This window comes from Frondihabitans cladoniiphilus (assembly GCF_039544345.1).
In the GTDB taxonomy this organism is placed as follows: Bacteria; Actinomycetota; Actinomycetes; order Actinomycetales; family Microbacteriaceae; genus Frondihabitans; species Frondihabitans cladoniiphilus.
Window position 1 is genome coordinate 109,839 of the sequence record NZ_BAABLM010000005.1, and the last position, 57,671, is coordinate 167,509.

Sequence of the window (57,671 nt, forward strand, 5' to 3'; positions counted from 1 at the left end):
GACCTCCCATTTGCCGACGACGGCGAGGAACGCGTCGAGCTTCTCCGGCCGGACCACGGCCATCATGCGCTCCTGGCTCTCGCTCATCAGGATCTCTTCGGCCGTGAGCGTGGGATCGCGCAGCAGCACCTTCTCGAGCTCGATGAACATGCCGCCGTCGCCGTTTGAAGCGAGCTCGCTGGTCGCGCAGCTGATGCCGGCGGCCCCGAGGTCTTGGATGCCCTCGACGAGCTCGTCGCGGAACAATTCGAGGCAGCACTCGATGAGCACCTTCTCGGCGAACGGGTCGCCCACCTGCACGGACGGGCGCTTGGTGGGGCCACCGGCCGAGAAGGTGTCGGAAGCGAGGATGCTCGCCCCGCCGATCCCGTCGCCGCCCGTTCGCGCCCCGAACAGCACGACCTTGTTGCCCGCGCCCTTGGCGTTGGCGAGGTGCAGGTCTTCGTGGCGGAGGACGCCGACGCTCGTGACGTTGACGAGCGGGTTGCCCTGGTAGACCTTGTCGAACACGGTCTCGCCGCCGATGTTGGGCAGGCCCAGGCAGTTGGCGTAGAAGCTGATGCCCGCCACGACGCCGTCGACCACGCGACGGGTGTCGGGGGCGTCGATGTCGCCGAACCGCAACTGGTCCATCACGGCGACAGGGCGGGCGCCCATGGAGATGATGTCGCGGACGATGCCGCCGACGCCGGTCGCGGCGCCCTGGAACGGCTCGATGTAGCTGGGGTGGTTGTGGCTCTCGCCCTTGAACGTGACGGCCCAGCCGCCCCCGACGTCGACGACGCCGGCGTTCTCGCCCATGCCGACCATGAGGTTCTTCTTCATGGCCGGGGAGACCTTCTCGCCGAACTGGCGGAGGTAGATCTTGCTGGACTTGTAGGAGCAGTGCTCGCTCCACATCACGGAGTACATGGCGAGCTCACCGCTGGTGGGGCGGCGGCCCAGGATCTCGCGGATCTTGAGGTACTCGTCCTCCTTCAGGCCGAGCGCCGCGAACGGCTGCTCGCGATCGGGCGTCGCCGCCGCGTTGGCGACGGTGTCGGGCACAGCGGTGCCGGGAGCCTGGGTGAGTTCGGTGCTCATTTGATCAGGGCCTTTTCGATGACAGAGGTGAAGAAGGTGAGGCCGTCGGTGCCCGACGACATGGCCAGAGCCGTGTCGGGGCCGAAGCCGGCTTCGGTCGCGTGCTCGGGGTGCGGCATCAGGCCCACGACGTTGCCCTCCTTGTTGGAGACGCCGGCGATGTCGTCCATCGAGCCGTTGGGGTTGACGCCGATGTAGCGGAAGGCGACCTGGCCCTCGCCTTCGAGGCGCTTGATCGTCTCGTCGTCGGCGACGAAGCGGCCGTCCGCGTTCTTCAGGGGGATGGTGATCTCCTGCCCCTCGACGAATCCGGTCGTCCACGCCGTGTCGGCGTTCTCGACACGGAGGCGCTGGTCGCGGCGGATGAACTGCTGGTGTGCGTTGCGGGTGTGGGCGCCGGGAATCAGGCGAGCCTCGGCCAGCATCTGGAAACCATTGCAGATGCCGAGCACGGGCATGCCACGGCCGGCGGCGTCGACGACCTCGGACATGATCGGCGACAGGCTGGCGATGGCGCCCGCGCGCAGGTAGTCGCCGTAGCTGAAGCCGCCGGGCAGGATGATCGCCTCGACGCCGTCGAGGTCGTGGGAGCCGTGCCACAGGGCGACGGGTTCGCCGCCGGCCAGGCGGACGGCACGCTGGGCGTCGCGGTCGTCGAGCGACCCCGGGAAGGTGACGACCCCGATGCGCATCAGAGGGAGACCGCGGCGGAGCCGGCCAGGGCGGGGTCTTCGAGAACGTAGAGCGAGACGACGTCTTCGATCACCGAGTTGGAGAAGATATCCTCGGCGAACTGCTTGACCTCGGCGAGGACGGCCTCGGTGGCCTCGTCGACGGTGAGTTCGAAGCGCTTGCCGATGCGCACCTCGCTGTAGGTGCCGACCTGCGGGGCGGTGCTGCCGAGGCGGGCGAGGGCGAAGGTGACGGCCTTGCCCTGCGGGTCGAGCAACTCGGCTTTGGGCATGACTTCGACGACGATTGTGGGCACGAGTGTCTCCTGCGGGAAAGGCGAGGCGGGGAAGGGACGCGACGAGTCTATCGGCTGGGCACGTGCATCCCACGGTCTCGGCCTGGCTGTGGACAACGGCCCGAGAAGTGCGAGGCCTGTGGAGAATCCGTTTCTTGCGGCCCATGCAAAGACTCCTCCCAGCGGTCTCTTGCAATCGGACGCGAGAGTAGGTCGAGTCGAACCGGAAGGGCCTTGTGATCGGGCCCGGTTCTCAGAGCACGTTTCGGCCGGCTGCGCGATATCTGATCCATCGTGCGGCATGAAGAGGCCCGGCCGTTTCCCCCGACGACCGGGCCTCTCCTCCGTCCGGAGGCCGGTCGTGCCCGCGCCGGTCGTGCGCGCGCCGATCGTGCGGCGGTCGATCAGTCGCGGACGCCGCGAAGGTGCTCTTGAGTGAGTCGTTCCATCTCTTCGTCGCTGAGCTCGTCCATGGCCTTGGCCTCGGAGCGGTCGGTGCGGGTCCAGCGCACGAACAGGAAGATCAGGATGGGGATGTCGGCCACCTCGGTGATGAACCAGAGGAGGTCGCCGGCGAGCTGCTGGTCGCGCAGCTGGCTCGGGAACCAGCCGGGAGCGAGCGTGGCCACCACGTGCCCCTGGTCCATGATGTGGTTGTTCAATCGCAGCACGATCGGCGGAACGGCGTCGATGACGAGCTCCGCGAACGCCAGCATGAACTCGACGGTGATGAAGAAGCTCGTGTGGTGGAGCGACTTGTCGAACACCGGCAGGATCATGAGCAGGCCGATGAGGGGCACGAACAGCGTGATGATCGCCTCGGCGGCGGGGTTCACCCGGAGTGTGAACGCGATCGGGGTCAGGAAGACGGAGAACGCGACCAGCGCGAAGATCGGCGAGAAGATCGCACTGCCGATGACCTTCATGAAGCGCGAGCCGAGGAAGCCCTCGAGAACGGCCAGAGGCGCGGCAGCGAGGGATGCCCGGGCGAGCTGCACAGGGCGACCGAGCGCCATCAACGCCGGCACCACGAACAGCATGAGCGCGATCCGGGTCGTGAAGGCGAAGCGGAGGTCGTGGCTGTACGTGCCGAGGAAGCCGAACGAGATCACGGCGTAGGAGCCGAGGCCGAGGACCACGAACGCCAGGGTGGGCAGCAGCGGCCAGGTGCCGCCCGCGCGGTGGAGCCGCACGACGCCGACGAAGTAGAGGACGAGTGCGACGACGATCGCACCGGCGGCGACGGGATCGAAGCTGACGGTGAGCAGGAGTGCGGAGACGGGGGGCGTGGCGATGTCCTCTCGGGAGGCCTTCGACAATTATGCGCGCGGGATCCGGCCTTTCGAGACCGAGGCTCCGAGCATCCTTCGCTTGTTTTGAATTATTCACAACAACTGGTTGACTGGGGGGATGCAGCAGATCGACGCGATGGAGAGCATCCGGGCGGCGGGCCTCCGGGTCACCGCTCAGCGTCTCGCTGCCCTCGACGCATTGCGAGCCGGATCGCACGCCACCGCCGAGCAGGTGTTCACACGGGTGTCGTCGTCGCTGCCGGGCACGTCGCTCCAGGCCGTCTACGTGGTGCTGGCGGCGCTGACCGGCGCCGGCATCCTCCGCCGGATCGAGCCGGCCGGTTCGCCCGCCCGCTACGAGCTCCGCATCGGCGACAACCATCACCACGTGGTCTGCACCCTCTGCGGAGACATCGCCGACGTCGACTGCGTCGTGGGCGAGGCTCCATGTCTCAGCCCGTCCGATGCCGCGGGCTACCGCGTGCAGACCGCCGAGGTCACGTTCTGGGGGCTCTGCCCCGACTGCCTGAAGGCGGAGTTCGAGGGCGGAGACCGTTCAGACGGCCTCGAGGACGCCCGCGGCTCCCGTGCGGCAGGCGGCTTCGACGGCGCAGGCGCCGGCCACGTGCATCCCACCGACCATCCCGTCCATTCCTGATCAGCTAGGAGAAACAGTGTCCGACGAGAAGAACATCCACACGACCACCCAGGCAGGTGCCCCCGTCCACAGCGACGAGCACTCGCAGAGCGTCGGCGCCGACGGGCCCCTCGCCCTGCACGACGTCTACCTCGTCGAGAAGCTGGCGCAGTTCAACCGCGAGAAGGTGCCCGAGCGCATCGTGCACGCGAAGGGCGGCGGCGCCTTCGGCACGTTCACCACGACGGCGGACGTGTCGCAGTACACGCGAGCTGCGCTCTTCCAGCCCGGCGTCGAGACCGAGGTCCTGGCCCGCTTCTCCACCGTCGCCGGCGAGCAGGGCAGCCCCGACACCTGGCGCGACCCCCGCGGCTTCGCGCTGAAGTTCTACACGTCCGAGGGCAACTACGACCTCGTGGGCAACAACACTCCCGTCTTCTTCATCCGCGACGGCATCAAGTTCCCCGACTTCATCCACTCGCAGAAGCGTCTGCCGGGCTCGCACCTGCGCGACCACGACATGCAGTGGGACTTCTGGACCCTGTCGCCCGAGACCGCTCACCAGGTCACCTGGTTGATGGGCGACCGAGGCCTGCCCGCCTCCTGGCGCATGATGGACGGCTTCGGGTCGCACACCTACCAGTGGATCAACGCCAGCGGCGAGAAGTTCTGGGTCAAGTACCACTTCAAGACCGAGCAGGGCAACGAGATCCTGACGCAGGCCGACGCCGACCGCATCGCCGGCGAGGACGCCGACTTCCACATCCGCGACCTCGACGAGGCGATCACGCGAGGCGACTTCCCGAAGTGGAAGCTCAGCGTGCAGATCATGCCCTACGCCGACGCCGCCACGTACCGCTTCAACCCGTTCGACCTCACCAAGGTCTGGCCGCACAGCGACTACCCGCTGCACGAGGTCGGCACGCTCGAGCTGAACCGCAACCCCGAGAACTACTTCGCGCAGATCGAGCAGGCGACCTTCGCTCCGTCGAACTTCGTGCCCGGCATCGCCGCCAGCCCCGACAAGATGCTGCTCGCCCGCATCTTCAGCTATGCCGACGCTCACCGCTACCGCGTGGGGACGAACCACGCGCAGCTGCCGGTCAACCTGCCCAAGACGGCGGTGAACGACTACTCGAAGGACGGCGCGGCGCGCTACCAGTTCAGCGAGGCGACCGTTCCCGTCTACGCGCCCAACTCCGTGGGTGGCCCGGCGGCCGACCCGCAGAAGGCGGGCGACGACTCGGGTTGGGAGAGCGACGGCGTCCTGGTCCGCAGTGCCGCCACGCTCCACGCCGAAGACGACGACTTCGGCCAGGCCGGCGCGCTCTACCGCGACGTGCTCGACGAAGACGCCAAGACCCGCCTCGTCGGCAACATCGTCGGTCACGTCTCCAAGGTGACGCGCCCCGACCTGCTGCTGCGCGTGCTCGACTACTGGACCAACGTCGACCCCGAGCTCGGTGCACGGGTCACGGCCGGCGTCAACCCGTCGGCGCCGGGCTCGAACGAAGACCCCGCTTCGGTCGGAATCCTGCAGTAGTTCGGCTCGGAGGGTCGCGCTGCGGCTCCGATGTGAACGGCCCCCGCCATCAGGCTCTTCTGGTGGCGGGGGCCGTTTCGTGTGTGCGGGATATGTGAGTGTGCCGGCGTGCGCGGTGCGTGGGGCGCGCGGGGCGCGCGGGGTGCGTGGGGCGCGCGGGGTGCGTGGGGCGCGCGGGTCGGCCACGCGGGTGGTGGCCGGGCGAGCCGCACCCTCGTTTCCGCGGGGGCACCCTGGTCGACGGGGGTGCGGTGCGGTCCGCGGGGTGCGAGCCCGCGGGGGAGGGGTGCGGGTGCCCAGGAGATTCAAGCGGAGGCGCGCGGCGGGGGTGCGGGTGCCCGCTAGGGCGGTGCGGGGGCGCGCGGCTGCGCGAGAAGGCCGTGCGGCTAGACCATCTGCCCGTTCCAGCGGATGTCGCCGGCGGGCCAGTCAGCGGGGGATGCACGGACCGGCTTGATCAGCCAGCCCTCGTCCTGCGACACGAGCACCCCGGCACCGTCCGCTGACAGCGCGCTGAAGTGCCCGGTCACGCCCTCGAGCGGAAGCCAGCCGTGCTTCCGATAGAACTGCTGCACCCCCTCGCCGGTCTCGAGCAGGCCGAAGCCGACACCGAGGTCGTCGAGGGTCGAGTCGACGGCGGCCAGGAGGGCGGTGCCGAGGCCGGAGCCTTGCCGAGCAGGGGCGACGGCGACCATGCCGACCGCGGCGATGGGGAGGTCGGTCTCGCCGACGGTGACGTGCATCCTGCGGATTCCGGCGTGCGCCAGCACGAGACCATCGGCGTCGCGAGCGAGGACTCGGCGCTCGGGCTGCATGCCGGCCCAGCTCCGGCCGCCCTGGTACCAGTGCGAGTAGTCGTCGAAAGCACGGGCCAGCGTCGCGGCGATCGCCTCGTGATCGTCGAGGGTGAGATCGCCTTCGGCGACGCTGTGGAACTCGGGAACGCTCATGCGTCGACCGTAGCGTGCGCAAATGGCGAGTGATCCGCCGGCCCGGCCCCGTCGCTTCGGGCTTCGGCGCGGGCGCGGGGGCGGAATGCTCGCCATTTGCGACAGGGAAGGGTGAGGCAGGGGATGCGCCGCGGGTGAGCGGAGCGGGGCGGAGCAGAGCAGAGCGGGGCGGAGCGCAGCGCAGCGCAGCGGCTACGCGCGCGCGGTGACCTGGATGCGGTTCGACCAGGGGTCGTCGAAACCGAGGGTGCGGCCGTCGTCGGCGGTGCCCACGCCGAAGTGGACGAGTCGCTCGTTCAGGGCACCCAGATCGTCCGCGGTGGGAACCTCGATGCGGACGAGGCCCAGCCCGAGGGCCGGCTGCCGGCGTCCGGCGCCAGCGGACTGCCAGGTGTTCATGGCCATGTGGTGGTGGTACCCGCCCGCGCTGACGAACAGGGCCTGCGGCCCGAACTCGCTCGTCGTCTCGAAGCCGAGCCGATTGACGTAGAACTCGCGGGCGCTGGGCACGTCGCCCACGGAGAGGTGGACGTGGCCGACTCGCGCGGCGCGGTTGTCGGCGTCGGCGAGCCCGGCGTCGGTGGCGTTCTCCTGGAGGAAGCGGTTCGGATCGAGGGCGAGCGTCGCCATCTCCACCATGCCGTGCTTCCAGCTCCACTCGGTGCGGTCGCGGTCCCAGTAGAGCTCGACTCCGTTGCCCTCCGGGTCGGTGAAGTAGAAGGCCTTCGAGACGAGGTGGTCGGCACTGCCGGTGAACGACGTCGGGTAGCGGGAGGCGACCGAGTAGAGTGCCGTGGCGAGATCCTCTTCGGTGTCGAAGAGGATCGCCGTGTGGAAGAGACCGGCTTCGCGAGGCCCGGCGTGCTTCAGCTCGGGAGCGTGCTCGAGGATGACGACCGGGGTCGTGCCGCGACCGAGGATGCTGCGACTCGCGCGTCCGAGGGCGGCTCCCTCCTGTGCGAGGAGAGTGAGGCGGACGGCGTCGCGATAGTAGGCCGTCATGCCGTCGAGATCGGCGACGCGGAGCGTGACGGCTCCCATGCCGGTGTCGGCGGCGAGCAGATCGTTCGTCATGGTTCCTCCGTGGTCGTGAGCTCACCAGTGTATCGGTGACGTGTCATCGAACTGAACCCGTGCATCCCGCGCTCTATTCCGCCTTCGGGCGATGCGCCTGAGGGAATCGGGCTCAGGCCAGGGTGTTCTCGAGGCAGACGAACTCGGGATGCCCGGCGTAGGGGCCGAAATTGGGGATGCGGGTGAATCCCTCGCGCTCGTAGAACCGGACGGCATCGACCTGCGTCGCCCCGGTCTCGAGGACGAGCCGGTTCCAGCCGCGGGTGCGCGCCTCGTCTTCGAGACGGCGGAGGATCGCGACGGCGACGCCGGTGCCGCGGTTGCGGGCCCGGACGAACATGCGGCGGAGTTCGGCGTCGGCCAGGGGCGGAGTGCCGTCGAGGCCGGGCGGGAAGGGGCGGAGGGCACCACAGCCGACGGGCTTGCCGTCGACGAGAGCGAGCAGGAACACGGCGATGTCGTCGGCGGAGGGCTTCGGTCCGGGGTCGAAGCCGACGGTTGCATGGCGGATCGCGATCTCGGCCTGCTGCTCGGCTCGGAGGCCGGCCCCGGCCGGGTCGTTCCAGGGGCGCTCGACGATGCTGATGTCAGGCATGCGAACAGTCTGCCTCGATGGGGCGGGACGCGTAGCCCCAATACGGGTGCGGGGATGCGTGTTCTGGAGTCGAGGCGTGGGGCGGGGGATGCGGGACGGCGGGGGATGCGGGGCGGCGGGGCGAGCGAGGCAGCAGCGCCGGATCGCAGGCCTACGCCAGGGTGCGCCCGAAGCAGAGGCTGGTTGCGTGCCCGCGGTAGTGCCCGAAGTTCTCGATGCGCTCGTAGCCCTCGCGCTCGTAGAAGCGGATCGCATCGGGCTGGGCCGTGCCCGTCTCGAGCACGAGTCGCATCCAGCCTCGACTCCGGGCCTCGTCTTCGAGCGCCCGGATCACGGCCGTGGCCGCGCCGCTGCCGCGCTTCGGGGAGCGCACGAACATGCGCTTGATCTCGGCGTCACCGGCCTCCGCCGCCTCGCCGTCGAGCTTTCGCAGCGCGCCGCACGCGATCGCCTTGCCGTCGATCGAGGCGACGAGGAAGACGGCGATGTCGTCGGCCGTCGGCTTCACGCCCGGCTCGGGATCGTCGACGCCGTAGCGGATGGCGAGCTCGGCACGCTGTTCGCAGCGGAGCTGGGCGCCTGTCGGGTCGCCCCAGGGGAGGCGGTCGATCTGGATCGAATGCGGTTCCGTCGGCGTCTTCACGTCGGCCACCGGAGGAGCGGAGTTCGTCACCGGGACATTCTGCATCGTCTTCCCCGCGATCGGTAATCGGCGCGACGCGTCTCAGTCGGTCAGGCGCTCGATGAGTTCGCGGTACCGTCCGGCCGTCCGCTCGACGACGTCGGCCGGCAGCTCGGGCGGGGTGCCCGTCTTGTCCCAGTGCGCCGACAGCCAGTCGCGCACGATCTGCTTGTCGAAGGACTCGGTCCGGTTGCCTCCGTCGGCGGTGGCGTAGACGGTGGCGTCCCAATACCGGCTCGAGTCGCTGGTGAGGACCTCGTCGGCCAGAGTGATCTCGCCCGTCGTCCGGTCGGCACCGAACTCGAACTTCGTGTCGGCGAGGATGAGACCGTGCTCCTCGGCGATCGCGGCGGCTCGAGCGTAGACGTCGAGGGAGAGATCGCGAAGGCGGGATGCGACGTCCTCGCCGACCAGTTCGACCGTGCGCTCGTAGCTGATGTTCTCGTCGTGGTCGCCCAGCTCGGCCTTGAACGCCGGCGTGTAGATGGGCTCGGGCAGACGGTCGCCGGAGGTCAGGCCGGCCGGGAGCGGCACGTCGCAGACGGTGCCGGAGGCCTGGTACTCGACCCAGCCGCTGCCGACCAGGTAACCCCGCACGACGCATTCGATCGGGAACATGTCGAGCGGCTTCACGAGCATCGCGCGGTCGCGGACGGAGGCGGGCACGGTGATGCCGTCCCCCGGTTCGAGCAGGTGGTTGGCGAAGTCGTCGAGCTGGTCGAACCACCAGAGGCTGAGCTGGGTCAGGAGAGCCCCCTTCGCGGGGATGCCCGGCTCGAGCACGAAGTCGAAGGCGCTCACCCGGTCGGACGCGACCACCAGCACCGCCGTGGCGTCGGCCAGACCGGTCTGCCCCTCGGGTACGTACAGGTCGCGGACCTTGCCGGAGTAGACGTGGGTCCAGCCGGGGAGGGCGGCGGCGTCGCTGCCGGGCAGCCCCGCGGCGGCCGCCCCGGTGGATCCGGTCGATCGGGCCGCCCCAGTGGATCCGGCCGCCCCGGTGGGCTCCGCCGACTCGCTCATCGAGCGACCCGCTCGGCGATGTCGTGGCGGTACTGCCCACCGTCGAGCTGGATCCGCGACAGCGCCTCGTAGGCCCGCGCACGCGCCTCGGAGAAGGAGGCGCCGGTGCCGACGACCGAGAGCACGCGCCCGCCGGTGGCCACGAGGCCGTGCTCCCCGCGAGCGGTGGCGGCATGCGCGATCGACACCCCGGGCACCTCGGCGGCCTCGGCGAGACCGGTCAGGGCACGACCGGTGTGCGGGGCCTCGGGATACCCCTCGCTGGCGAGGACGACCGTGACGGCCACCTCGTCGGAGAAGACCGGCGCCGGATGCGTCGAGAGGGAGCCGTTCGCCGCGGCGAGCAGAAGCCCGCTGAGCGGAGTGACGAGGCGCGGCAGGACGACCTGGGTCTCGGGATCGCCGAAGCGGGCGTTGAACTCGATGACGCGGACGCCCTGCTCGGTGAGGATCAGGCCCGCGTAGAGCAGGCCGATGAACGGCGTGCTCTCCTTGGCCAGCTGGCGCACGGTCGGGAGGGCGATGGTCTCGATGACCTCTTCGACGAAGTCCGACTCGCTGCCGAACCGCTCCGCCAGCCACGGGAGGGGCGAGTACGCGCCCATGCCGCCGGTGTTCGGGCCGCCGTCGCCGTCGAGGAGACGCTTGAAGTCTTGTGCGGGGGAGAGGGGGACGACGGTGTGGCCGTCGGAGACGAGGAAGAGGGAGACCTCGGGGCCCTCCAGGAACTCCTCCACCAGCACCGAGCCGTGCTGCAGCCAGTACGTGGCGTGCTCGAGCGCGGCCGCACGGTCGTCGGTGACGAGGACGCCCTTGCCGGCTGCGAGTCCGTCGGCCTTCACCACGTAGGGCGCGCCGAATTCGTCCATCGCGTGGATGGCCTCTTCGAGCACGCCGGCGCGGATGGCGCGGCCGGTGGGGACGCGAGCCTCGTCCATGATCCGCTTGGCGAAGGTCTTGCTGCCCTCGAGCGCCGCGGCCTTCTTGCCCGGACCGAAGACGGGGATGCTGTGGCTGCGGAGGATGTCGGCGACACCCGCGACCAGCGGGGCCTCCGGCCCGACGATGACGAGCTCGATGTCGTTCTCGAGCGCGTACTCGGTCACCACCTTGCCGTTCGTGGCGTCGAGCCCCACGACCTCGACGTCGGCGGCCAGACCGGCGTTGCCCGGGGCGGCGATGATGTGGTGGCCGGCCTGCTCGCGCAGGAGGGCCGTCACGATGGCGTGCTCGCGAGCACCGGAACCGAGAACGAGAATTCGCACGAGGGGAATCCTAGCGATGAGTACCGTGGGGGCATGGCCAAGGTGAGGATCGAGACGTCCGCGGGGATCGCAGCTGTCCGGTCGGTGCTGGAGAGCGGGGCGGATGCGGCTCGCACCGAGAAGGCCACTGCGGTGCGGTACCTGCTGCAGCTGCTCGGAGACCGCGAGCCCGGCGCCACCGTGGAGGTGCGCATCCCACCTTTCGGGGCCGTCCAGTTCATGGAGGGGCTCAGCCACACCCGGGGCACCCCGCCCAACGTCGTCGAGACCGACGCCTTGACCTTCGTCGACCTGGCGGAGGGGCGGCTCTCGTGGGGGGACGCCCGCGAGCGCGCCCTCGTCTCGGCGTCGGGCAGCCGGGCGGACCTCACGGCGTACCTGCCCATCGCGTGGCGGGGGTGAGCCGTCGACCCTGGCAGAATGGACCGGTGAGCACGGCACCCGAAGGACCCCAGCAGCCCGAGCAGCGGCCGGACCCCTCCGTCGAACCCGCCGCCCACCTGCCGTACGAGGCTCCCGCGGCATCGCAGCGCCACGTACCGGACATCGATCCGGCCGACGCTCCGCCCGCCGAGCCCGTCGTCACCGCCTCGCGCAACCAGGTCCAGGTGCGCCGCGCCCCCAAGTACTCGGTCTTCATCTTCGGCGGCATCATCGTCGGAATCATCGCCACGTTCGTGGCGCTGCAGCTCGAGCCGGGCGACTCGGGCGAGAGCTTCCTCCAGGCGTTCGGCTACTTCGTCCTGTACGGCATCACCTTCGGTGCGCTCCTCGGGGCGATCGTGGCTGTCATCCTCGACGCGGTCGCGAGCCGGCGCGCTCGCAGCATCGACTCCGAGCGCACGACCGTCGAGGTGCCCGGCGAGCCCGACGACGGCGTGGTCGAGGGCGAGCTCGAGGAGTAGCCGCCTTCGGCGAGTTCGGGGGGCGAGAGCTCGCGGGACGCGCTACCGCTGCACCGATTACCGCTGCACTCGCTACGACTGCACTCGCTACCGCTGCACCCGCAACCGCGTCAGCAGCTCCGGCCCGTCGCGGTCGAGCCTCCGGCCGCCGAGGCGGATCCCCGTCGCGAGCAGCACCGCACCGAGCCCCAGCCCGACCACCAGCGTGATCCAGCCGAGCAGAGAGCTGCCGGTGGCTCCGCTCGCGATGGCCAGCAGCAGTTCGGGCAGGGCCAGCACCACGAGGATCCCCCAGGTCGCGAAGGTCGTGAGCGCCGTCGTGAAACCGGCGCCGGTCTTGGCCGCGAACGGGCTGTCGCCGGGCGAGGGGACCGGCAGCACGATGCGCGACGAGGAGACGCTCGAGAGCCCGAGGCCGGAGAGGAGGATTCCGAGCGAGAGCCCGAGCAGTACGGGCAGGCTCGACCACGATCCGCTGACGGCCACCGACCCGATCGTGATGCCGACGACGATCGGGACCGCGAACGACGACACCGCGGCGACCCGCCCCGCTCGGTCGGCCAAGCCGGTGACGCGCGCCGAGAGGTGAGCGGCGAACGCCGTCGAGTCGTAGGAGAGGTCGGTGAAGATCGACAGCGAGACGAGCACCGCGACGATGGGCCCGGAGGCGGAGACGAGCCCGTCGAGGTGGGTGGTGCGCGAGTTGACGTAGAGCAGGATCGGGAAGATCGGGATCAGGATCAGCTGCCGGCTGTAGCGCGGGTCGCGCGCCCAGTAGGTGAGGCAGCGCGCTGCTACCGCCCCGGCCGGAGTGGCCGGGAACCGCGCGAACAGGCCGATGGCCCCCCGCGCGACCGTCTTCGTCACCGGCTGCGTCGTCGTGACGAGAGCCGTTCCGAGGCTCCGCCTCCAGACGAGCACGACGACGGCCAGCGTGGCGAGGGCGATGCCGGCTTTGGCGAGAGCGAGCGCGGGATGCCCGGACTGCACGGTCGCGGGCACGGACCAGCTCGCTCCCAGCGGGCTCCACCCCAGTGCGTCCGCCAGCACCGGCAGGGTGGCCGCGGCGTTCGCGAGCCCACGGCTGAACGCCGTGATGAGCGGACCGAGCAGCAGGAGCGGAACGAGCAGGATGATGCCCGAGATCTCGCGGTAGCGGCGGTGCTTGCTGAGGCCCGTGTTCAGCGACTCGATCATGCGGGAGCCGGAGACGCAGGTCAGGGCGGCGACGACTGCCATCACCACGGCGGACCCGGCGACGAGCGGGTGCTGCCACCAGGACGCGGCCGTGAAGATCCCGGCGAGCAGGGTGACGGCCCCGGGGATGCCGAGCAGTCCGCAGATCATCAGGGCCACGACGAGGCGGGTCGGCGGGATCGGGAAGATCTTGAGCTTGGCGACGCTCAGGGTCTGGTCGATGCCCGAGGTCAGCAACGGCACGATGATCCAGCCGAGGATCGTGGCCGAGCCGGCCAGCACGACGATGGTGTGCGTGAGCCGCGCCGGGGCGAAGCTCAGGGCGAGGAGCCCCACGAACACCAGGAGCAGGATGCCGAGCCCGTAGACGGCGCCGACGATCACGGCCACCAACTGCCAGGGGCTCCGGGTGACCGTGTTGCGGAGAACGAGGAGGCGCAGCGTCAGGAGGTGCGCAACCACGCAGGCCCTCTCGAGTGGTGGCGGCCGCCGACGAGTTCGACGAACCGGTCTTCGAGAGGGGAGCCCGAGCGCACCTCGTCGACCGTGCCGGCGGCGAGCACGCGGCCGCCGGCAATGATGGCGACGCGCTCGCACATGCGCTGGACAAGGTCCATCGCGTGGCTGGACACGATCACGGTGCCGCCCGACTCGACGTAGCCGTGCAGGATGTCGCGGATGTTCGCGGCCGAGACGGGGTCGACGGACTCGAAGGGCTCGTCGAGCACCAGGAGGCGCGGCGCGTGGATCAGGGCCGTGGCCAAGGCGATCTTCTTGGTCATGCCGGCGGAGTAGTCGACGACCAGCTTGCCGCCCGCATCGGTCATGTCGAGCAGCTCGAGGAGGTCGCGGGTGCGGCCGGCGACCGTCGCGCGATCCATGCCGTTGAGCAGGCCGTGGTAGGTGACGAGCTGCTCACCGCTGAGTCGGTCGAAGAGGGCGATTCCGTCGCTGAGGACGCCGACGAGGCGCTTGGCCTCCGTCGGGTCGGCCCAGACGTCGGTTCCGAGGATGCTCAGGCTGCCGGCGTCGGGACGGAGCAGCCCGGTCGCCATCGACAGCGTGGTCGTCTTGCCGGCGCCGTTCGGGCCGACGAGTCCGTAGAACGACCCGGCCGGCACGTCGAGGTCGATTCCGGCGACGGCGACCTTGTCGCCGAACCGCTTCCAGAGCCCGCGGATGCGCAGAGCCGGAGTGCTGTCGGCCTGCGCCCGCAGCTCACGGCCCGACGGCCTCGACGGCTCGACCAGGCGCTGGGCCGGGTCGGGAATCACGTCGTCGAACATGCCGCTCAGCCTATGCAAGCGGTCGGGGTGGCGCACCCGCCCGTCCGGGTGACGCGGGTCGTGCATCCCCCGCTCTCACCGGCGGAACGCCGTCGCAGGATCGAGACGGGCCGCGATGAGAGCGGGATACGCGGCGGAGAGCACGCCGGTTGCACAGCCGGCGACGATACCGCCGACGAGGACGCCTGGATCGAGCACGGGGGTCCAGGCCTGGACGGCGCAGACCGCCAACACCCCGCAGAGCCCGAGCGTGCTTCCCGCCAGGCCGCCCGCAGCGCCGATCATCAGACCCTCGCAGGTGAACAGGCGCCAGATCGACAGGCGACTCGCGCCGATTGCCCGCCGGAGAGCGACTTCGCGGGCACGAGCCTGGACGGAGAGGTACATGGCGGTGGCGGCGCTGAGGGTCGCGAGGGCGAGGAGGATCCAGGAGCTGATGCCGATGAGGGTACCGAGGTCGCTCACCACGCCGGTGTGAAGGGAGCGCAGGTCGGCGACGGTCTCGACCTTCACCGATTCGGGCTGGTCGATCGAGACGGCGAGGGGGATGGCCGCGGCCAAGGGTGCAGGGAAGCCGGGCTCGGTTCGGACGACGAGCTGGGGGTCGTCGATGGTCAGGCTGCTGGCGACCGTGGGCGACAGGATGACCGACCGATCGAGAAGGGGATCCCGTCCGGTGTCGTCGAGGATTCCCACCACGTCGACGCGTTCGCCCCCGATCCAGACGGCTGCCCCGGTCCTCGCCGCTGCGATGCCGAGCTCGTGGGCTGCCGATCGGCCCAGCACGGCGACCCGACCACCCCAGGTGTTGTCGAGGAGACCGACCCCATGGCTCGGTCTGACCGTGGCCCCCTGCACCCGGAGGTACTCCGCATCGGCGACTCGGACGGGACCCGCGAATATCTGTTGGGCGGGCACCGTCGTCGGATCGAGGAGCGTGAGAGGCGCGTTGCTGCTCGGGACCGCGGCGACGAAGCCGACTTCCCTCACTCCATCCAGGTGCTCGATCGACGCGATCGGGCTCGTCGAGTCGGCTCGGTCGTAGAACCCGGTACGGATAGCCGCTGCTTGATCGCCGGCACGCACCACGACCTCGTCGAGGCCGGCTCGGGTCAGGCGTTCGGAGACCTGGACTGCCGCGCTCTGGCTGACGCCGAGGGAGCAGACCAGCCCGCCGGCACCGAGCAGGAACGCCGTGAGAAGGAGGACGGTGCGGCCGGGGCGACCGCTGTGGCTCGAGATCGCGTCGAGGGCTTCGTCGGTGAGTCGGCGGCGAAGACCCGGGAGGAGGCGAGGCCACCCGTGCAGCCGCGAATTCGAGGAGTCGGTGGTCTTCTCGGGAGCGTCGTGCTCGGCAGAGCCGGGTGCCCGGACGCCGTCGTCGAGGACCCCGTTGATCAGCCGGACCACGCGAGTGGCCGCCGCCGCCACCGTCTCGTCGTGGGTGATGACGAGCACGGTTGTGCCGGCACGGTTCACGGCCAGGAGATGGTCGATGATGCGGGCCGTGTTCTCGGTGTCGAGCGCGCCGGTCGGCTCGTCGGCGAGGAGGAGCGACGGATCGGTGGCCATGGCGCGCGCGATGGCCACGCGCTGCCGCTCGCCGCCCGAGAGGTTCTGCGCCTTCTCGTCCGCTCGTCCGGTCATTCCGAGGTCGGCGAGAGCCGCCCCGACGCGCGTGCGCCGCTCGGGTCGCGGGATGCCCTGGATCTTGAGTCCGAGCGATACGTTGACCGCGGCCGAGTCGTCGAGGAGGACGTGGGAGTCCTGGAAGACGAATCCGACCTTCTCGGATCGCAAGGCGTTGCGTTCGCGCTCCGACAGGTCGCTCACGTCGACGCCGGCGAACCGATGGAGCCCGGCGGTGGGTGAGTCCAGGAGGCCGAGGATGTTGAGCAGAGTGGACTTGCCCGAACCGGAGGGGCCGACGATCGCCACCAGCTCGCCGGGCATCACGGTGAGGTTGACGGAGGCGAGGGCGGTGGTGGCCGTCGGACCCGATCCGTAGACGCGCCCGAGGTCGCGAATTTCGAGCAGAGGATGCCCGGCGCCGGGTGGTCGAGGCGACGGTTCGTCGATCACGGGTTCACCACGAGTCGCGTCCCCACCGGCAGGTCGGGGTTCGCCTCGATCGCTGCCCACCCGTTCTTCTGCACGGTGACGTCGACAGCCACTTTTCGCGTCGAGGGGATGGGGCCCGGCGAGCCGGACTTCGCCGGATCGGCCGTGCCCATCACGATCACGAAGCTGCCGTCGGCACCTTGGTGGAGGGCGACGGCGGGAACCGCCGGCACGGGTGCGGGGATATCGAGGGGCACCAGCTGGATCGTCGCCCCGTCGAGCGGCCGCCCGGCGGGGACGGAGACGGTGATCGGGTACCCGGAGGCCTCGGTCTCCGGGTCGGTGGTGAACGCCCCGACGGTCAGCACCTCTGCCGGCTGGGGCGATGCGCCGTCGATGGCGACCCCGACTGGGGTGCCCGCCCCGAGCGCGGATTTCTGCACCGTCGTGATGGTCGCCGTGAAGACCGCCGGGGAGATCTGGAGGCGGAGGAGCGACTGCTCGGCACTGAGGGCCGTTCCGACAGGGGCGACGGTCAAGGCGGACGGATCGGAGGTGGGGATGCTCGCGAATTCACGCAGGGCGACTCCTTGGACTCCCGGGGCGATGAACGGGAGCCTGTAGCCGGCGCCCTCGAAAAGGCGCCGCAGGGCATCCAGCGTGCGGGGGTCCAGGGTTCCCGAGGGTCGCACCCTGGAGTAGCCGAGGTCGACGAGGGCCCTCTGCAGCGCGGAGACGTCCTTGCCCTGCGAACCGGGCAGGAGGTCGCGATAGAGCGGCACGCCTGCGGGCAGAGCAAAGACGGGTCGGCCCGAGACTTCGCCGAGCAGACGCCCCGACCGGATGGTGTCGCCCGGAGCGACGGCGGTGGCGGTGACGACGACACGTTCGGGCGGGGCTGAGCTTCCGGCCCCGCCGCCGCCGCCGCCGCCGGCGTCGCCTGCGCCCGAGCCCGGGTCGCCTGCCGGGGAGCCGCTGAGGGCGCCCGGTGTCGAGGAGCCCGCCTGCACGGAGGCTTCGGTGACGACGACGTCGAACGTCGCGCCCGCGGTGAGACGTGCGGGGATCGCGAAGCCATCGCTCACGACGCGTTCCTCGACCTCGGCGATCACGGGAATCACGGATTCGGCGGCCTCGAGCGCCGCGTCGGTGGGCGCCTTCACGAACAGACCGGCTGTGAAGGCACCCGAGAGGACGACCGCCATGACGGCGACGAAGGCGACCACCCGGCGGGGATTCCGGATGCGTGGAAGGGAGGCGTCAGCGGCCGGCAATGACGGCGTCCAGGTGTTTCTCGACGGCTTTCCGCTTCTTCACGAATGCCTGGACCGCAGTGGCCTGCTGGTCGAGGTAGGCGGCTTCGTACTTGGCCTGAAGGTCGTAGAGCGTCTGGACCGCGCCGGTGTCGACGGCGCACTGGGCTTGCACAACGGCCGCGTGGATCTCCGCCTCTTTGCCCTGGGCCTTGTACTGCGCCGACGGATAGCCGTCCTGGGGGTCGAGCACGATGCCCGCCTTCTCTTCGCAGGCGTGCCAGCTGGCAAGGGCTTTCCTTCCTGCTGGAGCGTTCTCGGCGAGGTTGCTGGAACCCGTCCTGATTCGATAGTCGATCTGAGGCGCTCCTTCGGTGAACGCGAAGACGGTCTTGAGCGAGTCTTTTGCGCTCTCGTCGCACTGCGCGAACGCCTTGTTGTACTCGACGCCGAGAGGAAGGGTGTCGAAGAACTGCGGCCCGGCGTTCGGCGGCGCGTCGACCCCGTACTCGCTCGCGTAGTCCACGCTCCAGCCGCCCCACCGACGATCCTCGAAATCGAGGTAAGGACTCCAATTCGTCTTCGATGCCACCGGTTCGAGGCCTCGTTCGACCATGCATTCATCGGTGCGCACGGCGACCGCATGGAACTGCTTCATGCTGAAAGCCGGCTCGTCGAGGCTGATGCGGTCGAGGGGCGTGTTCGCGATTCCGTGAGCGAAGTCGAGCTTTGCGACGACGTCTTCCTGGCTCGTGATGCTGACTTTCGGCAGGGCGAATCCCGAAGGCTCCGGTTCGGGATCGCCCGCGGAGCATCCTGAAATCGCCAACGCTGCGAGGGCGAGTGTCGAGATTCCCAGTGCTTGTCGTGCGTTCACTTCAGGGCTTTCTGCCGAGGATGTACCGGGGATTCGGGCCGTCGTCGTGGCCGACGACGGCCCGTCTTCTCTTGCGACGCCGGATCAGCCGATGCTGCTGGTCATGTTGTCGAAATTCCAGCTCGCCAGGTTCGGCGACCCGGCGGCGAAACGACGCGAGTCGCCACCGCGATCGCGGTGCTGGTAGAGGATCGCGTAGTTCGCCGGCGCGCCCACCCGGATCGAGCTCGCTTTGTCGTTGGCGTGCGAGCCGACGAACGTCGTGCCGCGCCCGAAGTCCCCGAGGGACGTCGAGTAGTCGTTGTACTGGTACAGCACGATGCCGGCGCTGGCCGGGGCGGCGGTACCGACGGCGATTGCTGCTGCAAGGGTCGTCGCGGCTGCGACCGGGATGATCTTCTTCACTGAGGACTCTCTCTCATCGGGGGCTACGTTGTCAGAATGTCGAATAGAAATACTGACATGTCGGACATCGACCACCCTAGGGAATCAGTCGTGTGCGATGCAACTCTCCCCCGCGCATCCCTGGGTGGGGGCATCAGAAAAACCCGCCCCACACCGAGAGGGTGAGGGGCGGGCAAGAAGCGGGGCGGCTCCTAGCTGAGCTGGTTCGCCTCGACCCACGCGAGGTACTCGGGGCTGACGGTGCCTGTGACGTAGTCGCCGGTGAAGCAGCTCATCTCGAGGTCGGTGACGTTCGAGCCCTCGGTGATGGCCGAGCGCATGTCTTCGACCTCTTGGTAGATGAGGTGGTCGGCGCCCAGCACCTCGGCGATCTCGGGGATCTTGCGGTTGTGCGCGATGAGCTCCTGCCGCGTCGGCATGTTGATGCCGTAGACGTGGGGGTAGCGCACCGGGGGAGCGGCCGAGGTGAACGTGACCTTGTTGGCGCCGGCGGCCCGAGCCATCTCGACGATCTCGCGCGAGGTGGTGCCGCGCACGATCGAGTCGTCGACGATGAGGATGTTCTTGCCCTTGAACTCGGACCCCATGGCGTTCAGCTTCTGACGCACCGAACGCTTGCGCTCGGCCTGCCCCGGCATGATGAACGTGCGGCCGATGTAGCGGTTCTTGTAGAAGCCCTCGCGGTATTCGATGCCGAGCTTCTGCGCGACCTGCGAGGCGGCGGGCCGCGACGAGTCGGGGATCGGCATGACCACGTCGATGTCGCCGGTGGGGGCGTACTTCGCGATGGTGTCGGCCAGGCGGTCGCCGAGGCGCAGGCGGGCGTCGTAGACCGAGATGCCGTTCATGACGGAGTCGGGACGGGCCAGGTAGACGTACTCGAAGGAGCAGGGCACGAGACGGGGATGCGCGTGGCACTGCTTCGAGACCATCTCGCCGTCGAGCGTGATGAAGACGGCCTCGCCGGGGGCGACGTCGCGGATGATCTCGTACCCGCCGGACTCGAGGACGAGCGACTCGGAGGCGACGATCCACTCGGGGCGGTTCGAGCCGTCGGCGGCGAGGCGACGGCCGAGGATGAGGGGGCGGATGCCGAACGGGTCGCGGAAGGCGAGCAGCCCGTGCCCGGCGATCATGGCGATGGCGGCGTAGGAGCCCTCGACGCGGTCGTGGACGCGGGTGACGGCGGCGAAGATCTGCTCGGGGTCGAGGTCGTGACCGTTGACCTGCTCCTGCAACTCGTGCGCCAGCACGTTGACGAGCAGCTCGGTGTCGCTGTTGGTGTTGAGGTGACGGCGGTCGATGTGGAAGAGCTCGCTCGTCAGTTCACGCGTGTTGGTGAGGTTGCCGTTGTGGATCAGCACGATGCCGTACGGCGCGTTCACGTAGAACGGCTGGGCCTCCTGCTCGTTCGACGCGGCGCCCTTGGTGGCGTAGCGCACGTGACCGAGACCCATGTTGCCGAGGAGGGCCCGCATGTCGCGGGTGCGGAAGCCCTCGCGGACCTGGCCGCGGGTCTTGTGGGAGTGGAACACACTGCCTTCGGCAGTCGCGATCCCGGTGGAATCCTGGCCCCGGTGTTGAAGGAGGAGGAGAGAGTCGTAGACGAGTTGGTTTGCTGGCTCGTGCGCGACGAGACCGACGATGCCGCACATGCGCAGCTGGCTCCAGACCGTAGAGTTGGGCTTACCCAGACAGTCTGTCATGCCTGCGATTGGAACAAGAATTGGCCTCCACCTCCTCCAGCTCATACGCCGCCGCGGGCGTCGACACGGCAGCCGGTGACCTCGCCGTCGAGCTCATGAAGTCGGCCGTCTCGGCGACGCACTCGGCGAACGTGCTGGGAGGGGTCGGCGGGTTCGCCGGGCTCTTCGACGTCTCCTTCCTCAAGGCCTTCGACAGGCCCCTTCTCGCGACCAGCACCGACGGCGTCGGCACCAAGGTCGCGATCGCGCAGGCTCTCGACAAGCACGACACCATCGGCCAGGACTTGGTCGGCATGGTCGTCGACGACATCGTCGTGGTGGGCGCGCGTCCGCTCTTCATGACCGACTACATCGCCTGCGGCAAGGTCGTCCCGTCCCGCATCGCCGACATCGTGGCCGGCATCGCGCGCGGCTGCTCCGCCACCGGCACGGCGCTCGTCGGCGGCGAGACGGCCGAGCATCCCGGCCTCCTGGGCCCCGACGACTACGACGTGGCGGGTGCCGCGGTGGGCGCCGTCGAGGCCGACAATCAACTCGGGCCGCACCTCGTGCGTGACGGCGACGTCGTGCTCGCGCTCGAGTCGTCCGGCGTGCACTCCAACGGCTTCTCGCTCGTGCGCCACATCCTCCGCTCGGCCGACCTCGGCTACACCGACGTGGTGGCCGACCTCGGCGGTCCCGTCGGCGAGGCGCTGCTCGAGCCGACCCGTCTCTACACCAAGCCCCTCCTCGACCTCCTCGACGACGACGCGGTCGCGAGCGGCATCCACGCGCTCAGCCACGTCACCGGCGGGGGGATCGCCGCCAACCTGGCACGCGTCCTGCCGGTCGGCACGTGGACCGAGGTGGACCGTGCATCCTGGTCGCCCCTTCCGGTCTTCCGGGTTCTCAGCGACATCGCCGGCTCGACGCTCGAGTCGAGCGAGGGCACCTGGAACCTCGGCATCGGCATGATCGCCGTCGTCTCGCAGGCGGTCGCTTCGCAGGTGACGGGGATGCTCGGGGCGGCCGGGATCCGCACGTGGCAGGTCGGCACGGTCAGCACCTCGACCCGCGACCTCAGCGGTTTCGAGCAGGGGGCCAAGGGCGTCGACGGGGGTGCCGTGCGGCTCGTGGGGGCGTACGCGAGCTAGTCCGGGCTCGGCCCTTGCGTATCCAGGGGTTCACTCGTCGTGCCGGCCCACCTCGCCGAGGTCGAGCTCGTAGGAGTCGCCGGGGACGCAGCGACTGCTGCCGCTGAAGTCGGCAAATTTCTCGCCCACGGCAAGTCGCAGGATGTAGCCGTCAGGCCCCGGACCGGCTCCTTGGCGAGGGTAGGAAAGTCGATATTGGGGTATCGACTCATCGAAGTAGATCTCCGCTGGTATGCCCGTGGAGGACCACAGGGTTCGGACTCGCTGCGCTATGACACTCGGATCGTCAGGTAGGTCGGCTGCTGACCGCTGCGCTCCGAGATGAAAGGAAGCACCCTCCTTGCCTGAGGACGCCCTGCAGGACACCCACGTTCTCGTTCCGACCTCCCAGGTGCCGCCGATCGCGTCGCGGGTGGCGCGGTAGAGGTCGGAGATGGAGAGTCGGGCTTCGTCGGGGGTCATGGTCGTCTCCGTCGTCGTCGGGGATGGTGCGGGCGGGCGTGCCGGGGGGCTCGCGCAGGCCGCCAGGCTCGAAAAGAGGGCGGCCGCCAGCACCGCGGCCGCCGCCTTCGGTCTCGTCGCCGGGCTCACTCGTCGGTCCGTCCGATCTCGCCGACGTCGAGCTCGTAGGAGTCGCCGGGGACGCAGCGGCTTTCGCCCGAGAAACCCACGTACCCGTCGCTTATGGAGAGTTGCACGATGAAGCCGTCCGGCGCCGGTCCCAATCCGAAACGCGGAAAAGAGAGCTCGTACTGCGCGATCTCGTCGTGGAAAAAGAGGGATGAGCTGATTCCCAGGGCTGACCACTGGACTTTTACGCGATGTGCCATTTCTTTGGGATCGGCATCAAGAGCCTGGCCACGCCGTTGTGCACCCAGGGCGAAAGCGGCTCCTTCCGTCCCGTCGGACAGGCGGCAGCCCAGCCAGGTCTGGCTTCCGATGGTCCAGGTTCCGCCGAGCGAGTCCCGGGTCGCGACATAGAGATCGATCAGGGACGCTCGGGCTTCGTCGGGGGTCATGATCGCCTCTCGCGATGCACTGGAGGACGGTGAAGGATGGGTCGCTCGGCCGGCGGAGGACGAGCATCCCGAGCTGAGCGAGCCCGCCGTGACGAGAACTGCCGTCAGCGCGACGAGCCGGATTCGCCTGCTCACCGCAGCCACGGGTCGGCGACATCGCGCAGGCGGTCCTGGCTCTGCAGGAGGAGTCGGTCGACCGGTGTGCCGTCGACCTCGATCGAGGCCCCCTGGCCCAGGGCGATCTTGGCCGTGTTGTATTGCGCAGTCGTGCCCGGATCCAAGTAGCTGTGCCGGCCCTCCGCGGACCGGCTGCCCAGGGGCCCGTGGGCGTCGATGCCCGCCAGCGGCTTCCCGTCGTCGTCGACGCCCTCCTCGGAGGAGAAGGCGTGGGCCCGGAAGGACCCGGCCGTCGGGTCTTGGCGCCCGCTGGTGCCCTGGCCGATGGGGGCCCAGCCGTCGTGGTGCCCCTGCGAGGCGAAGACCTCGCCCCGGGGCACGGCGAGGTCCATCGCCGTCGGCACGGTGTCGGTAATCCCGGCGGACCCGAGGAACACCGCATGGTCGACGGATGATTCGCGGAGTGCGAAGGCGGCGACGTTCGACCCGTAGGAGTGGCCGATGACGGTGACGTCGGCCGGTCGCCCCGACGCCGAGCGAACGCTCCGCAGGCCCTCGAGAGACCGTCCTAAACGCGCCCCTCCTGCCGCGGCCTTGAAATCCTCCTTGACGGCGCCGACCTCCGTGGCACCGGGGGCGTTGTAGTCAAGCCAAGCGATGACGGCCAATTCGGAGCGGGGCACGTGTCCAACCTGGGCTTCCAGATCGAAAAAGTCTTTACTCGCACGAGAGTAAGCGCTCATATTCCCCGCCACCGTCGTCCCCATCCCCGGCACGATGTACGACACGTGAGTAGCCACATCGAGGTCGCCCACCGAGATGGCCGCCATCGGCTTGCCCTCGATCGACAGCGTGACGAGCTCCTGCGGGGGAGTGCCGTCCATCCCCGCACCGAGTGCCTTCCGCACAGCCCGCAGCGCCGCCAGCTTCTCGGCGTCGACCCCCGGCGTCGCCTCCAGTCGCGTGATCTCGCGTGCCAGCGTCACGTGGTTCGCCCGGTCGCGCGCCCAGAAGGCGACGCCGTCGAGAGTGCCGATCACCTCGGGCATCCCGTCGATGAGGGCCTGCTGCTCCGGGGAGGGCTGGCGTCGGCCGCCGGCGGCGGGCGCGGGACCGTCGAGCGCCGCCCACCACGCGGCCACGACGGCCGGGTCGAGGTCGTGCAGGCGCTGGCCCACCGTCGGGTCGGAGGCGAGGAGGTCGGCGAGCTGGGAGGCGGTCAAGGCGCTGAGCCCGTTCAGGAGCCCGGCCCCGTGCATCCCGGCCCATTGCTCTGCTGACGGCGTTCCCGTCGTCGACCCGCCGCTCACCCGGAAGTCATGGGCCTCACGCAGATCGGCCAGGAACCGCGCCTCGACGCCCCGGCGTTCCTCGGCCAACCGCTGGAGCTCCCGCCGCGCCTGGTCGGCGGCCGCCCGGTGCTCGAGCGCCTGAGGCGACGGACCGCCGAGACCCAAGAGGGGGATGCCCGGGCCGAACGATCCGGCCCCGCCCGACGTCAAGGCGAACCCCTCTTCGGCCTTCTCGATCCGCCCTTCGATTCGCGCGGCTCGCTCTTTGATCGACTCCAGGCTCTCGGCGTAGCGGGTCACGGCGTCGCGGGTCGCCTGGGCGAAGCCGTGCAGCCCGCGCCAGGCTCCGGACGATCGCTGCAGGGAAGCAGCCCAGGCGTCGTGGCCGTCCCCCGACCAGAACGATTCAGCGCCGGTGGCGGCCGAGCGCAGGAGAACGGTCATGTCGGCCGCGTGCTCGATCTGACGGGCGAGGACGGCAGCGGAGTCGTGAAGCGGCCAGACGTCGCCGCGGCCCGGTTCGTCGTCGGTCCACGACCTCACGGGGCGGCGCCCTCGGCGACCTCGCCCGCCCGTCGTGCCTCGACGGCCGTCCTGGCCTCGACCTCGCGGTAGGCGTCGGCCGCTCTGACAGCCCCGACGACGAGGTCCATCACGGCCGTCTCCGCGCTCTGCCAGGCGACCCCGAAGGCATCCGAGACCTCGTCAAAAGCGGCGTCGCAGGTCGGGGAGCAGCAGGCGTGGAGAGAAGGCCAGGAGACCGGCGGCCCGGAGTCGGCTCCTGCGCTCAATCGTGTCGCCATTTCGAGCAGGCAATCGGGCTCGACCCGGTACTCCGCCATGCCTCGCCGCCCTTCTCGGGGTCGGGCGATCCGATCCGCCGCCTCGTCGACCCCCGACGAGACTAGCGTTAATCATTTCACATGTGCATATCGCGGCGAGCAAAAGAGGAGGACGAGCCTGTGCCCCCGGGGAACAGCCGTGTCCACACAATCGCCGACCTTTTTTGCGGAGTTATGAGGATTAATCGCTCCGACGGAGGTACTGTGAAGCGCTGCTCAACGAGGTGTGGCACCTGGCACCGTCGCCAGGAGAACAAAGGATTGCCCGATGACCATGACGCGCACCGTCACCGTTCACGATCACGAAGTCACCGTCCGCACCGTCGAGGTGCCGGACGAGAAGCCCGAAGCCTTCACCGCCATCACCGGAGGGCGACGCACGGCCGCCTGCACCGCCGCGGTCGGAGTCCTCGTCGTGGTGGTCGCCGTCATGCCTGTTGCGGTGAACCTCTTTCACTGAAGCGGTCGGACGCGCTGAAGCGGTCGGATGCGGACAAAAGACAACGGCCTCACCGATCGGTGAGGCCGTTGTTCGCGCGCGAGGCGCAGGAGAAGCGAATCAGGCGGACTTGTGGTGGTCGCTCTCGACCCAGGCCGTGGGGGCGTCCGTCTCGTCGTCGTCGTCGCCCTCCGAGTCGCCGTACGTGTCGGTGAACTCGTCTTCGGTCTCGTCGTCCGTCGCCCACTTGTCGACGTACTGGTCACCCTCGGTGTGCGTGGAAAGCTCTTTTTCGAGCGCACCGTAGTTGGTGTCCGGGCTGAAGTACTTGAGCTCGCGGGCTACCTTGGTGTGCTTAGCTTTTTGACGGCCGCGCCCCATGCGAGACCCCCTCGTGATTCTGGCCCGAACACCGGCAGGACTACTACGGCTCGGCTCGGGACGACCGACAGGTAAATGGTGCAAAACTAACGGCAACCTTAGCATGTGCGGTCGGGGTCGTCGCCGGGCCCGAGCTCCGAGCAGAATGGGCACATGACGGACGCGCGCGGTGAAGCCCTGGAGCCGATCCGAACGAGAGTCGTCGTCATCGGGGCCGGTCAGGCGGGTCTTTCGGTCGCCTACTACCTGCAGCGTCTCGGTCTGGTACCGGGGGTCGACTTCGTCGTCCTCGACCGCGGCCCGTCGACCGGTGGAGCCTGGCAGTTCCGCTGGCGCGCTCTCCGCCTGGGCACTGCGCACAAGGTCAACGATCTACCCGGCATGGCCGATCTCGGCATCAGCTTCGAGACGGGCGACCGCACCGCTCCGGCGCGCGACGTGGTGTCCGACTACTACGACCGGTACGAGCGGTACTACGGGCTCGAGGTGCAGCGCCCGGTCGAGGTCACCGGCGTCGACGACCTCGGCACGCGCATCCTCGTCCGGACTCGCGACGGGGCGTCGTACGAGACCGAGCTCCTCGTGAACGCCACCGGCACCTGGGGGTCGCCCTTCCGGCCGTGGTATCCGGGAGCGGACACGTTCGCGGGGCGCCAGCTCACGACGGCCGAGTACGAGGACGCCCGTGACTTCACGGGCCAGGACGTGGTGGTGGTCGGCGGCGGCACCAGCGCCATCGGGTTCCTGCTCGAGCTCGACGGCGTCGCGGCCCGCACGATCTGGGTCACGCGCCGCCCGGTCGACTGGGTCGACCAGCAGGAGCTCGGCACGGCGCTGGCCATCTCCGCCGTGGCGGAGCAGGACGAGGCGGCACGGGCGGGCAAGGCGCTGCCGAGCATCGTCAGTGGCACCGGTGTGCCGATCTCCCGGCGCAACCGGGCCGGGATCGAGAGGGGCGTCCTGGTGGAGCGGGGGATGTTCGTGTCGCTCGAGCACGATGGCGTCCGTTTCGCGGACGGCACTTTCGAGCATGCCGACGCCGTCATCTGGGCGACCGGTTTCCGTCCCGAACTCCGCCACCTCGCATCCCTCGGTCTCCGCACCGGCGAGGGTGGGCTCGCCGTGGCGCGCGGCGCCTCGCAGACCGACCCCCGTGTGTTCTTCGCGGGCTATGGCCCGCAGGCCTCCACGATCGGGGCGAACCGCGCGGGCCGGGTCATCGCCAGACAGGTGCTGTTGGCGCTGTCGGCTCGGCGCCCGGAGTAGGGGCCGGGCCGCCCTCGACTCCCTCGAGGGCCGGCGTCAGCCCTTGCCCGGCACGACGAAGAGGAGCCAGCGCTTGCCCGACGAGGTGATGGCCGGTGCCGTCGTGCCGGTCGCCGCCTCGACCAGCGGCTGCCATCCCTGCTGATTGGCGGAATACGCGGCGAGGTCGACCTCGACGGCGCAGGCTCCGGAGGACTTCACCGCAGAAGCGAGCTCGGCGGGTGTCGTGGCGTTTCCGAGGTCGTCCCACGCGTAGGTGCCGGGGATCGAGCCGTAGCTCCACCGGAGGTCGCTCGAGCTCGTGTAGAGGTACGGCAGCGACTCGTCGTAGTCCTGCATGTCGCCGATCGGGCCCGTGTCGGGGAATCCCTTGATGGGCAGCTGCACGACCCCGCACCCTTGAGGCAGTGTCTTCTCGGCACTCGACACGAACGCGGCGACCTCCTGGTCCTTCGCCGGGGCGACCGTGAAGACAGCGTGCGCCCCGACGACCTGGTCGCCGATCGCGACGACGACGACGAGCCCGATCAGGATCGCTCGGATTCCGTGTCGTGCGGTCGCGGCCTGCACCAGGACGGCCATGACGGCGAGCCCGATCAGGATCAGGATGATGCTGATTCGCGCCCACGAACGGATCTGCGGCCCGATCACCAGGGCCACGGCCATTCCGAGACCCGTGATGATGAAGAACAGGAACGTCCACATCATGGCGGGAGCGAGCATCCGCGTCCGGGGGTCGTCGAGGACCCGCCCGAACCAGCGCGACCCGAGGCCGGTGCGCCCCGCGACCGCGTAGACCACGAGCGCGACCGCGAGAAGGATCAACCCGATTGCGGCGAGGAGCGGCGTGCCGGGAGGTTCGTTGACCGGTACGAGGGGGCTGGACGCGTCGTACTTCGGCAGGATCCGATCGAGCACGGGGATGCGCGACCCGGCCCACGGGGCGAGGAGCGTGACCAGGCGGCCGGCGAACAGCTCGGACTCGTAGATCTGCCGCCCCGTGAAGTAGACGTGGTACCGCTGACCGTAGTTGGCGGCGAGGAGCGCGAGTTCGACCACCACGAAGAAGCCGAGCGGGAAGATGGCCATGGTCGGGGCGAGAAGGGTCCGGATGCGGTCACGGTGGAGCAGCACGCGGATGACGCTGAACGCCCAGACGCCACCGATGACGATGACCCCGAAGACGAAGAAGTACGAGCCCGAGGACGCGATCAGCAGGCCGAGGACGGTCGGCGGGACGAGTCGACGGAGGAGACGCGTCCGGGTGCCGGTCGCGGCGTCGCTCCAGCGCTTGAACGGATCGGTGGTGTCGCCCGCGGCCACCAGCAGGAGGATGCCGACCAACGGGATGGCCCAGTAGTTAGCGAGGAAGATGTGGCCGAAGCCCACCCGGTAGAAGTGATAGGGAGCCAGGCTGAAGACCGCCGCGAAGACGCCGGAGATGAGCGGGCCGACCCGGAGTGCGCGGAAGAAGAAGTAGGCGGCGACGCCGGCCGTGAAGAAGGTGAGCAGGAAGGACAGGTTGAAGAGCAGGAAACCGTTGTGGAGGACGAGGGACAGCGCGGCCATGCCGAGCGCTGCCGACGGATCGACCTGCTCCGAGAAGAAGGCGTTCATGCCGTGGGGGAACCCGAGGTTCGGGTTGGTGGCGAACGAAAAGGCCTGCGTCGAGTTCTTGAACAGGGTGTAGCCGAGCAGCATGTCGGGGCTGTCGCTGGCCCAGCGTCTGCCGAGGTCGGCGGGCGAGATGCGGAGCGCCGCAACGGCGACGACGACGCTGATGGCACCCGCGACGATCGACCAGAGGACCTCCCACGCGATGCGCCGGCGGCGAGGCGACACCTGCTCCGCAGCGGAGGGATCCGCGGGCGTGGCCTCGAGGGTCGTTTCCGGCAGAGTCATCGTGCGGTGTGATCCTTCTCGCAGAAATCCCGGTGCGGGTCCCCGGGCAATCCTCCGACTATAGATGAGGGCCCGTCGGCCTTCGCCACGGCTCGCTAGCGAGTCGGGCCGTCGCCGTTCTTCGACTTCTTCGAGGGCGTTGATGCGCTGTTGCGAGCGGTGGATCGGGCTGCCGCGGCCTTTCGCCGCGCCTTGGCCGAGGTGGTGCCGCCGGATTTCGCGGCGCCATTGCTCGCCACGGCCGACGCGTGCTGCGCCGCGGCCAGATCGGCGGCGTCTTGAGCGATCTGGGCGGCGGCCGCGTTGGCGTGGGCGGTGCGAGGGACGGGGCGGGCCGGACGAACGGGCTCGCCACGGCGATCCTGGCCGGGAAGGACCCGGGAGCGGCGACCGTAGAGCAACTCGGACGAGTCCAGCAGCCACGGCACGAGGGCGACGGTGACGCCATGAGCCAGCATGAGGCGCTGGCGGATGCGGCGCGACCGGTGGTTGTGGAGGATGCCCTCCCACCAGTGACCGACGATGTAGATCGGCGTGTAGACGGTCACGACCTCGGAGCCGAACTCCTCGCGGTGCGCCTTGATGTACTTGATCACGGGGACGGCGACGTCGCGATACGGCGACGGGATGATGATCAGCGGCACCTGGATGTCCATGGCGTCCCACTTCTCCTGCAGGAGTTCGGTCGCCTCCTGCTCGACGCTCACGTGGATGGCCTCGAGGGTGTCGTGCCGAGCGGCGATCGCGTAGTCGAGGGCCTTGAGGACCGGCTTCTGCATCTTGCCGACGAGAACGATCGCGTGGTCGCCGGAGGCGCCGAAGGTGGTCGTCGAGTCGACCTCGACCTCGGTGTCGACGTCGCGGTAGTACCGGTTGACGCCGAGCATCAACACGAACAGGATCGGCATCACCACGAACACGATCCAGGCGCCGTGGGTGAACTTCGTGATCGTGACGACCACGAGCACCGTGAAGGTGAGGACGGCGCCGATCAGGTTGATCGTCAGAGACCGCTTGATCTGACCTCGGTCGACGGTGGCCGGATCGCGGAGCAGGCGGATCCAGTGCCGCACCATGCCGCTCTGCCCGAGGGTGAACGACACGAAGACGCCGATGATGTACAGCTGGATCAGCTGAGTCACGTTGGCGCGGAACACCAGCAGGATCACGCTGGCGATGACGGCGAGGACGATGACGCCGTTCGAGTAGATGAGTCGGTCGCCGCGGCTGTTGAGCGCCTTGGGGGCGTAGGTGTCGCGCGCGAGGATCGAGCCGAGCAGGGGGAAGCCGTTGAACGCGGTGTTCGCGGCGAGGAGCAGGACCGCCGCCGTCACCGCCTGGATGATGTAGAACGGAATGCTGCTCTGCCCGAAGACGGAGGCGGCCACCTGCGAGATGAGACTCGGCTGCGGGGTCGTCGCACAGTTCTTCAGCCCGATCAGGTCGCACGAGGCCTCGGCGTAGTGCACCTTGGAGATGAGCGCGACGGCGACGAGCCCGGCGAACAGCACGATCGCGATGCCGCCCATGAGGGCGAGCGTCTTCTGGGCGTTCTTGATCTTGGGGTGGCGGAAGGCCGGCACGCCGTTGGCGATGGCTTCCACGCCGGTCAGGGCCGAGCATCCCGACGCGAACGCCCGCAGCAGCAGCAGGATGAAGGCGGCATGCGCGACCTGGCTGCCCGCGACGGTGAAGCCCGCGCTGGAGGCGACCGGGGGATGCCCGAGCGCGGTGCGGACCAGCGCCGTCACCACCATCACGAAGACGCTCGTGATGAAGAGATAGGTGGGCACCGCGAACGCCTTGCCCGACTCGCGAACGCCACGGAGGTTCACGGCGGCGAGGAGGATCACGAAGAAGACGGCCATCTCGACGCGGAACTCGTTGAGCTCGGGCACCGCGGAGATGATGTTGTCGACCCCGGAGGCGACCGACACGGCCACGGTCATGACGTAGTCGACCAGGAGGGCGGAGGCCACGACCAGCCCGGCCTTCTCGCCGAGGTTCTTGCGGGCGACCTCGTAGTCGCCTCCGCCGGACGGGTAGGCCTTGATCAGCTGGCGATAGGAGAGGACCACGACGATCAGCAGGATGACGACGGCCGCGGCGACGCCGGGTGCGAGCGTGAGGAAGCCGAGGCCGCCGATGAGCAGGATCATCAGCATCTCCTGCGGCGCGTAGGCCACGGAGCTGAGCGGGTCGCTCGCGAAGATGGGGAGCGCGAGGTGCTTCGGGAGCAGTTGCCCCTCGAGCTTCTCGGAGGAGAGGGGCTCCCCGATCAACCATCGCTTGGGAGACCGGACGTCGTTAGTCACGACGGGCGAGCCTACTCCTTACCGAGGGACAGTCAACACGCCGGGTTCCCCGGATATTCCCCAGTTGTGGTGACGCCTGGGAACCTGCTCTCAGCATTCGGAGCGAATACTTGGAAGGGTGCATCTCCTTTCGGTCTTCAGCCTGCGAAACCGCGCCCTCATCGCGCTGATCACGATCGTCGTGGCGATCTTCGGCGGCTATGCCCTTACGGCGCTCAAGCAGGAACTGATCCCGAACATCACGCTGCCCCAGATCGCCATCGTCAGCGCGTATCCGGGGGCCTCTCCGCAGGTCGTCAACGACTCCGTGTCGGGTCCGATCGAGAAGGCCATCCAGGTGATCCCCGGGCTGCAGTCGACGACGGCCACGTCGACGACCTCGACGAGCAACATCGCGGCGTCCTTCGCCTACGGGACCGATCTGGCCGGCACCGAGGAGAAGATCCAGCAGGCGATCGACACCGTCTCGCTCCCGGACAGCGTCAACACGCAGGTCGTCAGCGGAAGCCTCGACGACCTCCCCGTCGTGCAGCTCGCCGTCACGGGCGGTCCCGCCGACAAGCAGAAGCTGGTCGACGCCCTGAACAACGTCACCGTCCCGGCGCTGCAGAAGCTCGGCGGAGTACGCCAGGCCTCCGTCTACGGCGACGCCGGCCAGCGCGTCACCATCGAACCCGACGCCTCGAAGCTCGCGAGCGTCGGCCTGACCTCCTCGGCGATCAAGGACGCCCTCGACGACGCGGGCACACTGGTGCCCGGCGGCCAGATCACTCAGAACGGCAAGACCCTGTCGATCCAGTCGGGGCAGCGTCTCACCGACGTGAAGCAGGTGCAGAGCCTCCCCCTGGTCGGCGCGAAGTCGCCCGTCACGGGAGCCCTCGAGCCCACCACCATCGCCGACGTCGCCACGGTGAAGCTGACGAGCGCGCCGGTCACGTCGATCTCGCGGGTGAACGGGAAGGATGCCCTGACCATCGCCGTGACCAAGACGCTGGAATCCAACACCGTCGACGTCTCGACCACCATCAAGAACCAGATCTCCTCGCTCGAGACCAACCTGAACGACGGCGCGAAGATCTCCGTCGTCTTCGACCAGGCGCCGTTCATCCAGCAGTCCATCGACAGCCTGGCGACCGAGGGGCTGCTCGGCCTCGCCTTCGCCGTGATCGTCATCCTGATCTTCCTGGTGTCGGTCCGGTCGACGATCGTGACGGCGATCAGCATCCCGACGAGCGTGCTGATCACCTTCATCGGCCTCCTGGCGAGCGGCTACACGCTCAACATCCTGACCCTCGGTGCCCTGACGATCGCCATCGGACGCGTGGTGGACGACTCCATCGTGGTCACCGAGAACGTCAAACGGCACCTCGTGCCCGGAGCCGACCGGGTCCGAGCCATCGCAGCGGCCGTCCGCGAGGTCGCCGGCGCCGTGACGGCCTCGACGATCACGACGGTCGTCGTCTTCCTGCCTCTGGCCTTCGTGCAGAGCGAAGTCGGCGAGCTGTTCCGTCCCTTCGCCCTCACCGTCGTGATCGCGCTGCTCGCCTCGCTCTTCGTGTCGCTGACCATCGTCCCGGTGCTCAGCTACTGGTTCATGCGGGCGCCCAAGGGGCACAAGCACGGCGGCCCGGTCGAGACGGCCTCGGAGGCCGAGCTCGCCGGCGAGGAGGTCCCCACTCAGGCGGTCGCGTACGTGGACGGCGACAAGAGCAGCAAGCTCGACCGCCTCCGCCGGGGGTACCTGCCGATCCTGACCGGCACGCTCCGTCACCCCGTGATCACGATCATCGTCGCAGTGCTCGTGCTCGGCGGTACGGGCGGCGCCGCGACGCTCCTCAAGACGAACTTCCTCGGCTCGAGCGGCCAGAACACGCTGACGGTGTCGCAGGTGCTCCCCGCGGCTTCGAGCCTGCAGGTGCAGTCGGACGCGGCCAAGAAGGTCGAAGACGCCCTGAGCTCGCTGAAGCAGGTCCAGACCGTGCAACTCACGATCGGCTCGAGCGGCAACTCGCTCGCCTCGTTCTTCGGCGGAGCGGGCGACAGCACCGTCACCTACCAGATCACGACCGACGAGAACGCGGACCAGGATGCCCTCGCCGCCACGATCCGGAAGCGGACCTCCGCTCTCACCGACGCCGGCGACATCACGGTCGAGCCCTCCAGCGGCTTCGGATCGTCCAACGACATCGAGGTCGACGTGACCTCCAACGACGCGACGGCGCTGCAGACCGCCAACGATCGCGTCCTCGCGGCGATGAAGAAGGTGAGTTCGGCGGCGAGCGTCACCAGCAACCTCGCAGCGGCTCAGCCCCTGATCGGCGTCGTCGTCGACCGGGAGAAGGCCGCGTCGTACGGGCTCACCGAGCTCGAGGTGGGCGGGCTCGTCTCGCAGGCGGTCCAGCCGTTCCAGGTCGGCTCGCTCGAGATCAGTGGCGCGACCGTCGACATCTACACGATCCCGACCGCTCCTCCGACGACCCTCGAGGGTCTGCAGGGCATCAGCATCCCGACGTCGCGCGGCACCGTGCCGTTGTCGAGCATCGCCACCGTGAGCCAGACCAACGGACCCACTTCGATCACGACCGACAACGCGGTCCGCAGCGCGACGATCACGATCACCCCTTCGTCGAACGACCTCTCGACGGCCAACGCGCAGGTGTCGTCCGAGCTCAAGGGCGTGACGATGCCGGCCGGCACCGACGCCTCCATCGGGGGAGTCACGGCTCAGCAGGGCACTGCGTTCACCGACCTGGGCATCGCGTTGATCATCGCGATCCTGATCGTCTACATCGTGATGGTCGCGGCCTTCAAGAGCCTCCTCCAGCCGCTGCTGCTGCTCGTGTCGATCCCGTTCGCGGCGACCGGTGCGATCCTCCTGCAGCTGATCGCGAACATCCCCCTCGGTGTGCCGTCGTTGATCGGCGTGCTCATGCTCGTCGGCATCGTGGTGACGAACGCGATCGTGCTGATCGACCTCGTCAACCAGTACCGGCGACGCGGACTCTCCGTGCGCGACGCCCTGATCGAGGGCACGTCACGCCGACTCCGTCCGATCCTCATGACGGCCCTGGCGACCATCTTCGCCCTCACGCCTCTCGCCCTCGGGCTCACCGGGCACGGCAGCTTCATCTCGCAGCCGCTCGCCATCGTCGTCATCGGCGGCCTCGTCTCCTCGACGGTGCTGACGCTGATCGTGCTGCCGATCCTGTACTGGCTCGTGTTCGGTCGGGCCGAGCGACGTGGGGGCATCACGGGGGAGCGCGGGGCTCCGGCTGCACCGGATGCGGGCGAGGCCGTGCATCCCACGCTCGCTATTTCGACGCCCGTCGAGTAACGTAGGCAGGTCGGCTCGAGACACCGTGGGATGCCACGGTTGGGTTTGTATGTCTCAGGGGCCGGAATCGTGGCGAATCACGCCACGACGCAGTACCCCTGATTGACGCTTCTCGCTGGCTTTCTGGTTCTGCTGCGCAAATCACACGATTGTGAACGGTCCCTGGCCAATGACTGCCCGGGTGAATTCTTCGCGTCATTACGTAGAACCCGGGAAGAACCATGTCTCCTTACGACAACTCTCGAACCGGCGGCGCTCGCGCCAAAGCCGACCGCCCGAACTACGCCGACCGCGGTGCCCGTGCGGCCCGTGACTCGCGCCCCGACACGCGCTCCTCCCGCGATGCGCGCTCCTCGCGCGACGAGCGCGGAAACCGCCCGCCCCGCGACGACCGCGGCGCGTACGCCGGTCGTGACGACCGCGGCGCTCGCCCGGCTCGTGACGACCGTGGCGCCCGCCCGGCTCGCGACGACCGTGGCGCCCGCGCCGAGCGTCCGAAGGCCGGCTCCAAGAGCCCGAACCACCGCGGCTACCGCCCCGAGGCCGAGGGCGCCGGCGCCCCCAAGAAGCGCTGGGACGCCGCCGACCGCGGCAAGCGCGACTTCGGCTCGCGTTCCGGCGACGCCCGCTCGACCGGTGCCCGCTCCGACTCGACCGGTGGCCGACCCAACTGGGAGCCCCGCAAGACCGGCGGCTCCAACCCCCGCTTCGGCGGCGACCGTTCGGTGCGCGACGAGCGCAACGGTGCTCGCGGCGCCGAGCGTCCCTCGTACGGCGACCGCCCGGCCCGCTCGTACGACGACCGTGCGCCTCGTTCGTACGACCGTCCTGCCCGCGACGATCGCGCTCCTCGCAGCTTCGACCGCAGCGACCGCCCGGCTCGTGACGATCGTGCGCCGCGTTCGTACGATCGCAGTGACCGTCCGGCTCGCTCGTTCGACCGCGACGACCGTGCTCCTCGCAGCTTCGACCGCACCGACCGCCCGACTCGGTCGAACGACGACCGCGCGACGCGTTCGTACGACCGCAGCGATCGCCCCGCTCGTGACGACCGCGCGCCGCGTTCGTTCGATCGCAACGACCGCCCGGCTCGTGACGACCGTCCGGCTCGCTCGTTCGACCGTGACGACCGTGACGACCGTGCCCCGCGCTCCTTCGACCGCACCGAGCGTCCCGGCCGCAGCTACGACGCCCAGGACCGCGCCCCTCGCCACGACCGTGACGACCGCGGCAGCGACTTCTACCCGAAGCGCGATGCGCACTTCACCCCGGAAGACGACGTCAAGCTCGAGAAGCTCCAGGCCGAGGTCCTCACCGCGGCCGAGGTCGTCGGCGTCACCTGGAAAGATCTCGGACTCGGCGACAACATCGTCCGTCAGTTGATCGAGCAGGGCGCTCCGAGCCCCTTCCCGATCCAGGCGGCGACGATCCCCGACGTGATCGCGGGACGCGACGTCCTCGGCCGCGGCCGCACCGGCTCCGGCAAGACCATCGCCTTCGGTGCACCTCTCGTGGAGAAGCTCCTCGAGCACGGCGGCGCCAAGGACCGCAAGATGGGCCGCAAGCCGCGCGCCCTCATCCTCGCCCCGACGCGCGAGCTCGCGATGCAGATCGACCGCACGGTCCAGCCCATCGCCCGCTCGGTCGGCCTCTTCACGACGCAGATCTACGGCGGCGTCCCCCAGCAGCGTCAGGTCGGCGCCCTCCAGCGCGGCGTGGACATCATCATCGGCACCCCCGGCCGCATCGAGGACCTCATCGCGCAGGGTCGTCTCGACCTCTCGCAGGTCACTGTGACCGTCCTGGACGAGGCCGATCACATGTGCGATCTCGGGTTCCTCGAGCCGGTTCAGCGCATCATCCGCGAGACGGGCGACGTCACGCCGCACGGCGAGCGCGCCCAGAAGCTCCTCTTCAGCGCCACCCTCGACAAGGGTGTCGCCAAGCTGGTCGACGAGTTCCTCACGAACCCGTCCGTCCACGAGGTCGCCGGCGAAGACCAGGCCTCCGCGACGATCGACCACCGCGTGCTCCTCATCGAGCAGCGCGACAAGGGCGCGATCATCGAGCAGCTCGTCCAGGGCACCGGCAAGACGCTCGTCTTCGCCCGCACTCGTGCGTTCGCGGAGCAGCTCGCCGATCAGCTGGAGGACGCGGGCATCCGCTCCACCAGCCTGCACGGCGACCTGAACCAGGCCCGCCGCACGCGCAACCTGCAGCTGCTCACCTCGGGCCGCGTGAACGTGCTCGTCGCCACCGACGTCGCCGCCCGCGGCATCCACGTCGACGACATCGAGCTGGTCATCCAGGCCGACGCCCCCGACGAGTACAAGACCTACATGCACCGCTCCGGACGCACGGGTCGCGCCGGCAAGCAGGGCACGGTCGTGACGCTGATCACGCGCGCCCGTCGCCGCCGCATGGCCGAGCTCCTCGAGCGCGCCGAGATCGAGGCCGAGATGGTGGATGCACGTCCCGGCGACGCTCTGCTCGACAAGCTGGCCGGTGTGAAGGCGTAGTCCGCCCCTCGTCGGCTTCGCTTGGGCGATCTGCGACGCCTGCACCATCTGCTTCACTTGCTTCACCGAATGGGCCGAAACGGCCGCCCGCCTTCGTGCGGGCGGCCGAGTCGGCCCTTTCGCGTGCGGCGGGGCCGGCTCGGGGCGGGTGCCGCGCGACGTTGTACGGACTACGCCACGTGCCGCGGCGCGTCTCGGAGTCCGTGCAACGTCGCACGGCAGCGGACCTCGGCCGTGCATCCCCCTGTTCACTCGCCTCTGCCATGATGCGGCGCATGCAGATCGTGACCTCGACGACGCCCAACGGAATCCTCGTGCGATCGGCCAGCGTGCCCGGCCGGTGCTTCGGGGCCCTGACCTTCGGCGTCGGCACGCGCGACGAGCCGGTGGCGCTCGCCGGGATCACCCACCTCGTGCTGCACCTGATCGAGGCCGAGATGGGCTCGGACGCCGCGTTCCGCGCGCAGATCGACGAGAACACCCTCGACTTCACGACGTCGGGAACTGCGGCGCAGGTCACCGCCGCGCTGCGGAGGGTGGCCGCGATCATCGGCGGCCTCGGCGGAGTGGGCAAGTCGGAGATCGCCCGGCAGAAGCACCTGATGCATGTCGAAGAGCCGGGTAGCTACTCCTCTCCGGGCTTCGACTCGGCGACCTATCGCTTCGGGCTCGACGACCTCGGCGTGCCGGCTTTCGGCTTCCCAACTCTCGAGTCGCTCACGAAGAAGGACGTCCTCGCATGGGCCGGCTCCTGGCTGACCGCCGAGAACGCCGCCGTCGCGATCACGAAGCCGGTCGGGGCCACGTTCGACCTCGACCTGCCCAGCGGGCCGGTTCCGATCAGGCGCGCACCGATTTCCACGGGGGAGACGCCTGCACTCGTTCCGTGCAACCTCGCGGGTGCCCGACTCTCCCTGGTGGTCGATGCGGCGAGTGCCGAACAACTAGGCGAAGCGATCCGCGCGGCACTCAAGCGCCGCCTCTCCGACGAGGCGGGTCTCGTCTATTCGGTCGACCTCGCCACGATTCCGATGGACGTGTCGTCGACGGAGATCGTCTTCGCGATCGCTCCTCTCGAAGTGGACCTCCCAGAGGCCGTGCGGGCGGCCGTTCTCGGCCTCCGCGACTTCGCTCAAGACGGCGTCTCCGACGAGGCGCTCGCCACAGCCGCCGACGTCGTCCGACTCGGGCTTGGCAGCGACCCGGCTTCGATTCGTGATTGGTTGATCGAGGCGAACGAGGCGTCTCTGCGGGGCTTCGTCTCACCGACGCGCGACGAGGCGGTCGCCGCCGCCGCGGCCTTCACCCCTGCGTTCGTCGCTGCAGCCCTGACCGCGGCACTGCCGTCGCTCGTAGTCGAATTCGACGACCGTGCCGATCTGGGCAAGGTGGCCAAGAAGCTCGAGATCCAGGTCGTGGCCCTCGAGGCGCTCGAGTCGTTCACGCCCAAGGCGTGGAAGAAGGCCACGAAGGATGCACGGATCTGGGAGGCGAGGAAGAAGACGTTCCCAGAGGGCCTCACGGCCGTCATCACGGCTGGGGGTCTCTTCTACGACCCGGCTGGGCAAGGCGATCCGCAGCGGCTGCTGTTCGGCGACCTGGTGCTGGTCGGAGAACGCCCCACGGGGCAGCTGCGACTCGTCACGGTGAACGGTGGCGAGCTCATCGTCGACCCGGCGGACTGGAAGCAGGGCAAGCAGTTCGTGAAAGCGCTGCGGAAGGCGGTGCCGGCCGAGCTGGTGCGGGAGTTCCCTGCGGTCTGAGGGCGTGCATCCCACGCTCTGAGGGGTTGTTCGTTCGCTGCGGGTCGACGAGTGTCCACGCGATGTCGTCCAGGAGATCACAGAGGACCTCGAGTGGACACTCGCGGGGCGCGGGCGCGGGGCGCGGGGCGCGGGGCGGGAGGGAACGGGCGGGCGGGCTACTGCCGGTCGAGCAGGCCGCGCACGTAAGAGGCCTGGCCGGCGTGCTGCAGGCAGTCGCCGAGGATGCTGGAGAGGCGCACGCCGGCGGTGACGGGCGGCGACCAGTTCTCATCGACGACGCGGTCGAGGGCTGCGGCGTCGAGCTCGGCCAGGTAGGACGAAGTGCGATCGGTGACGGCCTGCAGGTAGCCGGTGAGGAGATCGGCGGATGCCCGGACCTTCTCGACCTCGGAGGCGTCCATGCCGTAGCCCATCTCGGCGTCGTCGAGCGGCAGGGCGAAGCGGGCAGCCCAGCCCTCGGCGGTCCAGACCTCGTCGGTGTCGGCGAGGGCGGCGATCTGCACGTCTTGACCGCGCGCGGTGTGCCAGACCAGCCAGGCGATCGTGTTGGCACCCGGCTCGGGCTGTGTGGCCAGACGGTCGACGTCGAGACCGGCCACGGCGCGCGAGGCGATGGCGGGGAGGCGCGCGAACGAGTCGGTGAGGAGTTCTGCCGGAGTCATGCCCCGTACGTTACGCGCGACCACCGACGTCGAGCGTGCCCGGCGGCGTGCCCGCGTCGAGCGTGCCGGGCGACGGCGAGCGGGTCAGGCGGCGTTCTGCGGCCCCGACGAGCGTGCGGCGAGTGCGTCCGCGATGGAGCGGAACAGGATGGTCATCTCGGGGAACTGCCCGGTGGGAACCACGTCGAGCAGGGCGCTCCGGTACACCTCGGTCACCGACTTCACGGCCTCGTGGCCCGCATCGGTCAGGCGCAGGTTGACGCTGCGGCGGTCGGTCGGATGGGCCTGGCGCTCGAGAGTTCCGGCCTGGACGAGACGGTCGACCAGGCTGGTGGTGGCACCGGTCGAGAGGCCGAGCAGGTCGGCGACCAGGCGCGGGGTGGCCTCGTCGCCGAGCTCGTAGATGAAGAAGAGGGCACGGATGTCGGTGGCGCCCATCGCGAGCACGGCGCTCTCGCGCGTCATCACGCGGTTGTGCTCGAGCTGCATCACGCGGAACGCCTGGAACAGGGCGTCGAGCTGCGCCGCGGACGGCTGCTCGCCGGACGGCTGAGGGGCGGCGGGATGCACGGCCGACGGCTCGGTGGTGCTGGTCGTGGTCATGGGGCTCCTGATCAAGGAAGCGCGGCAGGGCAGACGCGGGCGGGCGAGGAACAGTGGTTGACCCCAGCATAGCGGTCCCTCGATCATCGAGTTACCCCCTCTTGGGGTGTCTCGACGGTCTAGGTAGTTGCTCGTCTCTGCCTCCGACGGACCCTGGCCCGGCCCTCCGAGCCGTGCCAGGATGCAGTCATGAAGCTGGCCGAAGCCCTCATCAACCGAGCCGATCTGCAGAAGCGGATCGAGCAGATGCGCAGCCGCATCACGGCCAACGCCCGCTACCAGGAGGGCGAGGAGCCGAGCGAGGACGCCGCGGCACTCCTCCTCGAGGTCGGAACCCTCCTCGACGCCCTCGAGCAGCTCGTCGTGGCCGTGAACCTGACCAACGCGTCGACCCTCCTCGACGACGGCCGCACGATGACCGAGGCGTTGGCGCACCGGGACATGCTCCGCAGTCGTCACGCGATCCTGGTGGCGGCGGCCGACGCGTCGTCCGGGTCGGGCGACTTCGGCGGTTATCGGCAGCTCCGGAGCGAGCTCCGCCAGGTCTCGGCCCTTCCGACGTCCCAGATCCGATCCCAGGCCGACGACGTGGCTCGGCGGCTGCGCGAGCTCGACGTGCTCGTCCAGCAGGCGAATTGGGAGGCCGATCTGGCCGACTAGACGAGAACGCAGCGGGGCGTCGCACGACGTCCGTGGTGAGTCGGTAGACCTCATCGGAGCGAGCACGAACCGTGGGGCGACGGTCATATCGTCCCTCCTCAGAGACGCGGCGGGCAGCGTCACGCCGCAAGGCAGCACCATTCAGCCCAGCACCGTTCACCGGTGACGCCGCACCCTGACACCTCACAACCACGTGCTGACCGAGGGGGTCGAGGGCGGGTTCGGGGCCTCACCACTTCTCGTCGCCGGTCGTCTCGGCGAGGCGCGGGCTCCGCCCGATGGAGAGCGCGGGATGCACGCCCCGCCCCCGTCGGAGACTGTCGGTGGGCCTCGCTACAGTGACTCGCAACCCCCGATCCACGAGAGGCGACGGTTTGCGCATCCTGCACACGAGCGACTGGCATCTCGGTCGCACCCTGCACGGCGTCGATCTCTTCGACCATCACCGCGCGTTCCTCGACCATCTCGTCGAGCTGGTGCGCGAGCGAGAGGTCGACGTGGTGGTCGTCGCCGGCGACGTCTACGACCGGGCGGTTCCGGCTGTCCCCGTGGTCTCGCTTTTATCCGAAGCGCTCGGGCGCTTGAGCGACCTGGCCACCGTCGTCGTCACCCCCGGCAACCACGACTCCGCGGTGCGACTCGGGTTCGCGGCAGAGCTCCTTCGGCCGGGGCTGCACATCCTCGCCTCGATCGACCGGTTGGCCGAGCCGGTCGTCGTCGACGACGACGCCGGTCCCGTCGCCTTCTACGGCCTCCCGTACCTCGATCCCGACACGGTCCGCGCTCGACTCGCCCCGCGCGACGAGCTCGGCGGAGAGGCCGAGGCCCTCGCCCGCTCGCACGAGGCGGTGATGGGGGCTGCCCTCGACAGGGTCCGGGCCGATCTGACATCGCGACCCGGCACGCGGTCGGTCGTCGTCGCTCACGCGTTCGTGCAGGGCGGTGCCGCCAGCGAGAGCGAGCGCGACATCCGCGTCGGGGGCGTCGATCTGGTGCCGTCAGCCGTGTTCGCGGGCGTGGACTACGTGGCGCTGGGCCACTTGCACGGGGCGCAGAAGGTGGGGTCCGGGCATCCCACGATCCGTTATTCGGGCTCGCCGCTGGCGTTCTCCTTCGGCGAGAGGGGCCACGTGAAGTCGTCGGCCCTCGTCGACCTCGACGCGAGCGGTGAGGTGACGGTCGAACTGATTCCGACACCCGTGCCGCGGCGGTTGGCCGAAGTGCGCGGCGACCTGGCCGAGCTGCTCGACGGGCGGTACGACGAGGTGCACGACGCGTGGCTGCGGGTGATCGTGACCGATCCCGTGCATCCCGAGCAGCTCTTCGCCCGGGTCGTGGAGCGGTTCCCGCACGCGCTCGCGGTGATCCACGAGCCCACGGGCGTCGTCGTCGCCCACGAGAGGCGAGCGGTGACGCCCGAAGCCGACCCGATCGAGGTCGCTGCGGACTTCGTCGACTACGCGACCGGCGGGGCCGCGACCGAGGCCGAGATCGCGGTGCTGCGGTCCGCGTACGAATCGGCCCGCGCCACCGAAGCGAGCGCCTGATGCAGCTGCACCGGCTCACGCTCCGCGCCATCGGCCCCTACGCCGCAGAGCAGACGATCGACTTCGGGGCGCTGGGCCGGTCGGGATTGTTCCTGCTCGAGGGCCCGACCGGAAGCGGCAAGTCGACGATCATCGACGCGATGGTGTTCGCCCTCTACGGCGTGCAGGCGGGCGAGGGCGCCAGCACCGATCGTCTGCACAGCCACCACGCGGCTCGAGGGGTCGAACCCTTCGTCGAGCTCGTGTTCGAGACCGGTGCGGGCATCCACCGCGTGCGGCGGAGCCCGGCCTGGTGGCGACCCAAGTCGCGGGGCGACGGGGTCACCCGCGCCAACGCGTCGGCCACGCTCGTCCGACTCGCCACACCGGAGGCCGCCGACGGCGAGGTGCTGTCGACGAGTGCGCAGGAGGTCGGCGGCGAGATCGCTCGCATCCTCGGCCTCACCCGTCAGCAATTCGTCCAGACCGTGGTCCTGCCGCAGGGCGAGTTCGCGAAGTTCCTCGGGGCGACCGGCGAAGAGCGGCGTCTGGTGCTTCAGTCGCTGTTCGGCACCGAGATCTACGAGAAGACCACCCAGGCGCTGGTCGAACGGCGCAAGGCGGCGCACGCCTCAGTGGTGGCGGCCGACCGGGCGGTGGACGAGGCGATGGTGCGCCTGCGCGAGGCCTCCGACGTGCCCGATCTCGAGCCGACGGCGGTCGACGAGCTCGTCGCGCGCCTCACGACCTCCGACGTCGCCGCTCGCGCCGACCGCGAGACGGCGCAGTCGACGGCGACCGCCGCCCGCTCGCGGCAGACGACCGAGAGGGCTCTCGAGGCGGCGCTCGCCCGGCGGCTCTCGCTCCTCTCCGAGAAGGTCGCGCTCGACGGCCGCGCCGCCGACATCGACGCTTCGCGCCGGCGTCTCGAGTTGGGCCGTCGTGCCGCGTCGTTGCAGGGGCCGATCGCCGAGGCGCGTGCCGCCGCGGCGACGCTCGCGAGCGCCGTCGAGAAGTACGACGCTGTGCTCCGTGCGCACCCCTCCCACGCCGGCCGGTCCCGCGACGAGGTGGCGGCCCTGCGCGACCAGGCGCTCGGTGACCTGGCGACACTCCGCCCGCTGGTCGCGCTCGAGGCCGGGCTCGACGGTCGTGCCCTCGCACTGGCCGGTGCGCGCGAGGCGCTCGAGACCCTGTCGGGCCGGATCGACGAGGCCGAAGCTGCGGCGGCAGAACGCCCGGGTGCTCGGCCCCCGCTCGTCGACGCGCTCGCCACAGCCTCGGCCGCCGTCCGTGACATCGCCGACGCCGAGCGGGCGGTGACGGCGGCCACGGCCCTCGTCGCCGAGGTCGAGGTGTTCGAACGGCTCCGCGAGGGCGTCGTCGCAGCCCAGGAGGGGCGGGCGTTCGCCGCCGACGAGGCCCGAGCCGCGGTGGAGGCGGAGGCCGAGCTGCGCAGGCGCCGCATCGACGGGATGGCGGGCGAGCTCGCGCGGGGGCTGCGGGCGGGCGACGCGTGTCCTGTCTGCGGGTCGGTCGCGCATCCCACGCTCGCGGTGACGACGGCAGAGCACCCGGACGACGAGGCCATCGAGAAGGCCGAAGCCGAGCGGACCCGGGCCGACGCGGCTCTGGCGCGAGCGAGCGAGGCGGCGGCGCACGCCTCGGCTCGTCGCGATGCGGCCGCCGCGGCGCTCGGCGGCCACGACGGGGAGACCGCGGCGGCCCTGCTGGCATCGGCCCGCACCGACCTCGACACGGCCCGGGGGAGCGCTGCCGAAGAGGGGGAGGCACGTGCCGCCCTGGCCGCGTTCGACGCGGCGACCGAGGCGGCGCGAACCGACCTCGCCGCACTGCGCGAGCAGCGGTCTCGAGAGGTCGCCCGAGCCGAGTCCGATTCGGAGTCGCTCGAGGCCGACCGGCGCCGGGTCGCCGAAGCGGTCGGCGAGCGTGCCGTCGGTTGTGCCGAGCTCGTGGCCGTGGTCGACGACGAGCGAGCCGCGGTCGAGGCCGTGCTCGAGGCCACGGCGGCCCTCGAGACCGCCCGGTCGGCCGACACGTCCCGTCGTGCCGCCGTGGCGAGTGCGCTGATCGAGGCGGGCTTCGACACCGCCGGCGACGCCGAGGCGGCGGCCCTCGATGCATCGGCGCTCGAGACCCTCGACCGCGACATCGCGGGGTTCGACGCCCAACGAGCCGTCGTGGCGTCCGGGCTCGCCGCACCGGAGGTCGCGTCGCTGACCGGCGACGAGACCACCGACCTCGCTGCGGCCGACCTCGAGGTGACCGCGGCCGAATCCCTGCTGGAGGAGGCGACGATCGGCGCCGGGCGGACCACCGACCGGCTCGCCCGGACGAGAGCCGCCCGTTCCGCCCTGGAGCGCGCCGAAGAGGTGGCCCTCGACGTCGCCGCCGAAGCTCGGGCCGCCGTCCGGATGGCCGACGTGGCCACCGCCGTCGACGGGCAGAACCTCCGCGGGGTCACCCTCGGCACCTACGTGCTGCTCCGACGATTCGACGATGTCGTGGCCGCGGCCAATGCCCGGCTGGGCGTCATGTCGAGTGGTCGGTACCTGCTCGAGGCCGCCGAGCGCGAGACCGGGGCTCGGTCGCGCAAGGTGGGGCTCGCCCTCGCAATCCGCGACAACACGACCGACACGACGCGCGACCCGAAGAGCTTCTCGGGCGGCGAGACCTTCTACGCGTCGCTCAGTCTCGCTCTGGGGCTCGCCGACGTGGTCCAGAGCGAGTCCGGCGGCCTCGATCTCGGCACGCTGTTCGTCGACGAGGGGTTCGGCACCCTCGACCCGGAGACGCTCGACGCGGTGATGACCGAGCTCGGGCGCCTCTCCGCGCACGGTCGCGTCGTCGGCATCGTGAGCCACGTCGAAGAGCTCAAGCAGCGCATCGCCGACCGGATCGAGGTGCGGCGCCTGCCCGACGGGTCGTCCACGCTGCGGTCGACGGCCGGCTGAGCCCTCGTGGCCACCGTTCGTGCCAGCCGCTCCGGCTACCCTCGGGAGGTGACTTCCGCCTACCACCGGCTCTTCCGCATCCGGCCCACCTATCGCTGGTGGAAGCCTCTGCTCGCGCTCCTCCTGGGTGTCTCCTTCTACTACGCGCTGACCCTCGTCTACCAGGAGATCCTGCTGGCCATCGTGCGCGGGGTGGGCGGGGCTTCCGCGTCGACGCACCTCCTCCGGTCGGTGCAACAGGACCAGCAGAACGCGTCCGAGCCCCTCGTCCTCCTCTTCACCCTCGGCTCGCTGTCGACGATGCTGCCGGCGATGCTGATCGCGGTCCGGCTCGCCGGGCTCGGCGGGTGGGGGCAGCTGGCGAGTGTCCTGGGTCGCATCCGATGGCGGTGGATGCTCCGCTGCCTCGTGCCGGGCATCGCCTACATGATCATCACCGTCGGGCTCGGCTACGTCGTGCCGGCGTCGTGGCAGGGGCCGGTCGACACCGGCCCGCAGACGGCGACACCCGTTCCGGCGCTCGTCGTGTCGTGCATCCTGATCGTCCTGCTGGTCCCGTTCCAGGCGAGCGCCGAGGAGTTCGCGTTCCGCGGGCTCGGAATGCAGCTGTTCGGCTCCTACCTGCGCTGGCCGGTCTTCGCCATCGTCCTGCCGAACGTGTTCTTCGCCCTGGCGCACAGCTACAACGTCTGGGGAAAACTCGACGTCGCCGTCCTCGGAGTCTCGTTCGCCTACCTCACCTGGCGCACCGGCGGCCTCGAGGCCGGCATCGTCGCCCATGTGATCAACAACGTCGTCGTGTTCCTCCTGGCGGCGCCCGTGGTGGCGACGACGCAGTCCGACGGAAGCCCGGTCGGCCTCGGCATCACGGTCGTCGCCTCGGCCGTCTACGTCGTGATCGTGACCTGGCAGGCCCGCCGGCACGAACCCGCCCGGGTGGCTCCGGGGGGCTCGGCCGTGGACGGTGGCGCCATTCTCCACAGGGGCGGGATCCCGGGGTCCGGTGTCGGTCGTGCCTCGTAGACTCCTCGCGTGACTTCCGCTCCGACCTCCCCCGCTGCCGCGCTTCCGGGTGCTGCGACCCCGCTGGCCGTGCTGCACGACGTCTTCGGGTACGAGTCGTTCCGCGGCAATCAGGCGGCCATCATCGATCAGGTCGTAGGCGGCGGCGACGCGCTGGTGCTCATGCCCACCGGCGGCGGGAAGTCCCTCTGCTATCAGGTGCCCGCTCTGGTGCGCGATGGTGTCGGCATCGTGGTCTCGCCGCTGATCGCCCTCATGCAAGACCAGGTCGACGCCCTCGAGGCGGTCGGCGTCCGGGCGGCCTTCCTCAACTCCACCCAAGACCCCGACCAGCGACGGGCCGTCGAAGCAGCCTTCCGCTCGGGCGAACTCGACATGCTGTACCTGGCGCCCGAGCGCCTGAAGCTCGAGTCGACCAAGCAGCTCCTCGATCAGGGCACCATCTCGCTCTTCGCCATCGACGAGGCGCACTGCGTCGCCCAGTGGGGGCACGACTTCCGGCCCGACTACCTCGAACTCTCGGTGCTCCACGAACGGTGGCCGAGCATCCCCCGGATCGCCCTCACCGCGACCGCGACCGAGGTCACCCACCGCGAGATCTCGGCCCGTCTCGGGCTCGACGACGCGGCTCACTTCGTGGCGGACTTCGACCGGCCGAACATCCAATACCGCATCGAGGCGAAAGACAGCCCGATGCAGCAGGTGCTGCGCCTGATCCAGACCGAGCACGCGGGCGACGCGGGCATCGTCTACTGCCTGTCGCGCAATTCGGTGGAGAAGACGGCGCAGTTCCTGGTCGATCGCGGCATCGCGGCGCTGCCGTACCACGCGGGTCTCGACGCCGGCACGCGGCAGCGCAACCAGTCGCGGTTCCTCCGAGAAGACGGGATCGTCATGGTCGCCACCGTCGCCTTCGGCATGGGCATCGACAAGCCCGACGTGCGATTCGTCGCGCACCTCGACCTCCCCAAGTCGGTCGAGGGCTACTACCAGGAGACCGGGCGTGCCGGTCGCGACGGCCTGCCCGCCACGGCGTGGCTCGCTTACGGGCTCCAAGACGTCATGCAGCAGCGGCGCATGATCGACCAGTCCGAGGGCGACGCGGCGCACCGTCGCAAGCTGACGGCCCACCTCGACGCCATGCTCGCCCTGTGCGAGACCGTCGAGTGCCGGCGCGTCCAGCTCCTCGGCTACTTCGGGCAGGCGTCGACGGCCTGCGGCAACTGCGACACCTGTCTCACGCCGCCCACCTCCGTCGACGGCACCGTCCCGGCGCAGAAGCTGCTCTCGACGGTCGTCCGCCTCAAGCGCGAGCGCAATCAGCAGTTCGGGGCCGGCCATCTCGTCGACATCCTGCTCGGCAAGAGCACCCCGCGCATGCAGCAGAACGGCCACGAGGCCCTCTCGACGTTCGGCATCGGCAAAGACCTGAGCGACGTCGAGTGGCGGGGTGTCGTCCGACAGTTGATCGCCCAGGGGCTGCTCGCCGTCTCGCCCGACGGGTTCGGCACTCTGATGCTCACCGACGACGGCGCCGCCGTCCTCTCGGGCACGCGGCCGGTCCGTCTGCGGCGGGAGGCACCTCGGGCGCCCCGGTCGTCCTCGCGGTCGCGCGGTCGTTCGGGTTCGGGTGCGGCGTCCTCGGCGGCGGCCGCCGATCTGAGCCCCGAGGCGCAGGAGTTGTTCGAGACGTTGCGCGCCTGGCGTGCGGCGACGGCTCGCGAGCAGGGCGTGCCGGCCTACGTGGTCTTCGGCGACGTGACCCTGCGGGGTGTGGCGTCGACGCGTCCCGCGACGATGAGCGCGCTGGCGGGTATCTCCGGGGTGGGGCAGAAGAAGCTCGAGACCTACGGGCAGCAGCTGCTCGATCTCGTCGGCGGGGCCGAGGTGGGTGCGGCGGGTGCTGCGGGTGCCGGGGGTGCGGCGCGTGCCGGTGTGGCGGGTGCTGCGGGTGCGGTGCCTGCCGGTGGTGCTGGGCGTGCGGGCGGTGCCGGCGCTGGGCGTGCGGGCGGTGCCGGCGGATTTGCCGCTGCCGGCAGTTCCGGTCGCGCGGCCTTCCGCGGTGCCGCTCCGAGGTCGGGGCAGCCCGTGGCGTCGTTCGTGCCCGAGCCCGAGGCGGTCGACGACGCACCCTGGTTCGACCTGCCTCCGGACGACCCGTACGACGAGACGCTGCCGCCCGACGACTGGCGCTGACCGCCCGCCTCTCTGGGGCCCTGCGCTTGCGGCCGCCGAGCCCGTCCCGTCCGTCTCCGTCCTGTCCGTCCCCGTCCCGTCCCACTCTCACCCGCAAGGCATCGCGCCGTGAGCCGCTGCCTTACGTGAATCGCGATGCCTTGCCGGTCGCCGCCGCGCCGCGGCTGCCGCGCCGAGGCCGTCGCGCGGCACCCTAAGTCGGCCCGATTTACGTAAGTCGCCCCGGCACGGCAGGGCGACTTACGTGAATCGGGGCGACTTGGCTAGCCAGCAGGGCTGAGCCGCCCGGATGACAGCGCTCGAAGTCACACGAATTGACGCGGGCCCGCCACCGCCCTACCGTCGGCGCATGTCGAACGCCGAAGCCGCCCCGCAGTTCGAGCCCGCTGCCGCCGCGCCCGCCGCGCCCGCGCAGCCCGCACCCGCCGCCGCCGCGCCCGCCGCCCCCGCATCCACCTGGACCACGCCGCTCGACGCCCTGGCCGCACCGCTCGTGGCCGACCTCGCCCGCGACTACGACGAGCGCTACGGCCTCAACGAGGGCATCCCGTCGTCGGCCGAGCTGTCGCGCTACCCCGCGGAGCTCTTCTCGCCCGCGAGGGGCGGGGCGTTCCTGATCCTCGAGTCGGACGGTGAGGCGCGCGCGGGCGGCGCGTTCATTCGGGTGGATGAGACCACGGCAGAGATGAAGCGGGTCTGGACGCATCCGGGCCACCGCCGCCGCGGCCTGGCGCGTCGAGTCATGACGGAACTGGAGGCGGAGGCACGGCGACGCGGCTACACGACCGCCCATCTCACGACGGGAGCGCGGCAGCCCGAGGCGGTCGGCCTCTACCTCGCTCTCGGCTACGAGCCGCTCTTCGACCTCGACGGCGACCTCGAGGAGATCAGTTACCTCCGATTCACCAAACACCTGGGAATCGAGCAATAGCACATGTAACATATTGAGATGCCTTTCCGCTCCTTCTGCCGTTTCATGGCCCTCATCGCAGCGGGGGCTGCGGGTGGGCTGTTCCTGGCGGTCGACGTCCTGCTCGCCTGCATGCTCGAGGTGCTCCTCCGCGCCGACGGTTCGTCCGACGTCACCGTCGTGGGAGTGATGGACCTCGGGTGGAACCCGGCTCAGGGGGCGTTCCTCGACCTGCATGCAGGCGCTTTCGTCATTGCAGCCGTCTTCTCCCTGGCCGGTGCGGCTGCGGGCGTGGCCTTGGTGCGGGCTCCGTCTCCCACGAGCCGCAGCCGGAGGAGGGGCGGCGGGGGCGAGTCGGTCGGGCCGCCCGTCGCATGTCCGATCGTGCCGACCTGCGGTCAGCGAGGGCGAGGGCGGTCGGCGTAGCGTCGACGCGGGCTGGGAGGTGCATCCCACGCCCCATCGATCCGAAGGAGACCCACGCAGTGACAGGCAGCCAGGCAGAATCCACCGACCCGAGCGACACGACCGGCGCACCCGCCCACGGCACTCGCGTGACCGTCCTCGGCCTCGGAATCATGGGGCAGGGAGTGGCCGACACTCTGCTGCGCGAGGGTTTCGCAGTCACGGTCTGGAACCGCTCGGCCCAGAAGGCCACGCCGTTCGCCGAGAAGGGCGCGACCGTCGCCTCGTCGCCGAGCGAGGCCGTCGAGAAGGCCGAGGTGGTGGTGTCGGTGCTCTTCGACGCCGATTCCGTCCTGGGCGTCCTCGACGAGGTCGCCGATGCCGTGCCCGCCGACGCGGTGTGGGTGCAGGCGAGCACGATCGGCCTCGAAGGCACGGCCCGAGTGGTCGACCGAGCGAAGGCTCAGGGCGTCGCATTGATCGAGGCGATGATGCTCGGCACGAAGGCTCCGGCCGAGACCGGCAAGCTCGTCATGCTGGCGGCTGGAGACGCGGGTCTCATCGCGAAGGCTCAGCCGGTGCTCGACGCCATGGGCAGCAAGACGGTGCTGGCCGGCCCCGCGGTCGGCAACGGCACGGCCCTGAAGCTCGCCGCCAACGCCTGGATCGCGAGCATCACTGCGGCCACCGCCCAGTCGATCGCTCTCACTCAGGCCCTCGGTCTCGACGGCGATCTCTTCCTGCAGGCGATCGACGGCGGTGCTTCCGACAGCCCCTATGCCCACACGAAGGGCAAGAGCATCCTCGATCGCGAGTTCCCGGCGTCGTTCGCGCTCGACGGCCTCCGCAAAGACCTCGGGCTCATCACCGAGGCGGCGTCGGGATCCGGTGTCGCCACCACGCTGCTCGACGCGCTTCGGGCCGCCTACGCGGACGCCTCCGAGCAGGGCCACGGCGGCGACGACATCGCCAGCGTGTACGAAGCGTTCACGGCCGACCGGGCCTGAGCGGCGGCGTGGCCGGGCATTCCCGGCGGCCACGCGCGAGGCAGCAGACAGGTGGGATGCACGCCCCGACTACAGCGCGACGACCCGCTTCTCGGCGTCGCTCCGGAACGCGGCCTCCACGATCCGGACGGTCTCGAACGCGTCCGGCCCCGTCACCGGCAGCCCCTCGCCCTGCTCCAGCGCCCGGACGAGCTGCTCGTAGTACCCGGCGTAGTCGCCCTGCGACGACGGCACGATCTCCGAACCCGAGGCGGTGACCAGCGTGCCCCAGTTCGCCTCGGCGTCGTAGCCCCACGTCTGGCGCGACGCGATGGGACGCAGCCCGTCGAACAGCGCGCGCGCCTGCACGTCGACGGTCTCGGCCTGGTACGAGCCCTCGTCGCCGATCACGCGCAGCTCGCGCCCAGCACCCCGCAGCAGCTTGTTCGTCTTGATGTGCGAGACGACGCCCGAGGTGTGCGTGAGCGAGACGAAGTAGCCCGTATCGACGTGTCCGGCCTCGCCGTCGTACCAGTCGATCTCGGCGAAGACGGAGTCGACCGGCCCGAACAGGAACACGGCCTGGTCGATGAAGTGCGTGCCCGTGTCGAGGAGGACCCCGCCCGATTGGCCGCCTCGCGCCGGCCCAGGCTCCCAGGCGTCGAGGCGCGACTCGAAGTGACGGACCTCGCCGAGTTTGCCAGTGGCGATCAGGTCGCGCACGGTGAGGATGTCGGCGTCCCACCGGCGGTTGTGGAAGACGCCCAGCGGCACGCCGGCTTCTTCGGCCAGGGCCATCAGGCCCCGGGCGGTCTCCGGGTCGAGGGCGAACGGCTTGTCGGTGATCACGGGCACGCCGCGCTCGATCGCGTGGCGGACCAGGTCCTCCTTGGAACCGGGCGGCGTGCTGATGACGACGGCGTCGACGCCCGAGTCGATCAGGGCGTCGAGGTCGTCGAAGACCGGGGTGCCGGGAAGATCCTGGGTGACTTCGGCTCGACGCGTCTCGGAGCGGACCACGACGCCGGCCAGCGTCGCGCCGATCGCCGCCTCGATGAACGGGGCGTGGAAGTAGCGGCCTCCGGTGCCGTAGCCGACGAGTCCGATGCGTGCCATGGGGTTCCTTCTCTCTGATGTGCCCTCTCGAGAGTAGTGGGCCATGTCAGAACAAACGAGAGCCGCAACGCGCGCGGGATGCCCGGCGTACCGTCGATGCATGGCTGACGACCTCGGTCCCCACGACCTCGACATCGATCTCGACACCGACGACCCGACCCCGCAGGCGCTCTATCGGTGGTTGCTCGCCAGCGTGCTCTTCGGTCGGCCCGTGCAGCAGAAGGTGGCCGCCGACACCTATCGGGTGCTGATCGACCACGGTCTGACCTCTCCCGCGAAGTTCGCCGAGGTGGGGCGCGAGAGACTGCGGGGGATGCTCGACGAGGGTTCCTACGCGCGGATCGACTACGTGATGGCCGACGAGTTGCACGAGGTGATGGGGCGGATCGACAGCGAGCACGGCTCCGTGAACCGTCTGGTCCGTGCATCCCCCGATCTGCCCGCTCTTCGCGACGCCCTCACGGCGTACAAGGGGGTCGGGCCGAAGACCGTCGAGATCTTCACCCGGTGGCTGCCGGAGGGGCTCGTCGGCAGCGAGGCGTGACTTCCGGTGCCGGGGTCTCCCGTCCGTGGCCCGCGCCGGTGATTGTCGGTGACCGGGGGTAGGGTTCCCGCGAGTGTCCGCGAACAGCGGGGTACAAAAGAGGGGTACGAGGGATGCGCGCATGACGACGGTCGACAAGGGGCGGATCGAGAGAGCCGTGTCCGAGATCCTGGCGGCGATCGGCGACGACCCCGAGCGCGCCGGTCTCGTCGACACCCCGCGGCGGGTGGCCGAGGCGTACGCCGAATTCTTCTCCGGCCTCTCCGTCGATGCGGCGGAGCTCATGGGCACGGCCGTCGTGCCCGCCGAACCCGGCCAGCTCGGCGAACTGGTCATCATCCGCGACATCGAGTTCCGCTCGATCTGCGAGCATCACCTCCTCCCGTTCCTCGGCCGCGCCCACGTCGCGTACGTGCCGGGCAGTCAGATCGTCGGTCTGGGGCGGATTCCCGGTCTCGTCGATGCGCTGGCCTCGCGCCCGCAACTGCAGGAGAAACTGGGCGAGGAGATCGCCGACGCCTTGGCCGCGGCGGTCGATCCCGCCGGTGTGCTCGTGGTCCTCGACGCCGTGCACGCTTGCGTGACGACTCGGGGCGCACGCCAGACGCAGAGCTCGACCGTCACCGTGGCGAGCCGTGGCTCCCTCGCCGATCCGGTGGCCCGCGCCGAGGCCATCACCCTCATCGGCCCGCTGGGCGGCGGGAACGCGGCGTGAGCGACGAGACCCTCGCGCACTCGGGTTTCGCGACGGGGCCGACCGGGTTCCTCCTGCCCGCCCTGCGGCATCCCGTCCGTACGATCGGCCGGCGCACCTTCGACTTCGATCGTCGGATCGCCGTCATGGCCATCGTCAACCGCACGCCCGACTCGTTCTTCGATCAGGGCGCGACGTTCGCCCTCGACCGCGCGGTCGAGGCCGCCGTCGCCGCGGCCGACGAGGGCGCCGACTGGGTCGACATCGGCGGGGTGCCGTTCCGCCCCGGCCCCGAGCTCCCCGTGGCCGACGAGATCGAGCGGGTCGTGCCGGTCGTCGCGAGCCTCGCGCAGCAGTCCGACGTCGTGATCTCCGTCGACACCTTCCGGCCGGAGGTGGCGGCTGCGGCCATCGCGGCGGGGGCCTCGGTGATCAACGACACCACGGGCATCCACGATCCGCGCCTCGCCGACGTGGTGGCCGACTCCGATGCCACGCTCGTGATCACGCACGCGCGAGCCGAGCCGCGCAAGCCGTTCCCGCATCCCACCTACTCCGACATCGGCGGCGAGGTGGCTGCCTTCCTCAGTGATCGGGTCGAGTTCGCCCTGTCGCGAGGGGTCCCCGAAGCGCGGATCGTCATCGACCCGGGGCACGACCTCAACAAGACGACCCGGCACACCCTCGAGTTGACGCGCCGGCTGCCCGAGATCACCGGCCTCGGACTCCCTGTTCTGGCAGCGGTCAGCAACAAGGACTTCATCGGCGAAGCCCTCGACCGGCCCAAGGAGGAGCGCCTGGCGGGCTCCATCGCTGCGGCGACGATGAGCGTGATGCTCGGAGCCCGCATCGTGCGGATGCACGCCCCACGCCCGGCCGTCGACGCGATGCGGCTCGTGGAGGCCGTCCTCGGCTGGCGCGATCCCGCCTACGAGAGGCACAACCTGTGAGCGACGACGGCATTCGACAGATCTTCCCCGCGCCGCTCGGCGACGGGCCCGGCCGCGACGGCCTCCTCGACGACGCCGCCCTGCTCGCCCTCTACGCGCCGGCCGATCGGACCACGCCGCGGGTCCGGGCGAACTTCGTGGCGAGCGTCGACGGCTCGGCCACGGCGTCCGGGGTGTCCGGCGCCCTCGGCGGGCCCGCCGACAAACGTGTCTTCGACCTGCTGCGCTGGCTGGCGGATGCGGTGCTGGTGGCTGTGGGGACGGTCCGCACCGAGGGCTACGGCGCGATGCGGCTCTCCGACGAGGCCGTGGCGTGGCGGGTCGCTCGGGGTCTGGCCGCGCATCCCCCGTTCGTCCTCGTCACCGGCAGCCTGAACCTCGACCCCCGGAGCGACGTGTTCGCGAAGGCGCCGGTGCGGCCGATCGTGCTGACCACGACGCAGGCCCCGGCCGATCGACGCGCCGCGCTGTCGCAGGTGGCCGACGTGATCGACTGCGGCGAGACCACCGTCGAGCCGGCCCGGGCCGTCGCCGAGCTGGCTGCACGCGGGCTGACTCAGATCCACACCGAAGGGGGGCCGGCGCTGCTCGGGTCGTTCATTGCAGCCGGTCTGCTCGACTCCCTCTGTCTGACCGTCTCGCCGACGCTCGAAGGCGGGGCAGGCCCGCGCATCACCCATCTCGCCCCCGGGGCGCCCCCGATCGATCTGCAGGCGATGCGCCTCGACCACGTGCTGGTCGCGGGTTCGATGCTGCTGACGCAGTACTCGCGCGTGCGCTGACCGCCGCCGCCGCCCGCCGCCCGTCGTCGCCAAGTGAGGAAATCCTGACTTCAAGTGAGGAGTTTCGGGGGCCGGCGGATCGTGGCTGAGGAGATGGAGGCTGCGGGTGTCCGTAATAAAGGAGTTCCTTCGCCAAAGTCCTCACCTGGTAACCGAGCCAGCCCGAGCCGGGCACCCGCCAGCCCGAGCCGGGCACCCGCCACCCCGAGCCGGGCACCCGCCCCCGCACCCGGCACCCGCCCCCCCCCCCGACGCACCCTCCCGCGCCGTGGCACCCCGAACCCGCCCGCCCAGGGAGAATGGACCCCGTGAGCATCGTCGAGTGGCTGAACCAGACCATACCCACCCTGCCGGCGACGCTGGTCGTGGCCGTGGCGGGCGTCGTGGCGCTGCTGGAGTCGGCACTGGCGCTCGCCGTCTTCATCCCGGCCGGTCCGGTCGTGATCGTGGCCGCCGCCGCTCTCGGCACGGTGCCGAGCATCCTCGCCCTCTTCGTCGCGGTCGTCGTCGGTCGTGTGCTCGGCGACCTGATCGCCTTCCGTTCCGGTCGACGGGCAGGGGGTGGGATGCGCAGCTCCCGCCTCGTCGAACGGCTCGGCGTCGCCCACTGGGACACGTCGGTCCGCGTGCTCGAGCGCCGCGGGCCCCTCGCCGCACTGCTGACGCGGCTCGTGCCGGTTCCCCGGGCGTTGGCGCCGACGGCGGCCGGAGCGACAGGGGTCGGGGTCGGGGCGTTCGTCCGTGCATCCCTCGTCTCCTCTCTCGCCTGGTCGGCCCTCTATGTGGCCCTCGGCGTGCTCGCGCGGGCATCGTTCCACGTCGCGAAGCCGTACCTCGGCATCGGCGGCTGGGGGGTCCTCCTCCTGCTCGTCGCGATCGGCATCGTGTACCTGATCGTGCGGACCCTCGTCGTGCGACTGCCCGACGGCGACCTCCGGCGGATCCTCGGCGACACCTCCGCCGCCGGCATGTCCCCGCACCCCGACGGGCCCGTCACGAGCCTGCGCGAACGCCTGTTCAGTGACGAGTGGCGCACCCTGCCGAACGTGATCTCGGCGGTGCGGATCCTCCTGTTGCCGGTCTTCGGGGTGCTGCTCGTGCTGCACGACTTCTGGGCGTCGATCATCGTGCTGCTGCTCGTCTTCGTCAGCGACTTCGCGGACGGCTTCATCGCGCGGCGCTTCCACCAGACCTCGGCGCTAGGGGCCTGGCTCGACCCGGTGGCGGACCGTCTGACGGTCGTCTTCGTGGTGGCCGCGTTCGCCGCCTCCGGCATCGTGCCCTGGCAGCTCGTCGTCATCCTGCTGATCCCCGACGTCCTGTCCGGCATCTGGGCCGTCGCGGCGTTCCACGGGGCGCCGGACGTCCGGGTCTCGAAGATCGGCAAGGTCCGGACCGCTCTGCTCTTCGTCGGCCTCTTCATGATGCTGTTCGGCGAGGCGGTGCCGGCGGCCGAGTGGTGGCTGGTCGGTTTCGGATTCGCGTTCTTCGTGCTCGGCACGGTCGGGCACTTCATGGCGATGACGCGGAACGCCCGCGGGCTCGTGACGTTGTGGACGCGGGCAGCCGTGGGGGAGCCGACCGCGCGGTAGTGGGTCGGGTGTGGGACCCACTCACCCACCCACCCCTGCGCGGACCTGCACCCCTGTCGCGCGTACCTGCACCTCCGTCGCGCGGAGCGGCACCTCCGCCGCGCGGAGCCGCACCCTCGTACCCGCTACCCACCCCCGGTCGACGGGGGTTCGCTGCGGAAAGCGGGGTGCGCGTCGTCCCCGGCCGGGCGCGCCGCACCGAGGCCGAGAGCGCGGGCCGAGAGTGGGGGATGCACGGCCCTGCGCCAGGTCCATCGGAACCGCATCGGCCGCATCCAGCCAACGGCAAGCCTCTCGCCGGAAGGTTGACGTGTCAGCGACTGAAGGTTGACGTGTCCGCGACCGAAGGGCCAGCCATGCGCGACGAGAACTCCGAGCCGAAGAGCAAGCGCGATGCGGGCCGCCGCCGCGCCCGCACCGTGACCGCGGCCGTCGGAGCAGCGGGGATCGCGATCACCGCGGTCTCGGGCGTCGTCGTCTGGAACGAGTCGAACGCCGCGAAGGCCGACGCCGCCAGCCGGTCCGAGTCGTCGACGTCGGGCTCGTCGACGTCGGGTACGAGCGGCACGGACTCGAGCAGCACAGGCTCGAGCAGCACGGACTCGAGCAGCACGGGCTCGAGCAGCACGGACTCGAGCGGCACGGGCACGAGCGACGGCAGCAGCTCGACGAGCACCGGCACGGACGACGGGACGTCGAGCGGCAGCACCAGCAGCACCGGCACGAGCACTGACGGTGGCACGAGCGCCGACAACGGCACCAGCTCCGGCAGCAGTTCGTCATCGGGCGGTGTGAGTACCGGGTCGGGCTCCTCCGACGCGACGTCGACAGGATCCTGAGCATGAGCGCGAGCACTGCCGCGCCCGAGGAGCGGCAACCCGCACCCGCACCCGCACCCGCACCCGCTGAACCCGCGGCGAC

The 57,671-nt window shown here is 70.1% G+C and carries 50 protein-coding genes and 1 pseudogene (1 of these 51 only partly in view); 23 read left to right on the forward strand and 28 right to left on the reverse strand.

Features of this window, described 5'->3' with window-relative positions; translation table 11 throughout:
- The 4 genes from purL to ABEA39_RS12535 all read right to left on the reverse strand — a co-directional run.
- Positions 1-1,083: the 5' portion of a phosphoribosylformylglycinamidine synthase subunit PurL gene (gene purL, locus ABEA39_RS12520; protein WP_345376234.1), read on the reverse strand. The gene continues 1,242 nt to the left of window position 1, outside the view; the window shows 1,083 of its 2,325 coding nt (coding positions 1-1,083); its start codon is at positions 1,081-1,083; its stop codon lies beyond the left edge, outside the window.
- Entirely contained in the window at positions 1,080-1,775 is a 696-nt protein-coding gene (gene purQ / locus ABEA39_RS12525) for a phosphoribosylformylglycinamidine synthase subunit PurQ (RefSeq protein ID WP_345376235.1), read from the reverse strand. Before purQ ends, purL begins: the two co-directional genes overlap by 4 nt.
- Positions 1,775-2,071, reverse strand: a complete 297-nt coding sequence (locus ABEA39_RS12530) for a phosphoribosylformylglycinamidine synthase subunit PurS (protein ID WP_345376236.1) — start codon at positions 2,069-2,071, stop codon at positions 1,775-1,777. The genes purQ and ABEA39_RS12530 overlap by 1 nt, the downstream gene beginning before the upstream one ends.
- 383 nt (positions 2,072-2,454) lie before the next feature.
- Positions 2,455-3,369 carry a cytochrome c oxidase assembly protein gene (locus ABEA39_RS12535; RefSeq protein ID WP_345376237.1) on the reverse strand — a complete coding sequence of 305 codons (915 nt, stop codon included), beginning with the start codon at positions 3,367-3,369 and terminating at the stop codon, positions 2,455-2,457.
- Between the two features lie 91 nt (positions 3,370-3,460).
- Here ABEA39_RS12535 and ABEA39_RS12540 point away from each other — a divergent pair.
- Together ABEA39_RS12540 and ABEA39_RS12545 are read left to right on the forward strand one after the other, a co-directional pair.
- Positions 3,461-3,868, forward strand: a pseudogene (locus ABEA39_RS12540) (Fur family transcriptional regulator); the annotation flags it as partial.
- Between the two features lie 148 nt (positions 3,869-4,016).
- Positions 4,017-5,522, forward strand: a complete 1,506-nt coding sequence (locus ABEA39_RS12545; RefSeq protein WP_345376238.1) for a catalase — start codon at positions 4,017-4,019, stop codon at positions 5,520-5,522.
- A gap of 386 nt (positions 5,523-5,908) precedes the next feature.
- Here the strand turns inward: ABEA39_RS12545 and ABEA39_RS12550 are convergent, their stop codons facing one another.
- The 6 genes from ABEA39_RS12550 to purD form a co-directional block, all read right to left on the reverse strand.
- Positions 5,909-6,472 carry a GNAT family N-acetyltransferase gene (locus ABEA39_RS12550; RefSeq protein WP_345376239.1) on the reverse strand — a complete coding sequence of 188 codons (564 nt, stop codon included), beginning with the start codon at positions 6,470-6,472 and terminating at the stop codon, positions 5,909-5,911.
- A gap of 192 nt (positions 6,473-6,664) precedes the next feature.
- Positions 6,665-7,546 carry a VOC family protein gene (locus tag ABEA39_RS12555; protein WP_345376240.1) on the reverse strand — a complete coding sequence of 294 codons (882 nt, stop codon included), beginning with the start codon at positions 7,544-7,546 and terminating at the stop codon, positions 6,665-6,667.
- A gap of 112 nt (positions 7,547-7,658) precedes the next feature.
- The gene (locus ABEA39_RS12560) at positions 7,659-8,141 is read right to left on the reverse strand and encodes a GNAT family N-acetyltransferase (protein WP_345376241.1); all 483 of its coding nucleotides are present in this window, start codon (positions 8,139-8,141) and stop codon (positions 7,659-7,661) included.
- Positions 8,142-8,292: 151 nt separating this feature from the next.
- A complete protein-coding gene (locus ABEA39_RS12565) occupies positions 8,293-8,814 on the reverse strand; it encodes a GNAT family N-acetyltransferase (RefSeq protein WP_345376242.1) in 522 nt (173 codons plus the stop codon).
- A gap of 51 nt (positions 8,815-8,865) precedes the next feature.
- Positions 8,866-9,846: a phosphoribosylaminoimidazolesuccinocarboxamide synthase gene (locus ABEA39_RS12570; protein ID WP_345376244.1), complete on the reverse strand. Its 981-nt coding sequence runs from the start codon at positions 9,844-9,846 to the stop codon at positions 8,866-8,868.
- Complete coding sequence (gene purD / locus ABEA39_RS12575) at positions 9,843-11,111, reverse strand: phosphoribosylamine--glycine ligase (protein WP_345376245.1); 1,269 nt, start codon at positions 11,109-11,111, stop codon at positions 9,843-9,845. The genes ABEA39_RS12570 and purD overlap by 4 nt, the downstream gene beginning before the upstream one ends.
- Positions 11,112-11,144: 33 nt before the next feature.
- Here purD and ABEA39_RS12580 point away from each other — a divergent pair, with 33 nt between their 5' ends.
- Positions 11,145-11,513, forward strand: a complete 369-nt coding sequence (locus tag ABEA39_RS12580) for a sterol carrier family protein (protein ID WP_345376247.1) — start codon at positions 11,145-11,147, stop codon at positions 11,511-11,513.
- A 26-nt stretch (positions 11,514-11,539) separates the two neighbouring features.
- On the forward strand, positions 11,540-12,016 hold the full coding sequence (locus ABEA39_RS12585; protein WP_345376248.1) for a hypothetical protein: 477 nt from the start codon (positions 11,540-11,542) through the stop codon (positions 12,014-12,016).
- Between the two features lie 87 nt (positions 12,017-12,103).
- On the opposite strand, the gene ABEA39_RS12590 is transcribed toward ABEA39_RS12585, so the two are convergent.
- From ABEA39_RS12590 to purF, 7 genes are all read right to left on the reverse strand, one after another.
- The gene (locus ABEA39_RS12590) at positions 12,104-13,675 is read right to left on the reverse strand and encodes a transporter (RefSeq protein ID WP_345376249.1); all 1,572 of its coding nucleotides are present in this window, start codon (positions 13,673-13,675) and stop codon (positions 12,104-12,106) included.
- A complete protein-coding gene (locus tag ABEA39_RS12595) occupies positions 13,657-14,499 on the reverse strand; it encodes an ABC transporter ATP-binding protein (RefSeq protein WP_345376250.1) in 843 nt (280 codons plus the stop codon). The genes ABEA39_RS12590 and ABEA39_RS12595 overlap by 19 nt, the downstream gene beginning before the upstream one ends.
- Before the next feature lie 75 nt (positions 14,500-14,574).
- Entirely contained in the window at positions 14,575-16,581 is a 2,007-nt protein-coding gene (locus tag ABEA39_RS12600; RefSeq protein WP_345376251.1) for an ABC transporter ATP-binding protein/permease, read from the reverse strand.
- On the reverse strand, positions 16,578-17,786 hold the full coding sequence (locus tag ABEA39_RS12605) for a peptidoglycan-binding domain-containing protein (RefSeq protein ID WP_345376252.1): 1,209 nt from the start codon (positions 17,784-17,786) through the stop codon (positions 16,578-16,580). The genes ABEA39_RS12600 and ABEA39_RS12605 overlap by 4 nt, the downstream gene beginning before the upstream one ends.
- Before the next feature lie 34 nt (positions 17,787-17,820).
- Positions 17,821-18,690: a hypothetical protein gene (locus ABEA39_RS12610; protein WP_345376253.1), complete on the reverse strand. Its 870-nt coding sequence runs from the start codon at positions 18,688-18,690 to the stop codon at positions 17,821-17,823.
- Between the two features lie 84 nt (positions 18,691-18,774).
- Positions 18,775-19,095, reverse strand: coding sequence for a hypothetical protein (locus ABEA39_RS12615; protein ID WP_345376255.1), 321 nt, complete (start codon positions 19,093-19,095; stop codon positions 18,775-18,777).
- Between the two features lie 191 nt (positions 19,096-19,286).
- Positions 19,287-20,750, reverse strand: a complete 1,464-nt coding sequence (gene purF / locus ABEA39_RS12620) for an amidophosphoribosyltransferase (RefSeq protein WP_345376588.1) — start codon at positions 20,748-20,750, stop codon at positions 19,287-19,289.
- Positions 20,751-20,821: 71 nt separating this feature from the next.
- Between purF and purM the strand changes: the two genes are divergently transcribed.
- Positions 20,822-21,934 (forward strand): phosphoribosylformylglycinamidine cyclo-ligase, encoded by a 1,113-nt coding sequence (gene purM, locus ABEA39_RS12625; protein ID WP_345376256.1) that lies wholly within the window; start codon positions 20,822-20,824, stop codon positions 21,932-21,934.
- 30 nt (positions 21,935-21,964) lie between these two features.
- Here the strand turns inward: purM and ABEA39_RS12630 are convergent, their stop codons facing one another.
- The 4 genes from ABEA39_RS12630 to ABEA39_RS12645 form a co-directional block, all read right to left on the reverse strand.
- Positions 21,965-22,396, reverse strand: coding sequence for a hypothetical protein (locus ABEA39_RS12630; RefSeq protein ID WP_345376257.1), 432 nt, complete (start codon positions 22,394-22,396; stop codon positions 21,965-21,967).
- A 125-nt stretch (positions 22,397-22,521) separates the two neighbouring features.
- Positions 22,522-22,953, reverse strand: coding sequence for a hypothetical protein (locus ABEA39_RS12635; protein WP_345376258.1), 432 nt, complete (start codon positions 22,951-22,953; stop codon positions 22,522-22,524).
- Between the two features lie 131 nt (positions 22,954-23,084).
- The gene (locus ABEA39_RS12640; protein ID WP_345376259.1) at positions 23,085-24,905 is read right to left on the reverse strand and encodes an alpha/beta hydrolase; all 1,821 of its coding nucleotides are present in this window, start codon (positions 24,903-24,905) and stop codon (positions 23,085-23,087) included.
- Positions 24,902-25,165: a hypothetical protein gene (locus ABEA39_RS12645; protein ID WP_345376260.1), complete on the reverse strand. Its 264-nt coding sequence runs from the start codon at positions 25,163-25,165 to the stop codon at positions 24,902-24,904. Before ABEA39_RS12645 ends, ABEA39_RS12640 begins: the two co-directional genes overlap by 4 nt.
- Positions 25,166-25,472: 307 nt before the next feature.
- On the opposite strand from ABEA39_RS12645, the gene ABEA39_RS12650 reads away from it, so the two are divergent.
- The gene (locus tag ABEA39_RS12650) at positions 25,473-25,664 is read left to right on the forward strand and encodes a hypothetical protein (protein ID WP_345376261.1); all 192 of its coding nucleotides are present in this window, start codon (positions 25,473-25,475) and stop codon (positions 25,662-25,664) included.
- Between the two features lie 99 nt (positions 25,665-25,763).
- Here ABEA39_RS12650 and ABEA39_RS12655 read toward each other — a convergent pair whose 3' ends face one another.
- Entirely contained in the window at positions 25,764-26,024 is a 261-nt protein-coding gene (locus ABEA39_RS12655; RefSeq protein ID WP_345376263.1) for a DUF3073 domain-containing protein, read from the reverse strand.
- A gap of 153 nt (positions 26,025-26,177) precedes the next feature.
- Between ABEA39_RS12655 and ABEA39_RS12660 the strand changes: the two genes are divergently transcribed.
- Positions 26,178-27,290 (forward strand): NAD(P)-binding domain-containing protein, encoded by a 1,113-nt coding sequence (locus ABEA39_RS12660; protein WP_345376264.1) that lies wholly within the window; start codon positions 26,178-26,180, stop codon positions 27,288-27,290.
- A 36-nt stretch (positions 27,291-27,326) separates the two neighbouring features.
- Here the strand turns inward: ABEA39_RS12660 and ABEA39_RS12665 are convergent, their stop codons facing one another.
- Together ABEA39_RS12665 and ABEA39_RS12670 are read right to left on the reverse strand one after the other, a co-directional pair.
- Positions 27,327-29,192: a hypothetical protein gene (locus ABEA39_RS12665; RefSeq protein WP_345376265.1), complete on the reverse strand. Its 1,866-nt coding sequence runs from the start codon at positions 29,190-29,192 to the stop codon at positions 27,327-27,329.
- A 95-nt stretch (positions 29,193-29,287) separates the two neighbouring features.
- Positions 29,288-31,507, reverse strand: a complete 2,220-nt coding sequence (locus ABEA39_RS12670; protein ID WP_345376266.1) for an APC family permease — start codon at positions 31,505-31,507, stop codon at positions 29,288-29,290.
- Between the two features lie 118 nt (positions 31,508-31,625).
- On the opposite strand from ABEA39_RS12670, the gene ABEA39_RS12675 reads away from it, so the two are divergent.
- The 3 genes from ABEA39_RS12675 to ABEA39_RS12685 all read left to right on the forward strand — a co-directional run bounded on the left by ABEA39_RS12675 (position 31,626) and on the right by ABEA39_RS12685 (position 39,123).
- The gene (locus ABEA39_RS12675) at positions 31,626-34,841 is read left to right on the forward strand and encodes an efflux RND transporter permease subunit (protein ID WP_345376268.1); all 3,216 of its coding nucleotides are present in this window, start codon (positions 31,626-31,628) and stop codon (positions 34,839-34,841) included.
- A 221-nt stretch (positions 34,842-35,062) separates the two neighbouring features.
- The gene (locus tag ABEA39_RS12680) at positions 35,063-37,360 is read left to right on the forward strand and encodes a DEAD/DEAH box helicase (protein WP_345376269.1); all 2,298 of its coding nucleotides are present in this window, start codon (positions 35,063-35,065) and stop codon (positions 37,358-37,360) included.
- A 275-nt stretch (positions 37,361-37,635) separates the two neighbouring features.
- Positions 37,636-39,123 (forward strand): peptidase M16 family protein, encoded by a 1,488-nt coding sequence (locus tag ABEA39_RS12685; RefSeq protein WP_345376270.1) that lies wholly within the window; start codon positions 37,636-37,638, stop codon positions 39,121-39,123.
- A 158-nt stretch (positions 39,124-39,281) separates the two neighbouring features.
- On the opposite strand, the gene ABEA39_RS12690 is transcribed toward ABEA39_RS12685, so the two are convergent.
- Positions 39,282-39,788, reverse strand: a complete 507-nt coding sequence (locus tag ABEA39_RS12690) for a mycothiol transferase (protein WP_345376271.1) — start codon at positions 39,786-39,788, stop codon at positions 39,282-39,284.
- A gap of 84 nt (positions 39,789-39,872) precedes the next feature.
- A complete protein-coding gene (locus ABEA39_RS12695) occupies positions 39,873-40,391 on the reverse strand; it encodes a MarR family winged helix-turn-helix transcriptional regulator (RefSeq protein ID WP_345376272.1) in 519 nt (172 codons plus the stop codon).
- Positions 40,392-40,580: 189 nt separating this feature from the next.
- Between ABEA39_RS12695 and ABEA39_RS12700 the strand changes: the two genes are divergently transcribed.
- The 8 genes from ABEA39_RS12700 (at position 40,581) to ABEA39_RS12735 (ending at position 51,093) form a co-directional block, all read left to right on the forward strand.
- The gene (locus ABEA39_RS12700) at positions 40,581-41,051 is read left to right on the forward strand and encodes a DIP1984 family protein (RefSeq protein ID WP_345376273.1); all 471 of its coding nucleotides are present in this window, start codon (positions 40,581-40,583) and stop codon (positions 41,049-41,051) included.
- Between the two features lie 374 nt (positions 41,052-41,425).
- The gene (locus tag ABEA39_RS12705) at positions 41,426-42,598 is read left to right on the forward strand and encodes an exonuclease SbcCD subunit D (RefSeq protein WP_345376274.1); all 1,173 of its coding nucleotides are present in this window, start codon (positions 41,426-41,428) and stop codon (positions 42,596-42,598) included.
- Complete coding sequence (locus tag ABEA39_RS12710) at positions 42,598-45,552, forward strand: SMC family ATPase (RefSeq protein WP_345376275.1); 2,955 nt, start codon at positions 42,598-42,600, stop codon at positions 45,550-45,552. Before ABEA39_RS12705 ends, ABEA39_RS12710 begins: the two co-directional genes overlap by 1 nt.
- A 48-nt stretch (positions 45,553-45,600) precedes the next feature.
- The gene (locus ABEA39_RS12715) at positions 45,601-46,575 is read left to right on the forward strand and encodes a CPBP family intramembrane glutamic endopeptidase (RefSeq protein ID WP_345376276.1); all 975 of its coding nucleotides are present in this window, start codon (positions 45,601-45,603) and stop codon (positions 46,573-46,575) included.
- Positions 46,576-46,584: 9 nt separating this feature from the next.
- A complete protein-coding gene (gene recQ / locus ABEA39_RS12720) occupies positions 46,585-48,771 on the forward strand; it encodes a DNA helicase RecQ (RefSeq protein WP_425556977.1) in 2,187 nt (728 codons plus the stop codon).
- 349 nt (positions 48,772-49,120) lie between these two features.
- Positions 49,121-49,702, forward strand: coding sequence for a GNAT family N-acetyltransferase (locus ABEA39_RS12725; protein ID WP_345376277.1), 582 nt, complete (start codon positions 49,121-49,123; stop codon positions 49,700-49,702).
- Between the two features lie 18 nt (positions 49,703-49,720).
- On the forward strand, positions 49,721-50,107 hold the full coding sequence (locus tag ABEA39_RS12730; protein ID WP_345376278.1) for a hypothetical protein: 387 nt from the start codon (positions 49,721-49,723) through the stop codon (positions 50,105-50,107).
- A 59-nt stretch (positions 50,108-50,166) separates the two neighbouring features.
- On the forward strand, positions 50,167-51,093 hold the full coding sequence (locus tag ABEA39_RS12735; protein ID WP_345376279.1) for an NAD(P)-dependent oxidoreductase: 927 nt from the start codon (positions 50,167-50,169) through the stop codon (positions 51,091-51,093).
- Between the two features lie 69 nt (positions 51,094-51,162).
- Here the strand turns inward: ABEA39_RS12735 and ABEA39_RS12740 are convergent, their stop codons facing one another.
- Positions 51,163-52,188 (reverse strand): Gfo/Idh/MocA family oxidoreductase, encoded by a 1,026-nt coding sequence (locus ABEA39_RS12740; RefSeq protein ID WP_345376280.1) that lies wholly within the window; start codon positions 52,186-52,188, stop codon positions 51,163-51,165.
- A gap of 100 nt (positions 52,189-52,288) precedes the next feature.
- Here ABEA39_RS12740 and ABEA39_RS12745 point away from each other — a divergent pair, with 100 nt between their 5' ends.
- The 5 genes from ABEA39_RS12745 to ABEA39_RS12765 all read left to right on the forward strand — a co-directional run bounded on the left by ABEA39_RS12745 (position 52,289) and on the right by ABEA39_RS12765 (position 56,750).
- Positions 52,289-52,732 carry an HhH-GDP family DNA glycosylase gene (locus ABEA39_RS12745; RefSeq protein ID WP_345376281.1) on the forward strand — a complete coding sequence of 148 codons (444 nt, stop codon included), beginning with the start codon at positions 52,289-52,291 and terminating at the stop codon, positions 52,730-52,732.
- Between the two features lie 121 nt (positions 52,733-52,853).
- Positions 52,854-53,447, forward strand: a complete 594-nt coding sequence (gene folE / locus ABEA39_RS12750; protein WP_345376282.1) for a GTP cyclohydrolase I FolE — start codon at positions 52,854-52,856, stop codon at positions 53,445-53,447.
- The gene (gene folP / locus ABEA39_RS12755) at positions 53,444-54,376 is read left to right on the forward strand and encodes a dihydropteroate synthase (RefSeq protein WP_345376283.1); all 933 of its coding nucleotides are present in this window, start codon (positions 53,444-53,446) and stop codon (positions 54,374-54,376) included. The genes folE and folP overlap by 4 nt, the downstream gene beginning before the upstream one ends.
- Positions 54,373-55,158: a pyrimidine reductase family protein gene (locus ABEA39_RS12760; RefSeq protein ID WP_345376284.1), complete on the forward strand. Its 786-nt coding sequence runs from the start codon at positions 54,373-54,375 to the stop codon at positions 55,156-55,158. Before folP ends, ABEA39_RS12760 begins: the two co-directional genes overlap by 4 nt.
- Positions 55,159-55,466: 308 nt before the next feature.
- A complete protein-coding gene (locus tag ABEA39_RS12765) occupies positions 55,467-56,750 on the forward strand; it encodes a CDP-alcohol phosphatidyltransferase family protein (RefSeq protein ID WP_345376285.1) in 1,284 nt (427 codons plus the stop codon).
- Between the two features lie 313 nt (positions 56,751-57,063).
- Here ABEA39_RS12765 and ABEA39_RS12770 read toward each other — a convergent pair whose 3' ends face one another.
- Positions 57,064-57,492 (reverse strand): hypothetical protein, encoded by a 429-nt coding sequence (locus ABEA39_RS12770; RefSeq protein ID WP_345376286.1) that lies wholly within the window; start codon positions 57,490-57,492, stop codon positions 57,064-57,066.
- Positions 57,493-57,671 lie beyond the last annotated feature (179 nt).

Excerpts from the sequence above, each read along its gene's own strand:
- ABEA39_RS12725 (WP_345376277.1), top strand. The coding sequence starts at position 49,121 with ATGTCGAACGCCGAAGCCGCCCCGCAGTTCGAGCCCGCTGCCGCCGCG.
- ABEA39_RS12655 (WP_345376263.1), bottom strand. The coding sequence starts at position 26,024 with ATGGGGCGCGGCCGTCAAAAAGCTAAGCACACCAAGGTAGCCCGCGAG.
- ABEA39_RS12595 (WP_345376250.1), bottom strand. The coding sequence starts at position 14,499 with ATGTTCGACGACGTGATTCCCGACCCGGCCCAGCGCCTGGTCGAGCCG.
- ABEA39_RS12745 (WP_345376281.1), top strand. The coding sequence starts at position 52,289 with ATGGCTGACGACCTCGGTCCCCACGACCTCGACATCGATCTCGACACC.
- ABEA39_RS12650 (WP_345376261.1), top strand. The coding sequence starts at position 25,473 with ATGACCATGACGCGCACCGTCACCGTTCACGATCACGAAGTCACCGTC.
- ABEA39_RS12570 (WP_345376244.1), bottom strand. The coding sequence starts at position 9,846 with ATGAGCGAGTCGGCGGAGCCCACCGGGGCGGCCGGATCCACTGGGGCG.
- ABEA39_RS12635 (WP_345376258.1), bottom strand. The coding sequence starts at position 22,953 with ATGACCCCCGACGAAGCCCGAGCGTCCCTGATCGATCTCTATGTCGCG.
- ABEA39_RS12680 (WP_345376269.1), top strand. The coding sequence starts at position 35,063 with ATGTCTCCTTACGACAACTCTCGAACCGGCGGCGCTCGCGCCAAAGCC.
- ABEA39_RS12690 (WP_345376271.1), bottom strand. The coding sequence starts at position 39,788 with ATGACTCCGGCAGAACTCCTCACCGACTCGTTCGCGCGCCTCCCCGCC.
- ABEA39_RS12700 (WP_345376273.1), top strand. The coding sequence starts at position 40,581 with ATGAAGCTGGCCGAAGCCCTCATCAACCGAGCCGATCTGCAGAAGCGG.
- ABEA39_RS12555 (WP_345376240.1), bottom strand. The coding sequence starts at position 7,546 with ATGACGAACGATCTGCTCGCCGCCGACACCGGCATGGGAGCCGTCACG.
- purF (WP_345376588.1), bottom strand. The coding sequence starts at position 20,750 with ATGTGCGGCATCGTCGGTCTCGTCGCGCACGAGCCAGCAAACCAACTC.
- ABEA39_RS12730 (WP_345376278.1), top strand. The coding sequence starts at position 49,721 with ATGCCTTTCCGCTCCTTCTGCCGTTTCATGGCCCTCATCGCAGCGGGG.
- ABEA39_RS12660 (WP_345376264.1), top strand. The coding sequence starts at position 26,178 with ATGACGGACGCGCGCGGTGAAGCCCTGGAGCCGATCCGAACGAGAGTC.
- ABEA39_RS12560 (WP_345376241.1), bottom strand. The coding sequence starts at position 8,141 with ATGCCTGACATCAGCATCGTCGAGCGCCCCTGGAACGACCCGGCCGGG.
- ABEA39_RS12740 (WP_345376280.1), bottom strand. The coding sequence starts at position 52,188 with ATGGCACGCATCGGACTCGTCGGCTACGGCACCGGAGGCCGCTACTTC.
- ABEA39_RS12710 (WP_345376275.1), top strand. The coding sequence starts at position 42,598 with ATGCAGCTGCACCGGCTCACGCTCCGCGCCATCGGCCCCTACGCCGCA.
- ABEA39_RS12645 (WP_345376260.1), bottom strand. The coding sequence starts at position 25,165 with ATGGCGACACGATTGAGCGCAGGAGCCGACTCCGGGCCGCCGGTCTCC.
- ABEA39_RS12550 (WP_345376239.1), bottom strand. The coding sequence starts at position 6,472 with ATGAGCGTTCCCGAGTTCCACAGCGTCGCCGAAGGCGATCTCACCCTC.
- folE (WP_345376282.1), top strand. The coding sequence starts at position 52,854 with ATGACGACGGTCGACAAGGGGCGGATCGAGAGAGCCGTGTCCGAGATC.
- ABEA39_RS12685 (WP_345376270.1), top strand. The coding sequence starts at position 37,636 with ATGCAGATCGTGACCTCGACGACGCCCAACGGAATCCTCGTGCGATCG.
- ABEA39_RS12695 (WP_345376272.1), bottom strand. The coding sequence starts at position 40,391 with ATGACCACGACCAGCACCACCGAGCCGTCGGCCGTGCATCCCGCCGCC.
- ABEA39_RS12580 (WP_345376247.1), top strand. The coding sequence starts at position 11,145 with ATGGCCAAGGTGAGGATCGAGACGTCCGCGGGGATCGCAGCTGTCCGG.
- ABEA39_RS12630 (WP_345376257.1), bottom strand. The coding sequence starts at position 22,396 with ATGACCCCCGACGAAGCCCGACTCTCCATCTCCGACCTCTACCGCGCC.
- ABEA39_RS12665 (WP_345376265.1), bottom strand. The coding sequence starts at position 29,192 with ATGACTCTGCCGGAAACGACCCTCGAGGCCACGCCCGCGGATCCCTCC.
- purQ (WP_345376235.1), bottom strand. The coding sequence starts at position 1,775 with ATGCGCATCGGGGTCGTCACCTTCCCGGGGTCGCTCGACGACCGCGAC.